Annotated in this window: 56 protein-coding genes and 1 pseudogene (1 of these 57 cut by a window edge); 30 read left to right on the forward strand and 27 right to left on the reverse strand. The window is 70.8% G+C overall.

Annotated features, from left to right (window positions below):
* Nucleotides 1-437: 437 nt before the first annotated feature.
* The 5 genes from EPO51_RS24070 to EPO51_RS24090 all read right to left on the reverse strand — a co-directional run bounded on the left by EPO51_RS24070 (nt 438) and on the right by EPO51_RS24090 (nt 4,247).
* Nucleotides 438-710, reverse strand: coding sequence for an endonuclease domain-containing protein (locus EPO51_RS24070; RefSeq protein ID WP_293355813.1), 273 nt, complete (start codon nt 708-710; stop codon nt 438-440).
* A 139-nt stretch (nt 711-849) separates the two neighbouring features.
* The gene (locus tag EPO51_RS24075; RefSeq protein ID WP_293355816.1) at nt 850-2,322 is read right to left on the reverse strand and encodes a sensor histidine kinase; all 1,473 of its coding nucleotides are present in this window, start codon (nt 2,320-2,322) and stop codon (nt 850-852) included.
* 59 nt (nt 2,323-2,381) lie between these two features.
* Nucleotides 2,382-3,425 (reverse strand): quinone-dependent dihydroorotate dehydrogenase, encoded by a 1,044-nt coding sequence (locus tag EPO51_RS24080; protein WP_293355819.1) that lies wholly within the window; start codon nt 3,423-3,425, stop codon nt 2,382-2,384.
* The gene (locus EPO51_RS24085; RefSeq protein ID WP_293355822.1) at nt 3,422-3,754 is read right to left on the reverse strand and encodes a DUF952 domain-containing protein; all 333 of its coding nucleotides are present in this window, start codon (nt 3,752-3,754) and stop codon (nt 3,422-3,424) included. Before EPO51_RS24085 ends, EPO51_RS24080 begins: the two co-directional genes overlap by 4 nt.
* 1 nt (nt 3,755) lies before the next feature.
* A complete protein-coding gene (locus EPO51_RS24090; RefSeq protein ID WP_293355825.1) occupies nt 3,756-4,247 on the reverse strand; it encodes a SixA phosphatase family protein in 492 nt (163 codons plus the stop codon).
* 166 nt (nt 4,248-4,413) lie between these two features.
* Between EPO51_RS24090 and metX the strand changes: the two genes are divergently transcribed.
* From metX to EPO51_RS24105, 3 genes are read left to right on the forward strand one after another with little or no spacing between them, the layout of a single operon-like run.
* A complete protein-coding gene (gene metX / locus EPO51_RS24095) occupies nt 4,414-5,571 on the forward strand; it encodes a homoserine O-acetyltransferase MetX (protein WP_293355828.1) in 1,158 nt (385 codons plus the stop codon).
* On the forward strand, nt 5,568-6,278 hold the full coding sequence (gene metW, locus EPO51_RS24100; protein WP_293355831.1) for a methionine biosynthesis protein MetW: 711 nt from the start codon (nt 5,568-5,570) through the stop codon (nt 6,276-6,278). The genes metX and metW overlap by 4 nt, the downstream gene beginning before the upstream one ends.
* A gap of 55 nt (nt 6,279-6,333) precedes the next feature.
* Complete coding sequence (locus EPO51_RS24105; RefSeq protein WP_293355834.1) at nt 6,334-7,548, forward strand: DUF1444 domain-containing protein; 1,215 nt, start codon at nt 6,334-6,336, stop codon at nt 7,546-7,548.
* Here EPO51_RS24105 and EPO51_RS24110 read toward each other — a convergent pair.
* Genes EPO51_RS24110 through EPO51_RS24120 form a run of 3 tightly spaced genes read right to left on the reverse strand, consistent with a single transcriptional unit; the run spans nt 7,545 to nt 9,480 of the window.
* A complete protein-coding gene (locus EPO51_RS24110) occupies nt 7,545-8,282 on the reverse strand; it encodes a hypothetical protein (protein WP_293355837.1) in 738 nt (245 codons plus the stop codon). The two genes, EPO51_RS24105 and EPO51_RS24110, sit on opposite strands and share 4 nt — an antisense overlap.
* 22 nt (nt 8,283-8,304) lie before the next feature.
* Nucleotides 8,305-8,649: a P-II family nitrogen regulator gene (locus tag EPO51_RS24115; RefSeq protein WP_293355840.1), complete on the reverse strand. Its 345-nt coding sequence runs from the start codon at nt 8,647-8,649 to the stop codon at nt 8,305-8,307.
* 42 nt (nt 8,650-8,691) lie between these two features.
* Nucleotides 8,692-9,480, reverse strand: a complete 789-nt coding sequence (locus tag EPO51_RS24120; protein ID WP_293355843.1) for a class I SAM-dependent methyltransferase — start codon at nt 9,478-9,480, stop codon at nt 8,692-8,694.
* A gap of 70 nt (nt 9,481-9,550) precedes the next feature.
* Between EPO51_RS24120 and gloB the strand changes: the two genes are divergently transcribed.
* Together gloB and EPO51_RS24130 are read left to right on the forward strand one after the other, a co-directional pair.
* On the forward strand, nt 9,551-10,312 hold the full coding sequence (gene gloB, locus EPO51_RS24125) for a hydroxyacylglutathione hydrolase (RefSeq protein WP_293355846.1): 762 nt from the start codon (nt 9,551-9,553) through the stop codon (nt 10,310-10,312).
* 230 nt (nt 10,313-10,542) lie between these two features.
* Nucleotides 10,543-12,153 carry an amidase family protein gene (locus EPO51_RS24130; RefSeq protein ID WP_293355849.1) on the forward strand — a complete coding sequence of 537 codons (1,611 nt, stop codon included), beginning with the start codon at nt 10,543-10,545 and terminating at the stop codon, nt 12,151-12,153.
* 43 nt (nt 12,154-12,196) lie between these two features.
* On the opposite strand, the gene EPO51_RS24135 is transcribed toward EPO51_RS24130, so the two are convergent.
* The 3 genes from EPO51_RS24135 to EPO51_RS24145 form a co-directional block, all read right to left on the reverse strand.
* The gene (locus EPO51_RS24135) at nt 12,197-12,862 is read right to left on the reverse strand and encodes a DUF4908 domain-containing protein (protein WP_293355852.1); all 666 of its coding nucleotides are present in this window, start codon (nt 12,860-12,862) and stop codon (nt 12,197-12,199) included.
* Between the two features lie 151 nt (nt 12,863-13,013).
* Nucleotides 13,014-13,739, reverse strand: a complete 726-nt coding sequence (gene phbB / locus EPO51_RS24140) for an acetoacetyl-CoA reductase (protein WP_293355855.1) — start codon at nt 13,737-13,739, stop codon at nt 13,014-13,016.
* A gap of 51 nt (nt 13,740-13,790) precedes the next feature.
* Nucleotides 13,791-14,966, reverse strand: a complete 1,176-nt coding sequence (locus EPO51_RS24145) for an acetyl-CoA C-acetyltransferase (protein WP_293355858.1) — start codon at nt 14,964-14,966, stop codon at nt 13,791-13,793.
* A 174-nt stretch (nt 14,967-15,140) separates the two neighbouring features.
* Between EPO51_RS24145 and phaR the strand changes: the two genes are divergently transcribed.
* Both phaR and EPO51_RS24155 read left to right on the forward strand, forming a co-directional pair.
* Entirely contained in the window at nt 15,141-15,761 is a 621-nt protein-coding gene (gene phaR / locus EPO51_RS24150; protein WP_293355861.1) for a polyhydroxyalkanoate synthesis repressor PhaR, read from the forward strand.
* A 34-nt stretch (nt 15,762-15,795) separates the two neighbouring features.
* Complete coding sequence (locus EPO51_RS24155) at nt 15,796-16,128, forward strand: hypothetical protein (protein WP_293355864.1); 333 nt, start codon at nt 15,796-15,798, stop codon at nt 16,126-16,128.
* Nucleotides 16,129-16,262: 134 nt separating this feature from the next.
* Here the strand turns inward: EPO51_RS24155 and EPO51_RS24160 are convergent, their stop codons facing one another.
* Nucleotides 16,263-16,583, reverse strand: coding sequence for a helix-turn-helix domain-containing protein (locus EPO51_RS24160; RefSeq protein ID WP_293355867.1), 321 nt, complete (start codon nt 16,581-16,583; stop codon nt 16,263-16,265).
* 218 nt (nt 16,584-16,801) lie between these two features.
* Between EPO51_RS24160 and EPO51_RS24165 the strand changes: the two genes are divergently transcribed.
* A complete protein-coding gene (locus EPO51_RS24165) occupies nt 16,802-17,203 on the forward strand; it encodes an SRPBCC family protein (RefSeq protein WP_293355870.1) in 402 nt (133 codons plus the stop codon).
* On the opposite strand, the gene EPO51_RS24170 is transcribed toward EPO51_RS24165, so the two are convergent.
* Nucleotides 17,200-17,982, reverse strand: a complete 783-nt coding sequence (locus EPO51_RS24170; protein ID WP_465246635.1) for a glycosyltransferase family 2 protein — start codon at nt 17,980-17,982, stop codon at nt 17,200-17,202. The two genes, EPO51_RS24165 and EPO51_RS24170, sit on opposite strands and share 4 nt — an antisense overlap.
* Here EPO51_RS24170 and EPO51_RS24175 point away from each other — a divergent pair.
* Both EPO51_RS24175 and EPO51_RS24180 read left to right on the forward strand, forming a co-directional pair.
* Nucleotides 17,981-19,660 carry an ArnT family glycosyltransferase gene (locus EPO51_RS24175; RefSeq protein ID WP_293355876.1) on the forward strand — a complete coding sequence of 560 codons (1,680 nt, stop codon included), beginning with the start codon at nt 17,981-17,983 and terminating at the stop codon, nt 19,658-19,660. The two genes, EPO51_RS24170 and EPO51_RS24175, sit on opposite strands and share 2 nt — an antisense overlap.
* Nucleotides 19,657-20,574 carry a hydroxymethylglutaryl-CoA lyase gene (locus tag EPO51_RS24180; RefSeq protein WP_293355878.1) on the forward strand — a complete coding sequence of 306 codons (918 nt, stop codon included), beginning with the start codon at nt 19,657-19,659 and terminating at the stop codon, nt 20,572-20,574. Before EPO51_RS24175 ends, EPO51_RS24180 begins: the two co-directional genes overlap by 4 nt.
* Here EPO51_RS24180 and EPO51_RS24185 read toward each other — a convergent pair.
* Nucleotides 20,571-20,999, reverse strand: a complete 429-nt coding sequence (locus EPO51_RS24185; protein ID WP_293355881.1) for a hypothetical protein — start codon at nt 20,997-20,999, stop codon at nt 20,571-20,573. The genes EPO51_RS24180 and EPO51_RS24185 overlap by 4 nt on opposite strands.
* 114 nt (nt 21,000-21,113) lie before the next feature.
* Here EPO51_RS24185 and EPO51_RS24190 point away from each other — a divergent pair, with 114 nt between their 5' ends.
* Genes EPO51_RS24190 through EPO51_RS24200 form a run of 3 tightly spaced genes read left to right on the forward strand, consistent with a single transcriptional unit; the run spans nt 21,114 to nt 23,100 of the window.
* Nucleotides 21,114-22,118 carry a hypothetical protein gene (locus EPO51_RS24190; RefSeq protein ID WP_293355884.1) on the forward strand — a complete coding sequence of 335 codons (1,005 nt, stop codon included), beginning with the start codon at nt 21,114-21,116 and terminating at the stop codon, nt 22,116-22,118.
* Nucleotides 22,119-22,149: 31 nt separating this feature from the next.
* Nucleotides 22,150-22,788: a DsbA family protein gene (locus EPO51_RS24195; RefSeq protein WP_293355887.1), complete on the forward strand. Its 639-nt coding sequence runs from the start codon at nt 22,150-22,152 to the stop codon at nt 22,786-22,788.
* 51 nt (nt 22,789-22,839) lie between these two features.
* Entirely contained in the window at nt 22,840-23,100 is a 261-nt protein-coding gene (locus EPO51_RS24200) for a hypothetical protein (RefSeq protein WP_293355890.1), read from the forward strand.
* Here the strand turns inward: EPO51_RS24200 and EPO51_RS24205 are convergent.
* Entirely contained in the window at nt 23,097-23,498 is a 402-nt protein-coding gene (locus EPO51_RS24205) for a hypothetical protein (protein WP_293355893.1), read from the reverse strand. The two genes, EPO51_RS24200 and EPO51_RS24205, sit on opposite strands and share 4 nt — an antisense overlap.
* 115 nt (nt 23,499-23,613) lie before the next feature.
* On the opposite strand from EPO51_RS24205, the gene EPO51_RS24210 reads away from it, so the two are divergent.
* Together EPO51_RS24210 and EPO51_RS24215 are read left to right on the forward strand one after the other, a co-directional pair.
* Nucleotides 23,614-23,877, forward strand: a complete 264-nt coding sequence (locus EPO51_RS24210) for a hypothetical protein (protein ID WP_293355896.1) — start codon at nt 23,614-23,616, stop codon at nt 23,875-23,877.
* Nucleotides 23,878-23,996: 119 nt separating this feature from the next.
* Complete coding sequence (locus EPO51_RS24215; protein ID WP_293355899.1) at nt 23,997-24,278, forward strand: DUF2277 domain-containing protein; 282 nt, start codon at nt 23,997-23,999, stop codon at nt 24,276-24,278.
* A gap of 202 nt (nt 24,279-24,480) precedes the next feature.
* Here EPO51_RS24215 and EPO51_RS24220 read toward each other — a convergent pair whose 3' ends face one another.
* From EPO51_RS24220 to EPO51_RS24245, 6 genes are all read right to left on the reverse strand, one after another.
* Complete coding sequence (locus EPO51_RS24220) at nt 24,481-24,864, reverse strand: hypothetical protein (RefSeq protein WP_293355902.1); 384 nt, start codon at nt 24,862-24,864, stop codon at nt 24,481-24,483.
* Nucleotides 24,865-25,339: 475 nt separating this feature from the next.
* Nucleotides 25,340-26,437 (reverse strand): acyl-CoA dehydrogenase family protein, encoded by a 1,098-nt coding sequence (locus EPO51_RS24225; RefSeq protein ID WP_293355905.1) that lies wholly within the window; start codon nt 26,435-26,437, stop codon nt 25,340-25,342.
* 70 nt (nt 26,438-26,507) lie between these two features.
* A complete protein-coding gene (locus EPO51_RS24230; RefSeq protein WP_293355908.1) occupies nt 26,508-27,716 on the reverse strand; it encodes an acyl-CoA dehydrogenase family protein in 1,209 nt (402 codons plus the stop codon).
* 140 nt (nt 27,717-27,856) lie between these two features.
* On the reverse strand, nt 27,857-29,059 hold the full coding sequence (locus EPO51_RS24235) for an acyl-CoA dehydrogenase family protein (protein WP_293355911.1): 1,203 nt from the start codon (nt 29,057-29,059) through the stop codon (nt 27,857-27,859).
* A gap of 47 nt (nt 29,060-29,106) precedes the next feature.
* Complete coding sequence (locus tag EPO51_RS24240) at nt 29,107-30,315, reverse strand: acyl-CoA dehydrogenase family protein (protein WP_293355914.1); 1,209 nt, start codon at nt 30,313-30,315, stop codon at nt 29,107-29,109.
* 38 nt (nt 30,316-30,353) lie between these two features.
* The gene (locus EPO51_RS24245; protein WP_293355917.1) at nt 30,354-31,571 is read right to left on the reverse strand and encodes an acyl-CoA dehydrogenase family protein; all 1,218 of its coding nucleotides are present in this window, start codon (nt 31,569-31,571) and stop codon (nt 30,354-30,356) included.
* A gap of 141 nt (nt 31,572-31,712) precedes the next feature.
* On the opposite strand from EPO51_RS24245, the gene EPO51_RS24250 reads away from it, so the two are divergent.
* Nucleotides 31,713-33,356, forward strand: coding sequence for a bifunctional lysylphosphatidylglycerol flippase/synthetase MprF (locus EPO51_RS24250; protein ID WP_293355920.1), 1,644 nt, complete (start codon nt 31,713-31,715; stop codon nt 33,354-33,356).
* Here EPO51_RS24250 and EPO51_RS24255 read toward each other — a convergent pair.
* Nucleotides 33,353-33,541: a hypothetical protein gene (locus tag EPO51_RS24255; protein WP_293355923.1), complete on the reverse strand. Its 189-nt coding sequence runs from the start codon at nt 33,539-33,541 to the stop codon at nt 33,353-33,355. The genes EPO51_RS24250 and EPO51_RS24255 overlap by 4 nt on opposite strands.
* Nucleotides 33,542-33,686: 145 nt before the next feature.
* Between EPO51_RS24255 and EPO51_RS24260 the strand changes: the two genes are divergently transcribed.
* The 7 genes and pseudogenes from EPO51_RS24260 (at nt 33,687) to EPO51_RS24290 (ending at nt 41,178) form a co-directional block, all read left to right on the forward strand.
* Entirely contained in the window at nt 33,687-36,335 is a 2,649-nt protein-coding gene (locus tag EPO51_RS24260) for an SEL1-like repeat protein (protein WP_293355926.1), read from the forward strand.
* A gap of 31 nt (nt 36,336-36,366) precedes the next feature.
* A complete protein-coding gene (locus EPO51_RS24265) occupies nt 36,367-37,287 on the forward strand; it encodes a sulfite exporter TauE/SafE family protein (protein WP_293355929.1) in 921 nt (306 codons plus the stop codon).
* Entirely contained in the window at nt 37,287-38,099 is an 813-nt protein-coding gene (locus EPO51_RS24270; RefSeq protein ID WP_293355933.1) for a TIGR02186 family protein, read from the forward strand. The genes EPO51_RS24265 and EPO51_RS24270 overlap by 1 nt, the downstream gene beginning before the upstream one ends.
* Nucleotides 38,100-38,105: 6 nt before the next feature.
* Nucleotides 38,106-38,573, forward strand: coding sequence for a DUF3429 domain-containing protein (locus EPO51_RS24275; protein ID WP_293356184.1), 468 nt, complete (start codon nt 38,106-38,108; stop codon nt 38,571-38,573).
* Nucleotides 38,574-38,689: 116 nt separating this feature from the next.
* Nucleotides 38,690-39,025: pseudogene (locus EPO51_RS24280) on the forward strand (IS630 family transposase); the annotation flags it as partial.
* A 120-nt stretch (nt 39,026-39,145) separates the two neighbouring features.
* Complete coding sequence (locus tag EPO51_RS24285) at nt 39,146-39,841, forward strand: PEPxxWA-CTERM sorting domain-containing protein (RefSeq protein ID WP_293355936.1); 696 nt, start codon at nt 39,146-39,148, stop codon at nt 39,839-39,841.
* Between the two features lie 116 nt (nt 39,842-39,957).
* Nucleotides 39,958-41,178, forward strand: coding sequence for a JmjC domain-containing protein (locus tag EPO51_RS24290; RefSeq protein ID WP_293355939.1), 1,221 nt, complete (start codon nt 39,958-39,960; stop codon nt 41,176-41,178).
* Here EPO51_RS24290 and EPO51_RS24295 read toward each other — a convergent pair.
* Nucleotides 41,175-41,999, reverse strand: a complete 825-nt coding sequence (locus EPO51_RS24295) for a lysozyme inhibitor LprI family protein (RefSeq protein WP_293355942.1) — start codon at nt 41,997-41,999, stop codon at nt 41,175-41,177. The genes EPO51_RS24290 and EPO51_RS24295 overlap by 4 nt on opposite strands.
* A gap of 153 nt (nt 42,000-42,152) precedes the next feature.
* Between EPO51_RS24295 and EPO51_RS24300 the strand changes: the two genes are divergently transcribed.
* Together EPO51_RS24300 and EPO51_RS24305 are read left to right on the forward strand one after the other, a co-directional pair.
* Entirely contained in the window at nt 42,153-43,163 is a 1,011-nt protein-coding gene (locus EPO51_RS24300; RefSeq protein ID WP_293355945.1) for a metallophosphoesterase family protein, read from the forward strand.
* A gap of 66 nt (nt 43,164-43,229) precedes the next feature.
* Entirely contained in the window at nt 43,230-43,820 is a 591-nt protein-coding gene (locus tag EPO51_RS24305) for a GNAT family N-acetyltransferase (RefSeq protein WP_293355947.1), read from the forward strand.
* Nucleotides 43,821-43,829: 9 nt separating this feature from the next.
* Here the strand turns inward: EPO51_RS24305 and pdeM are convergent, their stop codons facing one another.
* Both pdeM and EPO51_RS24315 read right to left on the reverse strand, forming a co-directional pair.
* On the reverse strand, nt 43,830-44,558 hold the full coding sequence (gene pdeM / locus EPO51_RS24310; RefSeq protein WP_293355950.1) for a ligase-associated DNA damage response endonuclease PdeM: 729 nt from the start codon (nt 44,556-44,558) through the stop codon (nt 43,830-43,832).
* Nucleotides 44,555-47,191, reverse strand: coding sequence for a ligase-associated DNA damage response DEXH box helicase (locus tag EPO51_RS24315; RefSeq protein ID WP_293355953.1), 2,637 nt, complete (start codon nt 47,189-47,191; stop codon nt 44,555-44,557). Before EPO51_RS24315 ends, pdeM begins: the two co-directional genes overlap by 4 nt.
* 106 nt (nt 47,192-47,297) lie before the next feature.
* On the opposite strand from EPO51_RS24315, the gene EPO51_RS24320 reads away from it, so the two are divergent.
* Nucleotides 47,298-48,017 carry a class I SAM-dependent methyltransferase gene (locus EPO51_RS24320; RefSeq protein WP_293355956.1) on the forward strand — a complete coding sequence of 240 codons (720 nt, stop codon included), beginning with the start codon at nt 47,298-47,300 and terminating at the stop codon, nt 48,015-48,017.
* 161 nt (nt 48,018-48,178) lie between these two features.
* On the opposite strand, the gene EPO51_RS24325 is transcribed toward EPO51_RS24320, so the two are convergent.
* Nucleotides 48,179-48,946: an alpha/beta hydrolase gene (locus EPO51_RS24325; RefSeq protein WP_293355959.1), complete on the reverse strand. Its 768-nt coding sequence runs from the start codon at nt 48,944-48,946 to the stop codon at nt 48,179-48,181.
* Nucleotides 48,947-49,089: 143 nt separating this feature from the next.
* Between EPO51_RS24325 and EPO51_RS24330 the strand changes: the two genes are divergently transcribed.
* The 4 genes from EPO51_RS24330 to EPO51_RS24345 all read left to right on the forward strand — a co-directional run bounded on the left by EPO51_RS24330 (nt 49,090) and on the right by EPO51_RS24345 (nt 53,671).
* Complete coding sequence (locus tag EPO51_RS24330) at nt 49,090-49,530, forward strand: MarR family winged helix-turn-helix transcriptional regulator (protein WP_293355962.1); 441 nt, start codon at nt 49,090-49,092, stop codon at nt 49,528-49,530.
* Nucleotides 49,530-50,807, forward strand: coding sequence for a C69 family dipeptidase (locus tag EPO51_RS24335; RefSeq protein ID WP_293355965.1), 1,278 nt, complete (start codon nt 49,530-49,532; stop codon nt 50,805-50,807). The genes EPO51_RS24330 and EPO51_RS24335 overlap by 1 nt, the downstream gene beginning before the upstream one ends.
* A 98-nt stretch (nt 50,808-50,905) precedes the next feature.
* Nucleotides 50,906-51,763 carry a PEPxxWA-CTERM sorting domain-containing protein gene (locus tag EPO51_RS24340; RefSeq protein ID WP_293355968.1) on the forward strand — a complete coding sequence of 286 codons (858 nt, stop codon included), beginning with the start codon at nt 50,906-50,908 and terminating at the stop codon, nt 51,761-51,763.
* Between the two features lie 87 nt (nt 51,764-51,850).
* Nucleotides 51,851-53,671, forward strand: a complete 1,821-nt coding sequence (locus EPO51_RS24345) for a DUF885 domain-containing protein (protein WP_293355971.1) — start codon at nt 51,851-51,853, stop codon at nt 53,669-53,671.
* Between the two features lie 28 nt (nt 53,672-53,699).
* On the opposite strand, the gene EPO51_RS24350 is transcribed toward EPO51_RS24345, so the two are convergent.
* Nucleotides 53,700-53,986, reverse strand: the 3' end of a protein-coding gene (locus EPO51_RS24350) for an HWE histidine kinase domain-containing protein (protein WP_293355974.1). It continues 742 nt past the right edge of the window; only the last 287 of its 1,029 coding nucleotides appear in the window; its start codon lies beyond the right edge, outside the window; it ends in the stop codon at nt 53,700-53,702.

Raw genomic sequence — 53,986 nt, forward strand, 5'->3', positions numbered from 1 at the left:
CTTCGGAAAGGCGGCGACGGCCCGGGCCTTGGCCTCGGGCGTTTCGGCCGCCTCGACCTCGTCGCGCAGGCTGCGCGCGATCACCATGCCGATCTCGGCCAGCTCGGCCAGGACCGACGCGTGGCGCTCGGTGTGTTCCGCAGTGGACATGAACAAAAGAAGAACATGACCACGGGCGGTTGTCAAAGTTGTTCAACGTCGCCGGTTGCCGCCTCAAAGCCGACGCGGCGGAGGTCCGAGATGGGTGGAACGCGGCGGCCTCCTCTCCCCCCGCGAAGCGAGAGGGGAGAGGGTGGGGAGAGGGGCGGCGCAGGCCTCGCCGCCGCCGCTCCGGGTTCAGCCAGGACCCGTGGACGGATGCTCGCCGCCGCACGCGTCGAGGATCGTGGCGCACACGCCGTCGCGGTTCGTGAGCACCGCGGAGTTCCAGAAGCGGATCACCCACCTTCCAGGTAGGCGGTGCGACGCGCGTCATAGGCGACCTGCTCCGAATGCTGGCCGCCGTCCAATTCGACGACGAGCCCGGCCTCGACGCAGAGGAAATCGACAATGAACGGCCCTTTCGGGACCTGACGCCGCCAGCGCCAGCCGCCAAGGCGCCGGGCCCGTAGCGCGTTCCACAGCCGCGCCTCGGCCTCAGTGTCCTCGCGGCGGAGCGCGCGGGCGCGATCGCGCGGCGTGGTGTCCCTGAGGGTCTTGAACGTGGCCATGGGGCCGACGGTGGGTCATGGCTGGGCCGTCGTGCAAGCGGCAAGGCCTGCGTCGCCCCTCTCCCTACCCTCTCCCCACTCTTCGCTGCGCTCGGGGGGAGAGGAGGTGGATGCGCTGGGCCGGCCAACGTCGGCGCCCCTACCCCTCCGCCTTGACCCGCCGCGCCCGCGCCTTCGGCGGCGGCGCCCCTGGCAGCCGCAGCTCGAAGACGGTCCCCTGCTCGCCGGTGACCGACAGGGTCAGGTCGCCGCCGTGGCCCTGGGCCAGTTCGCGGGCGATGGCGAGGCCCAGGCCGGTGCTGTCCGGGCGGCCGGAGCCGGCGAAGGGCTGGAAGAGGCGTTCGCGGAGGCGTTCGGGGACGCCGGGGCCGTCGTCGGAGATGCGGATCAGGCTGGCGCCGCCCACGGCCTCGATGGAGACCTCGACGCGGCCGGCGCCGCCGCGGTCCGCCTGGTGCTCGATGGCCTGGCGGGCGTTGCGCAGCAGGTTGACCAGGATCCGATGGAGCTGGTCGGGGTCGGCGGTCACCTGGTCGCCGGCGGCCACCTTGGAGACCAGCCGGACGCCGGAACCGATCAGCCGCGCCTCGGCCGCCGCCTCCTTCAGCGCCTCGGCCAGCTCGACGGTCTGGGTTTCGGGCGCGGCCTCCTGGGTCTTGCCGTAGACCAGCACGTCGGCGGCCAGCTTCACGGCGCGGTCCAGGGCGCGTTCCAGGCGGGGCAGGGCCTGGCTGACCTTGGGGTCCTTGGACGCCGCCAGCCGCTCGGAGGCGAGCTGGGCGCTGGTCAGCATGTTCTTGAGGTCGTGATTGATCTTGGCCACCGCCTCGCCCAGGGCGGCCAGGCGGGCGCGGGCGTTCAGGGCCACGCGCACGTCGGCCTGCATGCGGTCGAGCTCGGTCTCGGCGCGGCCGATCTCGTCGCGGCGGCCGGAGAGCTGGACGCGGGCGGCGGGATCGTCGGGATCGGCGCGGAACCGCTCCATGGCGAAGGTGATCCGCTGCATGGGCCGCACCAGGAACAGGTTGAGCGCCACATAGACGATCAGCCCGGCCAGCGAGGCCACCCCCGCCACAATCGCCACCAGGCGCCAGAGGTAGCTGGCCAGGGCCTTCTTCAGCTCGGTGTCGGTGGCGACGAACTCGATGAAGTCGGCCTGCCGGAAGCGCGGCTCGGCCATCACCCGCACCCGCCCGCCGTCGCCCAGCAGGGTCTGGAACGGGGCGAAGAGGGCCAAGCCCGTGGCCCGCGGCCGCAGGTCGACCAGGTAGGGCGCCTTCGCCGGTCGGGCGCTGGCGAACACCAGCCGGCGCACGCCCTCGTTGGAGACGGCCACGATCTCGACGCCGGCGCCTTCCAGGAGCTGGGTTTTCAGCTGGTCGCTGACCACGCGGTCGGGGGCCACCTCGGCGGCGAGCGAGGCCAGCTCGGCGGCGCGGACCCGGTCCAGCAGCCACTGCTGTTCGTAGGCGGCCATGGCCGGCGGGATGGCCAGGGCCCCGCCCAGGCCCGCGAAGACCACGGTGAGCACCAGCAGGCGCGCGGAGAGGCCGCCGGGCCAGAAGAGGCGGCGCCGGTTCCGCGCGGGAGCTTCGGTCGGTGCGTCCGCCATTGTCCTCCGAATTAGTGCAGCGGGACCGTTGCGGCAACGGAAGGGCCTGGAAGCGGAACCTATCCGGTCCCGACCGCCTCCGCCACGGACGCAAAGCCGTCGGCGCGCAGACGTTCCGCCAGCTCGCGCTTGATCCGCACGACCAGGCCCGGCCCTTCGTAGGCCAGGGCCGAGTAGAGCTGCACCGCCGAGGCGCCCGCCCGCAGCTTGGCGTAGGCGTCGGCGCCCGAGGCGATCCCTCCCGCGCCGACCAGCACGAACCGTCCCGCCGCCGCCTGGCGGAAGCGGGACAGCACGCCGGTGGACAGCTGGAAGAGCGGCGCGCCCGAGAGGCCGCCGGCCTCGTCGCGGTGCGGGGATTTCAGGGGCGGGCGGCTGACGGTGGTGTTGGAGACGATCACGCCCGCCAGGCCGTGGGCGGCGACGGTCTCGGCGATGGCCTCGACCTCGCCGTCCTCCAGATCCGGCGCGACCTTCAGGAACATCGGCGCGGCCACGCCCTGGGGCAGGGAATCGGCTGTGGCCATCAGCCGGCCCAGCAGGTCGTCCAGCGCCGCCTTGGTCTGCAGGGCGCGCAGGCCCGGCGTGTTGGGCGAGGAGATGTTGATGGTGACGTAGGAGGCCAGGCCCCACAGGCGCCGCAGGCAGGCGGTGTAGTCGGCCAGCCGGTCTTCGGAGTCCTTGTTCGCCCCGATGTTGGCGCCGACCACGCCCCGGCCGCGCCGCGCCAGGCGGGCGGCGTAGGGCTCCAGCCCCTCGTTGTTGAACCCCATCCGGTTGATCACCGCCCGGTCCTCGGCGAGGCGGAAGAGGCGCGGGCGCGGGTTGCCGGCCTGGGGCTTGGGCGTGACCGTGCCGCATTCCACGAAGCCGAAGCCGGCGCGCAGCATGGGACCGAACACCTCGGCGTTCTTGTCGAAGCCCGGCGCCAGGCCGACGGGATTGGGCAGTTTGAGCCCCGCCAGCTCGGTGGCCAGGATCGGGTCGTCGGCGGGGGCGCGCGGGCCCAGTCCCAGCTTCAGGCCGGCCAGGGCGGCGGTGTGGGCGTCCTCGGGGTCGAGACAGCGCAGGGCGCGGGTGGCCAGGCCGTGCAGGTCGTTCATGCGGGCGTTTCCGGCACGCCGTCGGCGTCCAGCGGCGCCTCGTGGACCGCGCGGACGTCGCCCGTGGCCAGCACGCCATAGAGGTGGGGGAACAGGTCGCCGCCGCGCGACGGCTCCCACTTCAGGCGCTCGCCCAGGTCGTCGCCCTCCACCTCCAGCACCACGAGATCCTTCAGCCAGACGAAATAGCGCCGCGCCGTCTCCTTCGCCTGGGCGGCGGTGGAGAAGTGGATGAAGCCGTCCTCACGGTCGACCTCCGACCCCTCGAACCGGCCGGCGGCCTGCGCGGCCGTCCACTCCGCGCGGGTCAGGATCTTGTAGATGCGCAAACTACCGCTCCGGAAAGAACAGGCCGTCGAAGTGGGGCCGGCCGTTGGCGTCGAACAGGAAGACCGACGCCGCCGCGGTGGGGAAGTTGCGCTGGGCGCGGGCGATGAGGCTGGCGGGCGCCGAGCCCTCGACGAGGAGCTGGATGGTCAGTTCCTGCAGGCCGGGATTGTGGCCCACCACCATCACCGTGGCGCTGGCCTTGCCCGCGGCCTCGGCCGCCCGGCGGATGGTCCCGGAATCGGCGTGATAGAGCTGGTCGTCGAAGCGGGTCCGGGCGCCGGGGAAGGCCGCGCTGGCGCTCTCCCACGTGCCGCGCGCCCGGGCCGCGGGCGACACCAGGGCGACGTCCGGCTGGAAGCCCATGTCGGCGAGCTGGGCGCCCATCTCGGCGGACTCCCGCACGCCGCGCGGCGCCAGCCGCCGGTCGAAATCCTCGCCGCTATCGGAATCCGACTCGGCCTTGCCGTGCCGCAGGAGGATCAGACGATCCATGGACGCTCCCTTACCCGGCGACCGTCATAGCCCAGGCGCGCGCGGGCGGGCAAAGTGGAAACCGGCCTGGGCTGGGGATAGGCGCCGAGAAAGTGGCCCGTGGCGTCGCGGCGGGCGGGGGCTGCAAGCCATTGACACCGTCGGGGCGAGGCGGTCCAACGCGGCCATGACCGCGCAGACCCCGATCACGGCGGGAATCGAGACGGGCGGCGGGACCTGGCGGTTCCCGGCCAGCCAGCCGCTGCGCCTGGACTCCGGCGCCAGGCTCGCGCCGCTGGAGATCGGCTACAAGACCTACGGGCGGCTGAACGACGCCAAGTCGAACGCGGTGCTGGTGTGCCACGCGCTGACCGGCGACCAGCACCTGGCCTCGACCCATCCGGTGACCGGCAAGCCCGGCTGGTGGGACCGCTTCGTCGGCCCCGGCCTGCTGCTGGACCCGGAGCGCTATTTCATCATCTGCACCAACGTGGTCGGCGGCTGCATGGGCAGCACCGGGCCCGCCTCGACCGACCCGGCCACCAACGCCCCCTACGGCCTGAAATTCCCGGTCATCACCATCGGCGACATGGTGCGCGCCCAGGCCATGCTGATCGAGGCCCTGGGGATCGACACCCTGTTCGCGGCGGTCGGCGGCTCGATGGGCGGCATGCAGGTGCTGCAGTGGGCGGCCGACTATCCCGAGAAGCTGTTCAGCGCGGTCTGCATCGCCGCCGCCGCGCGCCACTCGGCCCAGAACATCGCGTTCCACGAGGTGGGCCGCCAGGCGATCATGGCCGACCCGAACTGGATGAGCGGCGCCTATCTGGCCGCCGGGGTCCGGCCGGAGAAGGGGCTGGCCGTGGCCCGCATGGCCGCGCACATCACCTACCTGTCCGAGGCGGCCCTGCAGCGGAAGTTCGGCCGCGAGCTCCAGCGCGACGGCCTGTCGTGGGGTTTCGACGCCGACTTCCAGGTCGAGAGCTACCTGCGCCACCAGGGGACCAGCTTCGTCGATCGCTTCGACGCCAACAGCTACCTCTACATCACCCGCGCCCTGGACTACTTCGACCTGGCCGCGACGTACGGCGGGGTGCTGGCCGAGGCGTTCGTGAAGGCGCGGCACGTGAAGTTCTGCGTGCTGAGCTTCTCGTCCGACTGGCTTTATCCGACGCCCGAGAGCCGCGACATCGTCCGCGCCCTGAACGGCGCCGGCTGCCGGGCCAGCTTCGCCGAGATCCAGACCGACAAGGGGCACGACGCCTTCTTCCTGGACGAGCCCTTGCTGGACCAGACCCTGCGCGGCTTCCTGGCGGCGCAGGCCAATGCGCGGGGCCTGGCGTGAGCGCCATCCGCGAGGACTTCGCCGAGATCCTGAAGCTGGTCCGCCCGAACGCGCGCGTGCTGGACATCGGCTGCGAGGACGGCGAGCTGCTGGAGCTGCTGACCCGCGAGAAGAACGTCGACGGCCAGGGGCTGGAGATCAGCCCCGAGGGCGTCGCCGCCTGCCTGGCGCGCGGCCTGGCCGTGGTGCAGGGCGACGGCGACCGCGACCTGGACCATTTTCCGACCCGGGCCTTCGACTACGCGATCCTGTCCAAGACCCTTCAGCAGATGCGCGAGCCCCGGCACGTGCTCTCCGAGCTGCTGCGCATCGCCGACCAGGCGGTGGTCTCGGTCCCGAACTTCGGCCACTGGAAGGTGCGCTGGGCGCTGCTGTCGCGGGGCCGGATGCCGGAGACGGGCGCTCTGCCCGAACCCTGGTGGTCGACCCCGAACATCCACCTCTGCACCCTGCGCGACTTCACCACCCTCTGCGACGAGCTGGACCTGCGCATCGACGCCTGCGCCTCGCTGGCCGAGGGCAAGCCCGCCCGGCCCATCGACCCGCGCCAGCCGATCGAGAACTGGCGCGCGGAGACCGCGCTGTTCCTGCTGAGCCGCCGCGCCGAGCCGCAGGCCGCCGCGGCGCCGCCCCGGAACCTGTTCGGCGAAGTGGAGCTGCCGGAGGCGGACGCGCCGGTGAAGAGGGGGCGTAGCCGCAAGGCTTGACGGCCAAGGTCTGTTCGCGTTTTGTTTTCGCAACATCAAGTTGCGGGAAAACCAGTTGGCGCTCTTCGATTTTCTCAAGCGACGGCGGCTCGAGGATGAGTTCGCTGAGCGCGTCAGGACGCGCCTCCGCGAGCGCGGTTGGTCCCATGAGATGACGTACGACCGTGAGGCGTTCTCCCTCACAGGCGGGCCGGAGCCCTTCGTTCTCAATCTGGGAAGCATGTATCGTGACTGGGCGGCCTATCCGAAGCGCGAACAGTCCGCGCAGCTCGATCGCGTAGTCGCCCCGCTGTTGGAGGCGGACCTTGTCACGACCTACGAGGAGGCCGCACCTCGCCTCCTCCCTGCCATTCGGAGCTTGGCAAATCTCGAAGCCCTGGCGCTGGACGCCGAGGCCTCGTTGGAGATCGCATATCCCCATCAGCCGTTCGCGGGGTCGTTGGCGACGCTGCTCGCCGTCGATCTGCCGCACACGATCTCGGTCATGGGCGTTCAGACCATCAAGGCGTGGGATCGCTCGCTGGACGAGTTGCTTGCGCGAGCGATGGAGAACCTGATTGCGATCAGCCCCGTGCGCTTCCGGCAGACCGACGCGGGCTATCACATCTCGGACTATGGCGACGGATACGACTCAAGCCGGCTCCTGATGCCGGAGCTCTTCCTGGCGCTTCAGTTGAAGGGGCCTCCGGTCGCCGTCGCGGTGACACGCGACATGGTCGTCGTCGCAGGTCGCGATGATCCGCCCGCGCTTCAGGCGATGGCCGCCCATGTCGTGCAGGCATTCAACGAGGCGACACGCCCCTTGTCCTGGTTGCCGCTCATCCTCCGTGACGGCCGGTGGGAGCCGTTCGAAGGCGCTTTGACGCCGGAGCTCGGCGCCACCCGCGACTTGGCCATCCGGCAAGCGATCTGGGACTATGGTCTGCAAGCGCCCCGACTTGAGCGCTATTTCGAGCGCCAGGGCCAGGACATCTACGTCGCGCCGCTCGAACCCATCAGGAGTAGAGGCGAGGCGTTCACCTGGACCTCTTGGACGGAGGGCGTAGCCGCCCTGCTTCCGGCCGCGCAGGGGATCGGCATGACGACAGCGGACGACAGGCGCATCTTCCGGCTCTGGTCGGATATCGAAACGGTCTGCGGCGTCTTCGCCGAGGACACAACCTTCCACCCCTCGAGGTATCGCCCGCCGCCGTGGCCGACCGAAGCGGAGTTCAGTCGGTTGGAAACTGAGTTCTCGACCCCCGAATGGTGGGTCGAGGTGGCCCCCTAGCGCACCGTCACCAGCCGGGTCTCGCCGTGTTTCTGGATCAGGCGGCGGAGCTGGGCGGCGACGATACCCGGGGGGACCGGCGCCACCGCGTAGCGCCCGGTATGGCCGGCGGCGCCGCCGGCGACCAGGCCGATACGCAGCACCTCGCCGGTGTCCTGGCGGTAGGCGAAGGTCTCGGGATAGTCGGTGTTGAAGTTGGCGACGGTCATCCGCACCCCGCCCCGCGCCGGGCGGCGGCCCCAGGTGGCCAGCGCGGTCGACAGGCTGTTCAGCACCGCGGCCCGCATCTCGGCCTTGGCGGGGGTGTCGGGATCGAACTTCGGCTCGCAGGTCGCCGGCAGGTCCACCCGCACGCGCTGGGCCTGGCCGGCGTAGACGCGGCGGCGCTCGCGCTCATAGGCCGGCTCGCCGCGCAGCAGTTCGATGTTGTAGCCCGAGCGCTGGGTCACCACCGGGCCGGCGGGCCGGGCCACCACCACGTAGCTGTCGGCCCAGCGCCGCACGCGCGGCACGGCGCGCATGTCCTCGCTCCAGAGATAGGCGGTGCGCCCGTCGATCCGCAGGTCGACGGTGACGGTCTGGCCGAGGCGCGCGTAGGGGTCGGCCCACCAGGTGCGGCTGAAGCAGACGTGGCGGCGCAGCGCCTCGACCGCCTGGGCCGCGGTGAGGTCGGCGGCGGCGACGGGGCCGGCGGCCAGGATGACAAGGATGGCGGCGAGGAGCCCGGCCTTCATGGGTGGCTCCGGCGGATGGCGGTCAGCCCGCGATGGCCGCGGCGTCCTGTTCGCCGGTCCGGATGCGCAGCGCCCGTTCCAGGTCGAGGACGAAGACCTTGCCGTCGCCGATCTTGTTGGTGTTGGCGCTGGCCTGGATGGCTTCGATCACCGCCTCGACGATATCGGCCGGCACGGCGATCTCCAGCTTCACCTTGGGCAGCAGCTTCACCTCGTACTCGGCGCCCCGATAGACCTCGGTCTTGCCGCGCTGGCGGCCATAGCCGCGGACCTCGGTGACGGTGAGGCCCGAGGCGCCCGCCTCGGTGACGGCGTCCAGCACCGCGTCCAGGCGGCTGGGCTTGATGACCGCGATGATCAGTTTCATGCGCCCCGACGCCTCCCGTGGAACTCGAATCCTGCCGGACAACTAAGACCTTCGCCGCGGCGGCGCCAAGCGCTGTCGCAGGGCTGGCGCGTCCGGCGCCCGCGAAACCGGCGCCGCACCGGGCGCCGGGGCGAGGACGGGGCGCGCGGCCCGCACCCGCGCCCGCTGGCCCTGGGCCTTCACCGCGAAGGTCTGTTTCACCGCTTCCATCAGCAGCAGGCCGGCAAACCCCGGCCACAGGCGCGAGCCGGCCTGCTCGAAGCCCTCGGCCCAGCCCGCCATCCAGTTCACCGGCGGCACATAGAGCGCGCGCGTCCAGCCGGAGGGCTCCAGGTCGGCCTCGCGCAGCAGTTCGGCCAGCTGGCTGCGGCTGTAGGGGCGGCCGTGGCCGAAGGGCGTCCGCTCGGTGTTGGCCCAGAGGCCGTTGCGCGAGGCCACCGTGACGATGGCCCGTCCCGACGGCGCCAGCACCCGCCAGACCTCGCGCAGGAAGCCCACCGGATCGGCGCTCTCCTCCAGGCCGTGGACCACCAGGATCCGGTCGAACAGGGCGTTGGCGAACGGCAGGCTGTCCTCGGGCGTCAGGGTCGACAGGTTGCGACCGTCGCCGGGCCAGATCTCGACGCCCTGCTGCGCCGGCATGGCGGCCACCACGCGGCGCGCCCGCGGCCTCAGCTGGCTGGCGAAGGGGGTGGCGTAGCCCAGGACCAGGACGTCCAGGCCGGCGACGTCGCCCCAGGCCTCGGTCAGCTTGCGCTCCACCATGGCGCGCGCGGCCCGCCCCAGGTCGGAGGCGTAGAACTGGCGGAGCTCGAGCACGTCGCGGCGCATGATGCTTGGCTAAGCTCGACGGAGGGCGGTCGCCAGCCTAAATCGTGTCTCGCGCCCAGGAGTTGCCGCCATGCCGCTGACCGTCCACCAGTTTCCCTGCCTCTCGGACAACTACGGCTTCCTCATCCGCGACGAGGCCAGCGGCCTGACCGCCTGCATCGACACCCCGGACACTGGGGCGATCTTGCGGGAGCTGGAGACCCTGGACTGGGACCTGGACATGATCCTCAACACCCACTGGCACCCCGACCACGCCGGCGGCAACGCCGACATCAAGGCCATCACCGGCTGCACCATCGCGGGGCCGGCCGAGGTCACCCGCATCGCGCCGCTGGACCGCGAGGTGAAGCATGGCGACATCGTCGAGCTGGGCGAGACCGCCTTCCAGGTGATCGACAGCGGCGGCCACACCCTGGGGCACATCGCCTACTTCGACGCCGCCGACCGCATCGCCTTCGTGGGGGACACCCTGTTCGCCCTGGGCTGCGGCCGGCTGTTCGAGGGCACGGCCGAGCAGATGTGGGACAGCCTGCAGCGCCTGGCCGCCCTGCCGGACGACACCACTGTCTACTGCGCCCACGAATACACGGCCTCGAACGCCCGCTTCGCGCTCTCGGTCGACGACAGCCCGGCCCTGAAGACGCGGGCCCAGGAGATCTTCGCGGCCCGCGAGCGCGACGAGTGGACGGTGCCCACCACCATCGGCCTGGAGAAAGCCACCAACCCCTTCCTGCGTGCGCCCCTGCTGGCGGCCCGGGTCGGCGCGGCCGGCGAACCCGACGCCAAGGCCTTCGGCGCGGTGAGGGCGGCGAAGGACAATTTCAGGGGCTGAGGTACGTGCGGGGGCTGCGGCCGCGGTTCGCCAGAGCGGGAAAGGCCCGGATCGCAGGCGCCCGTGGCGGACATTGGCGTTCACCCCCAAGAGCGCTACCGTTGGGTGATGAAGGCTGAAGTTCGCGCAGGCGCTTTAGCGGCCTCGCCGCGCCGGCGGGCGTCGAACCGCGCTGTCTCCGTGATCGGGAGCTGCGCACACGCTCAGGGTTCGGGATTGGGGAGGCGGTCATGATCAAGAGACTGCTATGCGTTCTGGCGTTCGGCTGGACGGTGGCGACCGCGGCCCAGGCGCAGACCGTGGATCTCGACGCCGCCACTATCACGCAGCTGGCCGCCGCCCTCGACGCGGGCCGCCTCTCAAGCGAGCAACTGGTCCGCCTGAGCCTGGCCCGCATGGACGCCTATGACGATGTGGGTCCGCGGATCAACGCGGTCATCGTCCGCAATCCCAAGGCGCTGGCCCAGGCGCGCGCGCTCGACGCGGAGCGTCGGGCGAAGGGAAAGCGCTCACCCCTGCACGGCATCCCGGTCGTGCTGAAGGACAACTTCGACACGGCCGACCTGCCGACGACAGCCGGCTCGGTGCTCCTCGAGGGTTCGCTGCCGCCGGACGACGCCTTCCTGGTCAAGAGGCTGCGTGACGCTGGCGCGGTGATCATCGCCAAGGTCAACCTGTCGGAGTTTGCTTCCGGTGGGGCCTATAGTTCGCTTGGCGGCCAGACGCGCAATCCTCACGACCCGCTCCGTACGCCTTACGGTTCGTCCGGCGGAACGGGCGCGGCGGTCGCAGCGGGTTACGCCACCCTGGGGCTCGGCACCGACACCGGCGGCTCCGTGCGCTGGCCGTCCACGTCGAACGGGATTGTGGGTCTGCGCCCCACGATGGGCCTCCTGAGCCGTGACGGCATCATCCCGTTGGCCCTCAGCTTCGACACCGCCGGTCCGATGGCGCGGAGCGTCACCGACGTGGCCGTGGCGCTGGGCGTTCTTGCCGGCGTCGATCCGTCCGATCCGGCCACGCACAAGAGCGAGGGCAAGGCCTCGGCTGACTACACGACATTCCTGAGGCCTGACGCCCTGAAGGGCGCCCGCATTGGCGTGGCGCGCGAGTTCTTCGGCCAGGACAACGAAGTCGATTGGGTCATGGAGGCTTCGCTCGCCGCCATGCGTTCGGCGGGCGCAACGATCGTGGATGTTCGCCTCCCCAAGTGGCTGATGGATTCCAAGGGCGAGTTCTATTCGTCCGTCCGACTGTCCGAGTTTCCGGTGCAGATCGAGCAGTATCTCGCCACGCTCAAGCCAGGCTATCCCAAGACCCTCGGCGAAATGATCGATCGCGCCTACCGGCTCCCGGCGCCGCGCGCGGACGGGTCCGGCCCAAACGGGTCTCGGTGGAGCCTTTTCACGCGGGAGAAGCGCAGCGCGCCGATGACCGATGGCCGTTACACCGCCGTGCATGACCATGCCCTGCCGCTTGTGACCGCGGCTCTCAATGGCCTGATGGCGGCGGAGAAGCTGGACGCCCTTGTCTATCCCACCTCTCCGCGGAGGCCGGAACTGATCAGCGCCCCGGCCCCGGCGGCCACCGTGCCGGGCGGCCCTGGCGCCGCTGATGGCGGCATCCACTTGGCGAGCCTCTCGGGTTTCCCCGAGCTGGTCGTGCCTGCCGGCTTCACGGCGGATCGGCTGCCAGTGGGAATTTCCTTCGTGGGCCCCGCGTTCAGCGAAGGGAAGCTGCTCGGGCTCGGCTATGCGTTCGAACAGGCCACCAAGGCGCGGCGCCTTCCCGCACATACGCCGGCGCTCAAGGGCGAGAAGCTCTCGCTCGGCCCCAGGTAGCGCGGTTCGCCCGGCCGCCGTCCGCCAGGAGGAAGGGCCCGCCCTACTTCCCGCGCGCGACCTTGATGAGGCGGTCGGAGGAGGGGCGGCCGGCGAGGCCCTGGGAGGGGGCGACCACGATGCTCAGGACGCCGTTCTTCAGGGTGGCCTGTGCCTTCTTGCCTTCCTGGAAGCGCACGCGGCTGATCTGGCCGAGCAGCGCGCGGCCGTCCTTGCGCTGCGACAGGCGGATGATCGCCACGCTGGTCACCACCGCGGCGTCGGCGATCAGGGCCGAGGACGCGGGTGTGGCCTCGGCCTCGAACAGCATCGGCCGCCGCGCGGCGCGGCTGGCGCGCAGGGACGCCTGGGCTAGGCGCTCGAACACGGCCTGCGGGCTCAGCGGCGGGAGGCGCAGCGGCGATCCGCCGCCCGCCAGCGAGACCGCCTCGCCGCTGGGCCGCGCGTCGGTGAACAGCGTGAAGCCCCCCAGCCGCGTGGCGCGCAGCACGGGCTCGCCCAGGTCGTTCTTGTAGATCGTGTCGCCGCGCGGGGCTGGGTTGGGCGCGAGCGCCCAGACCTCCGGGCTGTCCTCGTATTTCAGCATCGTGACCGGCTGGGTGCGGTCCAGGATGAAGACGCGGCCTTCCTCGGAGACGTAGCGGGCGATCGGCGGCCCCGCGATCTCGGCGCCCCGATTCCTGAACAGGCCTTCGCGCAGGCGGTCCACGGGTCCCGCCGACGCCGGCAAGGCGAGACCGAGCGTCGCGACGCCCAGCAGCGCCGCGCAAATTGCCCCCCTCGACGCCGTCCACTCACCTGTCATGCCAAGTTAGCAGATGCCTTTGGATCGGGGCGCTTTTTGGACGTCGCGGTGACCTTCACCCGACCAGGTACTGACCGCCGTTCAGCGAAAGCGTGGTTCCCGTCACATAGGCCGCGCGTTCGCCGGCCAGGAAGGAGACCGTGTCGGCGATCTCCTCGCCGCTGCCGAGCCGGCCCGCGGGGATCTGGGCGATGATGCCTTCCAGCACCTTGGGCGGCACCGCTTGCACCATCTCGGTGTCGATGTAGCCGGGGGCGACGCAGTTCACGGTCACGCCCTTCCTGGCGTTCTCGAGCGCCAGGGCCTTGGTGAAGCCGATCACGCCGGCCTTGGCGGCCGAGTAGTTGGTCTGGCCGATCTGGCCCTTCTGACCGTTGATCGACGAGATGTTGATGATCCGGCCCCAGCCGCGCTCGCGCATTCCCTCGATCACCTGGCGGGTCATGTTGAACAGGCTGTCCATGTTCACCCGGATCACCTCGCTCCACTGTTCCGAGGTCATCTTGTGGAACACGCCGTCGCGGGTGATGCCGGCGTTGTTCACCAGCACGTCGATGGGGCCCAGCTCGGCTTCGATCTTCTCGACCGCGGCCTTGCAGTCCGCGAAGTTGCCGACGTTGCCCTTGATCACCATGACGCCGAGGCTCTTGGCGCATTCGGCCGCGGCCTCGTCATTGCCGGAATAACCGGCCGCCACCAGCAACCCGTCGGCCTTCAGCCGCTCGACGATCGCCCGACCGATGCCACGGGTTCCACCCGTGACCAGCGCAACCCTGGCCATTCCGTATCTCTCCCTAAGCCGCCGTCACCGCCCTGATGGGGTGTTCAGCTATCAGACCTTTTCCACGCACATCGCGACACCCATGCCGCCGCCGACGCAAAGCGTGGCCAGGCCCTTGGTTGCGTCCGTGCGGTTCATCTCGTGCAGCAGCGTGGTCAGGATCCGGGCGCCCGAGGCGCCGATCGGGTGGCCGATGGCGATGGCCCCGCCGTTGACGTTCACCTTGGCCGGATCGAGGCCCAGCTCGCGCACCACGCACAGCGACTGGGCGGCGAAGGCCTCGTTCGATTCCACCAGGTCCAGGTCCGAGACCTTCCAGCCGGCCTTCTCCAGCGCCTTGCGGCTGGCCGGGATCGGGCCGGTGCCCATGATCTCGGGATCCACGCCGGCGTGGGCCCAGGAGGCGATGCGGGCCAGCGGCTTCAGGCCGCGCTTCTTGGCCTCGTCGGCGGTCATCAGCACCAGGGCCGCGGCGCCGTCGTTGAGGCCGGAGGCGTTGGCGGCGGTGACCGAGCCTTCCTTGCTGAAGGCGGGCCTGAGGCCGGAGACGCTCTCCAGCGTCGCCCCGTGACGGATGTATTCGTCCTGGTCGACGATGGTGTCGCCCTTGCGGCCCTTGATGGTCACCGGCGCGATCTCGCCCGCGAACTTGCCGGCCTTCTGGGCCGCCTCGGCCTTGTTCTGCGACGCCACGGCGAAGACGTCCTGGTCCTCGCGGGTGATCTGCCAGCGGGCGGCGATGTTCTCGGCGGTCTGGCCCATGTGGTAGCCGTGGAAGGCGTCCCAGAGGCCGTCCTTGATCATGGTGTCGACGAAGCCGAAGTCGCCCATCTTCTGGCCGTTGCGGATGTTCCCGGCGTGCGGCGACTGGCTCATGCTCTCCTGGCCGCCGGCGATCACGATCTGCGCCGAGCCGTCCATGATCTGCTGGGCGCCCAGGGCCACCGCGCGCAGACCCGAGCCGCAGAGCTGGTTCAGGCTCCAGGCCGGGCTCTCGATGGGGATGCCCGCGTTCACCGCGGCCTGGCGGGCCGGGCCCTGGCCGGCGGCGGCCTGCAGCACCTGGCCCATGATCACCTCCTCCACGTCGGCGGCGGCGATCCCGGCGCGCTCGACCGCGGCCTGGATCGCGATCCGGCCCAGCTCGTGGGCGGGAAGGCTCGCGAGCGCGCCATTGAAGGAGCCCACCGGCGTGCGGGCGGCGGAAACGATGACGATGTCGCTCATGACGTATCCTGAGGTTTTCGGAACGGTCCGGACCGCATCTATCCCCTTCGCGTCAGGACAGGGCAAGACCGCCTGCGCAATTGGTTGATGTCATTTGCTTATGCGCTCGCATCCGCGATACTGCGCTGCGGAAAGGCCGGCGAGTGTTCGATCGGCCGCGTATAGGGATTAGGGATGGCCGACAGCCAGGAGACCAACGCCCAGGGGAGTTCGCCCACAGGCGAGAAGGTCGTCATCAAGAAGTACGCCAACCGGCGGCTCTACAACACCGCCTCGTCCAGCTACGTCACCCTCGAGCACCTCTCCGAGATGGTGAAGCAAGGCGTCGACTTCGTCGTCTACGACGCCAAGACCAACGAAGACATCACCCGCACGGTCCTGACCCAGATCATCTTCGAGGAAGAGAGCCAGGGGCAGAGCCTGCTGCCGATCCAGTTCCTGCGCCAGTTGATCGGCTTCTACGGCAATTCGATGCAGGCCTTCCTGCCCAGCTACCTCGAACTGTCGCTCTCCAGCTTCACCCAGCAGCAGGAGCGGTTGCGCACCCAGCTCGCCAGCTTCGGCCAGGCCGGGGGCATCGCCAACTACGAAGAGCAGATCCGCCAGAACCTGCAGCTCTTCGACCGGGCGATGAAGATGTTCTCGCCGTTCGCCTACGTGCCCACCGCGACCCGGGGCGAGGAGCCCGCGCCGCCTGCGACAAAAGCGGACACCGGCGGTGATGAATCGTTAACCCTCTTGCGGAAGCAGATGGCGGAGATGCAAGCTCAGCTGGATAAGCTGGCGAAAGGCTAGGTTGTGGCCTGCGTATTGCAGGTTGCGCGACAAGATGTCCCGGATTGACCGCATCCAGCACGCGGTTTCGGCGCGACGCGCGTCGAGGCCCGCAACCGACCGGTCCGACGCGGCCGACGCGGCGGGCGCATCCAACCTGCCGGTCCCCGTCACCCCTGTCGCACCGCCCCGAAGCTTCCGCGACGAACGGCCCCGCGGCTATGCCGAGTTCGCGGCCCAGGTCATCGGCCAGGGCGGCGAACGTCGCGGCCTGCGCGCCGGCCCCACGCTGTTCGAGACCGCCCGCGCCGCCTACAACCGCACCGAATGGTCGGGCAAGGCGGACCGCCGCGCCCGCACGGGCCGCAACACCCGCGAAGAGATCTAGCTCCGGCACGCGCCGCAGGCGCAGTCATTCAAACCGCAGAAAACGCAGAAGGCGCGGAAGAAGCCGTGCCTGCTGAGCTTCCGCGCCTTTCTGCGTCTTCTGCGGTTTGAATCTTATCAGCGCTGACCCGCCTTTCAGTCGTCGCCCTTCAGCCGGGCGATCTCCGCCTCCAGGTCCGCCACCCGCCGTTCCAGCGCCGCGATCCGCGCGTCGGTCGGGGAGCCCTTGCCCGGCGTCGGCGTCGAGATGCCGGCGCGGTCGGCGATCTCGGCCGCCGATACGCCGAGAAGTTCCGCGAAGGCCGAAACCTGCCCGGCGGAAAGTTCCTGCTGGTCCTTGAAGACCAGCGCCAGCTCCGCCTCGCTCAGGCCCGCCACCGCCGCCAGGACCGCGCGCGACAGGTCCCTCTCCTCGAGTTTCGCGTCGAACCAGGGGGCGTCGAAGAACAGGGCCATGGGCTGGGACCGGGTTGGCGCAGGACTTGCTTAACCGTGTTTGGACTCAGCCACCACGGACCGGCAAATGCTGTTTTTCCTCTCCCGCTTCCTCGATGTGGCCGTCGTCACGGTGATCCTCAGCGCCCTCACCTGACCTGCAGGGTGACCCTGGCCGAATTCCGCCAGCCACTCACGCGCAGGATCGCCAGATTGCAGCCCGGGAAGAGGAGCTGCCCATGGCCACCATCATCAAGACCGTCGAGATCGACGCCCCCGCCGACGCCGTCTGGGACGCGGTCGCCGACTTCGGCGCCGTCCATACCCGGTTCGCCCCCGGCTTCGTCACCAACGTCGAGCTGATCCCCGGCGCGCGCATGGTGACCTTCGGCAACGGGATGGTCGCCAAGGAGCTGTTCCTCGGCTGCGACCATGACGTCCGCCGCCTGGCCTATTCGGTCCGCACCGAGACCTTCACCCACCACAGCGCCAGCTTCCAGGTGAGCGACCTGGGCGCCGGCAGGAGCCGCCTCACCTGGATCGCCGACGTCCTGCCGGACTCGATCGCGCCCACAGTGGCCGGGATGATGGAGGCCGGCATCGCGGTGGCGAAGGAGACGCTGGGGCGGGTCCCGGCCTAAACCTCGTCCACCCCGCCGGGGTTGCGAGCCCGCGACTGCAGCCACATGACCCCGAACAGGTCGGAGAGCGAGGCCGTCAGCCGGCCGAGGTTCGTGTACTTCGACTGGCCGGTCTGGCGGTGGCGGTGGTGGACGGGCCGGAACTCGACCCGGTAGCCTTCGCGCAGCATCAGCGCCGGCAGGTAGCGGTGGATGTGGTCGAAGTAGGGGAGCCGCAGGAACGCCTCGCGGCGGAAGGCCTTCAGCCCGCAGCCGGTGTCGTTGGCGTTGTCCTTCAAGAGGCGCTTGCGCACGCCGTTGCCGACCCTGGAGGCCAGCTTCTTGGCCTGGCTGTCCTGGCGCTTCACCCGCTCGCCGCCCACCAGCGCCAGCTCCGCCGGGCCGGCGGCCAGGGCGTCCACCAGGGCCGGGCCGTCCGCGGGGTCGTTCTGGCCGTCGCCGTCCAGGGTGACGATCACCGGGGCGCGGGCCGCCAGGATCCCCGTGCGGATCGAGCGGCTCTGGCCCGAGTTCTTCCGGTGCGCCAGGACGCGGAGCTGCGGGATCTCGCCGGACAGGGCCTTCAGCGCCGCCCGCGTACCGTCCCGGCTGGCGTCGTCCACGAAGATCACCTCGAACGACCGGCCGGCGAACGCCTGGGCGATCTCGCGCGCCAGGGCCGGCGCCGCGCCCTCCTCGTCGAAGACGGGGACCACCACGGAGATGTCGGGCGCAGAAGTCATGGCCCGCTCATAGCGGAAAAGATGGCGGGAGAAAGGATCGTGGTATGCACGCGCCATGACGCTGGATGGCGCCCTGACGAAATGGAGCGGCGGTTGGCGGGGGCCGGCGCTCGCCGCCTTCATCGCCTTCCTGGCCGGATTGCCCGGCCTGCTGGCCATGCCGCCGCTCGACCGCGACGAGGCGCGCTTCGCCCAGGCCACCGCCCAGATGCTGGAGAGCGACGACTATGTCGTGATCCGCTTCCAGGACGCGCCGCGCTTCAAGAAGCCGGTGGGCATCCACTGGCTGCAGGCCGCCAGCGTCAGCGTGCTCTCCAGTCCCGAGGCGCGGCAGATCTGGGCCTACCGGGTTCCGTCGCTGCTGGGCGCCATGCTGGCCGCGGCCGCCTGCGCCTGGGGCGCTGGGGCGTTCTTCGACCGCCGCGCCGCGATGCTGGCCGGGGCGATGCTGGGCGCGAGCCTGCTGGTCTCCACCGAGGCCTTCATCGCCAAGACCGATTCGGCCCTGACCGGGACCACCACCCTGGCGCTGGCCGCGCTGGCCCGCCTCTACGCGGCCAGGAACGGCGGGCCGCCGGCGCCGGCGGCGGCGGTCTGGATCTTCTGGGCCGCCCTGGGCGCCTCGGCCCTGATCAAGGGGCCGATCGGGCCCATGGTCGCCGTCTTCGCCATGATCGTGCTGGCGGTCTGGGACCGCCGCACCGGCTGGCTCGCCGGGCTGCGCTGGTGGTGGGGCCTGATCATCGTCCTGGCCATCGTCGGGCCGTGGGCCGGGGCGGTGACGGTGGCCACCGACGGCGGCTTCTGGACCGAGGCCGTAGGCTCCGACCTGGCGCCCAAGCTGGCTGGCGGCCAGGAGACCCATGGCGCGCCGCCCGGCTACCACCTGCTGCTGACACCCCTGCTGTCGTTCCCGATGACCCTGCTGCTGCCCGCCGCAGCGGTGACGGCGTGGCGCCATCGCGCGGAGCCCGGCGTGCGGTTCGCCCTGGCCTGGCTGGTCCCGACCTGGATCGTCTTCGAGGCGCTGCCCACCAAGCTGCCGCACTACCTGATGCCGGCCTACGGCGGCCTGGCGTGGCTGGCCGCGCGGTCCCTGGCCGAGCCGATCGGCGCCGTGGCCCGCTGGCTGGGCGCGGGCCTGCTGGCGGTGATGGGCCTGATCCTGGCCGCCGCGGTCTTCTACCTGCTGTCGCTCTACGGCGACGCGTCGGACGCCTGGGCCGCGACCCTGGCGGGGGGACTGCTGGCCGCCGCCGGGCTGGTGGGCGCCTACCTCATGATTCGCGACGCGCCGCAGGCGGCGGTGCTTTCGTCCCTCGCCCTCGCGGTCCTGGGCCACGCGGCCCTGGCGGCGGGGCTGGCGCCGCGCCTCGACCCCCTGTGGCTCTCCGACCGCCTGGAGCGGGCCATGGGCCAGGCCCGCCTGCTGCCCCGGCAAGGGGTGGCCGAGGCGCCGGTGGCCGTCGCGGGCTTCGCCGAGCCCAGCCTGGTCTTCGCCCTGGGCACGGCCACCGAACTCGACGGCCCGGCCGAGGCCGCCCAGGCCATCGTCGAGGGCCGCCCCGCCATCGTCGAGCAGCGCGAGGAACAGGCCTTTCGCGACGCGCTGAAAGCCCGCGCCGGCTCGGCCGTCCTTGTCGCGAGCGTCGGCGGCATCAACTATTCGAAGGGTGATCCGATGACGCTTCGGGTCTATGTCGCGCCCGAAGTCCTGAGTGAGGTCCGCCGATGAGCCGCCGTATCGAGATCGTGGAAGTCGGGCCGCGCGACGGGCTGCAGAACGAGAAGACCCTGTTCGACGTGGGCCAGAAGCTGGAGATGATCCGGCGCCTGGAGGCCGCCGGCGCACGGCGCATGGAAGTGGTCTCCTTCGTGAACCCCAAGCGCGTGCCCCAGATGGCCGGCGCCGAGGAGATCATGGCCGCCCTCCCCCATAAGGAAGGCCGCTCGCGCATCGGCCTGGTGCTGAACATGCGCGGCTGGGAACGCTGCCTGGACGCCGGCTGCGACGAGGCCAATGTCGTGGTCTGCGCCACCGACGGGTTCGGCATCCGCAACCAGGGCGCCTCGGTGGACCAGCAGATCGAGACCCTGGCGCACATCATGGGCGCCCGGCGCGTCCAGGATCCGCCCGTGACGATGACCGTGTCGGTCGCCTTCGGCTGCCCTTTCGACGGCGAAGTCCCCGAGGAGCGCGTGGTCGAAATCGTCAAGGCCGCGGCCGACATGCGGGTGGCCGAGATCGCGCTGGCCGACACCATCGGCGTCGCCGATCCCTGGATGGTCCGCCGCCGCGTCGAACTGGCCCGCAAGGCCGCCGGCCACATCCCCCTGCGCCTGCATTTCCACGACACCCGCAACACCGGCCTGGCCAACGCCTTCGCGGGCGTGGAGGCCGGGGTCGACATCCTGGACGCCTCGGTCGGCGGCCTGGGCGGCTGCCCGTTCGCCCCGAACGCCACGGGCAACATCGGCACGGAGGACCTGGTCTACATGCTGGAGCGCGCCGGCTTCGAGACCGGCTACGACCTGGGCGCCCTCATCGAGATCGGCAATTGGGCCTCGGACCTGCTGGGCAAGCGGGTGGCGTCGTCGCTCGGCCGCGCGGGGGCCTTCCCGCCACCGGCTCCGGTGGCGGTTCCCTAGCGCTTGCGGAAGCGCTTGGCTTCCGCCTCCAGCTTGCTCACCCAGGCCTCGGGCTCGCCGCTCTTCGCGTCGAACGGCAGCTCGCCGGCCACGCCGCGGATGGCCAGCCAGAGCTGGGCGCTGAAGTGGCCCAGCACCCGCAGCGGCCGGCGCTTGTCGTCCAGCACGTCCCAGCCGGCGTCCTCGAACGCGAAGACCTGGGCGCTCGGCGGCTTCGTTTCGATGTTGTCCCAGCCGGCCGGACGCTCCACCGCCTCGGCCTCGTCGGCGGTCAGGCCGAACAGCGCCGTCGAGCAGGCGTCGATCTCGGGATGCTCCGCCCGGGCTTCCGGCTCGGCGAACTCGCGCTTCATCACGGCCTTGCGCTCGAGGTCCGCCACGCCGGGCAGGTCGATCAGGCGGCGGAGCGGCGGCTTGCTGGTCATTTCTACGGCGTATCGCGGATGGCTGCGCCTGGCGAGCCGCCGCCGATGGAATCCCGGCGCGGGAGCGGGCGGACTTTGCTAGCCTCGCCGCGCGGCCATGGACGAGGTGGGACGATGAGATCGGTGCTGTTGGCCGCTGCGGCCCTCGCCCTGGCATGCGGGACGGCCCTGGCCCAGCCGGCGCCGCGCACCGCCGACGGGCGTCCGGACCTCACCGGCGCCTGGTCCAACGCCTCGCTCACCTGGCTGGAGCGGCCCGCCAGCCTGAAGGGCCTGACCCTCACCGAGGCGCAGGCCAAGGCGCTGGCCGACGCCAATCCGGCGAAGAAGGCGGCCGAGGCCGACGCCAGGCCTGTCGATCCCAATGCCGGCCCGCCGCCCGAGGGGGCCGTCGGGCCCGCCCACAGCATGATCTACATGGACGGGGGCTCTGCCTTCGCCAAGGTGAAGGGCCAGTACCGCACCTCGTGGATCGTCGACACGCCCGACGGGCGCCTGCCGCTGACCGACCTGGGCCGCCGGCGGGCGCGGGAGGCCGCCGCCATGAGCCAACGGATGGACCCCGTCGGTCCCGAGGAGCTCGCGCCGAACGACCGTTGCCTGATCGGCTCGCGCGGCTCCGGCGGGCCGGGCATGCTCAACAACGTCTACAACTCGAACTACCAGTTCGTGCTGGCGCCCGACGCCCTGGTCATCGTGGTCGAGATGGGCTTCGGGACCCGCGCCATCCCCATCTTCCCCAGCAAGGCCGCCGCCCAGGCCGGCCACCGCCCCGCCGCCCTGCAGCTCTGGATGGGCGACAGCGTGGCCTGGTGGGAGGGCGACGCCCTGGTGATCGAGACGCTGAACGTCAATCCGGTGCAGGGCCGGTTCGGCCCGATCTTCCTGTCGCCGCAGGCCCGCGTCACCGAGCGTCTCACCCGCGCCTCGGCCACCGAGCTGGCCTACGAGTTCCAGGTCGAGGACCCGGTCCACTACACCCAGACCTGGCGCGCCGAGATGACCCTCTACGCCCTGGGCGGCCAGATCTACGAATACGCCTGCCACGAGGGCAACTACGCCATGTCCGGTATCCTGGGCGGCGCGCGGGCCAAGGAGCAGGCGGCCGGAACCCACTAGCCCCCTGGGCCCGAGGGCCTATATCGGGGCCGTGAAGCCGGCTCTCTCCCTCGCGCTCGCCGTGGCCGCCGGCCTCGCCGGCTATCTGCTGGTGCGGAACCTGCCGCCGCCGGATACGCGGCTCGAACTGACGCCGGTGGTGGCCCAGGTGCTGGGCGATCCCGGCTCGCCCGTGTCCGGCGCCGCCGCGGCCGACGTGACCGTCGTGATCTTCACCGACTACCAGTGCCCGGTCTGCAAGCGCACCGACCCGGCGCTCGGCCGGCTGCTGGCCCGCGACCCCAAGGTCCGCGTGGTGTGGAAGGACTGGCCGATCCGCGGCCCCGCCTCCGACCTCGCCGCCCGCACCGCGCTCGCCGCCCACCGCCAGGGGCGCTACGTCCAGGTCCACGACGCCCTGATGGCCGCCCGCGGCCAGCTCACCGCGCCGCGCATCGCCGACATCGCCGCCCGGGCCGGTGCCGACCCGGCCCGCCTCGCGGCCGACCTGCAGACCGACGCCCGCGCCATCGACGCCCAGCTCGGCCGCCACAAGCTCCAGGCCTTCTCGCTGGGCCTGCAGGGCACGCCCGCCTACCTGGTCGGGCCCTACCTGATCCAGGGCGGCCTCGACGACCGCGCCCTGGCCGGCGCCGTCCGCCGCGCCCGCCGCGCGGGACCGCCCAAATGAACCTTGGCCGTCGCCATCCATTCCGGGTTTGAGAACCTGAAGGGACCGGCCATGCGCCACGCCGTCGTGATCATCCTCGCCGCCGCCAGCCTGGCCGCCTGCCAGCGCCAATCGGCCGACGCGCCGCAGGGCGCCTCGACCCCGGTCGCCGAGACCCCGACGCCGGCCCAGCCCGCCGCCTCCACCGGCGCAGGCGGCGCGGTGACCGGCGCGGCCGACCCCAACCCCGCCGGCGCGGGCGCCACCACCGATGCGGAACCCGGCGCGCCCTCGAACCGGATGGGCTCGACCCCGGCCAGCCCGCCGAACTAGCGCCGCAACGCCCAGCCCCGCGCCTCCAGCCAGCGCCGCGCGACCTCGGCCGCGTCGGGGCCCAGGGTGCCGGGGATCGGCTGGATCACCGCGCCTTCGCCGTTGATCAGGATCACCCCGCCGGAGGTCCCGTCCGCGCGGACGTAGCCCACCGCGCTCTCCCGCGCCGGCCGGCCGGTCCGCGCCACCATCAGGGGCCACTGGAACACCACCCGCAGCGCCGCGTCGTCCTTGGCCGCCGCGCCGGGCGCGGTCCCGCCCGGGGGATAGGTGCGCACCGTGGGGGCCGGCTCGGGCGCGGGCTCCGGCTGCCGCGTCGTCTTCGCCGGCTCGCACGCCGCCAGCAGCGCCGCCGTCGCCGCCAGGACCGCCAGGATCGGGTCACGTCTCATCGCCATGCCGCATTCCACGCCAGGCGGGCCGCGAACGGAACCCACAGATTTCTTGTGCGGCGCCGCGAACTCGCGCCGCCGCTCGCAGGTTGGCGAGCGGGGCTCAAACGAAGGGATGCCTATGAGAAAACTGCTCACCGTCACGGCCGCCGTCGGCGCGGTCCTGGCCCTGGCCGCGTGCCAGAAGACCGAGACCACCCCGCCGCCGACCGCGGCCGACGCCGGCGCGGCTCCTCCCGCCGACAGCGCCGCGGCGCCGCCCACGGGTGCGCCGGCCGACGCCTCCGCCGGCGCCATGGGCGCGACACCGCCCGCCGGCGAGGCCATGCCCTCCACCCCGCCGACCGCCCCCACCGAGACCCCCGCCGCCCCGCCGCCGAAGTAGGAGATCGGCGTCCGTTCCTCCCCCGTCCCGCAGCGGCCGGGGGAGGGCGCGATTCCCACTCTCGCTTGCGAACCGGGCCTCAGGCGCCATCTTGATCCCCGACACCCGGAGGCCCCGACATGTGCCGCAACATCAAGACGCTGTTCAATTTCGAACCCGCCGCGACCGACGACGAAGTCCGCGCCGCGGCGCTGCAGTTCGTCCGCAAGCTGTCGGGCTTCAACACCCCGTCCAAGGCCAACCAACCCGCCTTCGACGCCGCCGTCGAACAGGTCTTCCAAGCGGGCGCCCGCCTGCTCCACGACCTGGAGACCCAGGCCCCGCCCAGGGACCGCGAGGTCGAGGCGGCCAAGGCCAGGGCGCGGAACGCGGAGCGATTCGGGCAGAAGGCGCCGGCCTGAGGGCCTCGCGCCTCACCGTCAGCGCCGCGATCCGCGCCAGGATCAGATGGCCCATCGCCCAGGTAAAGGCGGTGGGCTTGTGGCCCGACGACTTGTCCATCGGCGGGATCGGGAGGTCGCGGGCGGGCAGGGGAGCGGGTGGCATGGCGGCAGTGTGGACCGCCGGTGCGTCAGGAGCGGACGTACCCCGCTCCTCACCCGTTTACGGGGGAGGGGGACCGCGAAGCGGTGGAGGGGGCGCTGGGGCCGTGCTCAGCGTCGAGACCTGCGGCGTCGGCGGAGGTTTACGGCGCAGATGGTCGTCGATCCGGCGCTCGGTCGACCTGTGACCCACCAGCACATAAGCAAGTGAGGCGAAGCTCGTGACACTCATCAGCCCGGCCAGCCCAATCGCAAATGCGTAGTCGTCGGGGTCGTAGCCACCCCGCCCGGAGATCATCAAGGCGATGACGGGACGCAGCGGAGGCTCCAGCAAGTCGCGCTGCGCCAGGAGCACCCATGTCAGGGCCGCGAACGCGAACCCCGCTGCGCCGGCGGCCGCATAGCGCGCCCGCATGTCGCTGTGCCCACGCCTACGCCTGAGCATCCTTCAGGACGCCTCCCACCCTTAAATCCATGGTGGATTGCGAGCCTGCCGGACCAGACGTGTCAAGGACGCGCCTCCGGCGCGCCGCCCCGCGGCAGGCGCTGCGCGCCTGTCCTTGAGACGCCTGGCCCGGCAGGCAAACTCTGGGCATGGACCTAAGGACACGAGCGGCTGGCGGCATCTCCTCACCTCCCCCGCGCAGCGGCGGGAGGGGGACCGCCGGCCGTAGAGCCGGTGGTGGAGGGGGCAAGCCTTGGGGCTAAGCAACTCGACCGGGCTGTCGCGGATTCAGCGGCTGGGGCTCGCCCCCTCCACCACCTGCTCTTCGCTACGCTCGGCCGGCGGTCCCCCTCCCGCCATCGCTGCCGCGACGGGGGAGGTGAAGGCCTCCCAACGAGAAACCCCGCCAGCTCGCGCCAGCGGGGCTCCCCAACCTCAGCGCTAACCGGCCCGCGCTCCGCGCAGGCCGCCCAGCCTAATACCCCTGGATCCGCGCATACCGGTCGCGGTGGAACGCCTGGTTCCCGAACGCCGCTTCCGCCGCCCGCGCCCGCTTCAGGTAGAACCCGGCGTCATGGGCGTCGGTCATGCCGATCCCACCGTGCATCTGCACCATCTCGTTGCTCACCAGGTGGAAGGTGTCGCCCATCTTGGCCTTGGCCAGGCTCACCAGTTCCGCCGTGTCCGGCGCGTCGTTGTCGATGGCGGTCAGGGCCGCCTCGACCGCCGAACGCGACAGCTCCAGCTCGGTGAACATCTTGGCCGCGCGGTGCTGCAGGGCCTGGAAGCTGCCGATGACCTGGCCGAACTGCACGCGGGTCTTCAGGTAGTCGAGGGTGACCTCGAAGGCCTGCAGGGCGGCGCCCAGCATCTCGGCCGAGAGGCCGGCGCGGGCGCGGTCCAGCACCTTGTCCAGCAGGGCCGCGCCGCCGGTCAGCTTGTCGGCGTCGCTCACCGCCACGTTCTCGAACGTGACGTTGGCCGCGCCGCGGCTGTCGGCGAGGCTCAGCTTGCTGCGGCTCACGCCCGCCGCGTCGGCCTTCACCAGGTAGAGCTCGATGGCCCCGCCGGACTTGGCCGAGACCACGAACAGGTCGGCGGCCATGCCCTCCAGCACGAACACCTTCTTGCCCGAGAGCTTACCGCCCTCGACCTTGGCGTCGACCTTCTCCGGCCGGTGGTGCGGGCCCTCGTCGATCGCCAGGGCCGCCACGGCGGAACCGTCCGCGATCTTGGGCAGCCACGCCTGCTTCTGCTCTTCCGAGCCGCCCAGGATCAGCGCCGAGGCGGCGCCCAGGCCGGACGCGATCAGCGGCGAGGCGGTCAGCGTGCGGCCGAGCTCCTCCAGGACCAGGCCCAGGGACAGGTAGCCGAAGTTCGAGCCGCCATATTCCTCGGGCACGATCACGCCCGCCCAGCCCATCTCGGCCATCTCGTTCCAGGCGGCGACGTCATAGCCCAGCTCGGCGCCGCTATCGCGCATCTTGCGGAAGGCGGTGACCGGGGACTTCTCCTGCACCCAGCTCTTCGCCGCGTCGCGCAGCATGCTCTGTTCTTCGGTCAGAACGGCCATCTTAGTTCCTCGTGAAATTCGTTCGTTGTTTCAAATGATCGGATGGGTGCGGACCCTTAGGCCCGCACTCTCACTTCGCTTGCGTAAGGTCAGGCAAGCCCAGGATCCGCTTGCTCACGATGTTCGACTGCACCTCCTGCGAGCCGCCGAAGATCGTGAAGGCCTTGCCGAACAGCCAGCCGCGCACGGCCGCCAGTTCGTCGGCCTTGAAGGCGTCGCCCTCCCAGCCCAGGCCCTGGTGGCCCATGATCTCCAGCGCCATCTCGTGACGCTCCTGGATCAGCTGGGTGCCGGCGTTCTTCATGATCGAGGTGGCGGAGGAGGGGCTGGCGTTGCCCTTGGCCTCCACCATGGCGCGCACGGCGGTCTGCTGGAAGGCCCGCATGTTCATGGCGTTGGTCACCAGGCGGGTGCGCAGGTCGTGGTCGGCCAGCCGGCCCTGGTCGTCCAGGCCGACGTATTCCTTGGCCAGGACCTCGATCGGCTTGCCGCCCGAGCCCAGCCCGCCGCCGGCCCCGGTGAGGCCCGACCGCTCGTGCTGCAGCAGCCGCTTGGCGATGGTCCAGCCGCCGTTCAGCGGCCCGACCAGGTCCTTCTTCTCGGCGCGGGCGTCAGTAAAGAACGTCTCGCAGAAAGGTGAAGATCCCGCGATCAAGGGAATCGGACGGACTTCGACACCCGGTTGGTGCATCGTGAACAGCACGAACGAGATACCCTCGTGCTTCTTCGATGTATCCGTGCGCACGAGACAGAAGCACCAGTCGGCCCATTGCGCGCCGCTGGTCCAGATTTTCTGGCCGTTGATGACGAAATGGTCACCCTTGTCTTCGGCCTTCGTCTGAAGACTTGCCAGGTCCGATCCGGCGCCCGGCTCGCTGAAGCCCTGGCACCAGGCGATCTCGCCGCGGCAGATCGGCGGGATGTGCTCCTGCTTCTGCGCCTCGGTGCCGTATTCCAGCAGCGTGGGGCCGAACATCATCACGCCCATGCCGCCGATCGGGTTGTAGGCGCCGGCGCGGGCGAACTCGCCCTGGACAATCCGCGCCTGGGCGCCGGACAGGCCGCCGCCGCCGTACTCGGCCGGCCAGGTGGGCGTGCCCCACCCCTTGGCGCCCACCGCCTTGCGCCAGGCCTCCTGGTCCGGGGTCGGCTCGCTTCCGCGCTCCTCCCGCGCCATCGGGTTGGGCTTGCCCTTGAGCGAGGCGGGGAAATTCGCCTCCACCCACGACCGCACCTCGGCCCGGAAGGCCTCCAGGTCAGTCCCGCCAAAATCCGCCATGCTCAAATCGTCCTTCTTCAATATCTAAGCCGTCATCCCACGGTCGACCAAAGGTCGATCCGGGGGACCCAAGCGGCCTGGCCGAAATTGCCGACGCAGCTTGGGTCCCCCGATCAAGTCGGGGGATGACGACGTGGATCTTACCCCGCCTGCGTCGTATCCGGCAGCCCGAGAATCCGCTTCGAAACGATGTTGGACTGCACCTCCTGGCTGCCGCCGAAGATGGTCCAGGCCTTGCCCGACAGCCAGTTGCGCACCGCCTCGATCTCGTCCTTGGCGAAATCGTCGCCCGACCACCCCAGGCCCTGGTGGCCCATGATCTCCAGCAGCAGTTCGGCCCGCGTCTGGCCGATCCAGGTGCCGGAGTTCTTCATGATCGAGGTGGCGGCCGAGGGGTTCACATTGCCCTTCGATTCCAGCCGCGCCCGCTCGATGGTCAGGGCATGGGCGCGGGCGTCCATCATGTTCTGGACGACGCGGGTGCGCAGGTCACTGTCGGCGATCCGGCCCTTGTCGTCGACGCCCACATATTTCTTGGCGATCTCGGCGATGCTGGCGCCGCCGGCCATCCGGCTCCCGCCCTGGCCCGAGCGCTCGTGCTGCAGCAGCCGCTTGCCCACCGTCCAGCCGCCGTTCAGCGGCCCGACCATGTCGTCCTTTTCGGCCCGCGCGTCGGTGAAGAAGGTCTCGCAGAACGGCGACGAGCCCGCGATCAGCTTGATCGGCCGGGTTTCCACCCCCGGCTGATGCATGTTGATCAGAACAAAACTTATGCCTTCGTGCTTCTTCGTGGTATCTGTTCTGACAAGACAGAAGCACCAGTCCGCGTATTGCGCGCCGCTTGTCCAGATCTTCTGGCCGTTTATCTTCCAGTGATCTCCGGCGTCTTCGCACTTTGTTGTCAGGCTCGCCAGGTCCGAGCCCGCGCCGGGCTCCGAATACCCTTGGCACCAACGCAGTTCGCCCCGGACGATGGGCGGGATGTGCCGCTGCTTCTGCTCTTCCGTGCCGTATTCCAGCAGCGTCGGGCCGAACATCGACGTTCCCATCCCCGCCATCGGGTTATAGGCGCCGATCCGGTCCATCTCCTGTTGCAGCACCCGCGCCTCGGCTGGCGTCAGCCCGCCCGCGCCGTACTGCTTGGGCCAGGTCGGGGCGCCCCAGCCCTTCTCGGCCATCCGCTGTTTCCAGACTAGATGATCGCCGGCGGGCTTCACCCCGCCCATCATCATCCGCGTCCCGGCCTCCGGGTCGCCGCGCAGCGACGGCGGGTAGTTGGCCTCCAGCCAGGACCGCGCCTCGGTCCGGAAAGCGTCCAGGTCGGCGCCGCCGAAATCCGCCATGAAATCCTCCCTGATCGCGCGGCTTCGATACCGCGTCTTCGAAGACCTTACTTCGGATCGGGCAATCCGAGGACTCTCTTTGCGACGATGTTCAGGTTGATCTCCGACGTGCCGCCCTCGATCGAATTGGCCTTCGAGCGCAGCATGCTGCGCATCGCCGACAGTTCCTGGTCGGAGAAGGCCTCGCCGTCCCAGCCCAGGCCCTGCTGACCCATGGCCTCGACCATCAGTTCGTTGCGCTCCTGGGCGATCTTGGCGCCGGCGTACTTCATGATCGCCGCAGTGTTCGAGGGGCCGTTGGAGGCGCGCGCGTCGTCGGCCGCCCGCTTCATGGTGAGCTGGAAGGCCCGGTTCTCCATCAGGTGCTCGGTGATCCGCCGCCGCAGGTCGGGGTCGGCGATCCGGCCCTGGGCGTCGACGCCCACCCCGGCCTTGGCCGCCTCGGGGATCGTCGGCATGGCCACCGTCTGGCCGATGTTGCCGCCGCCCAGGCTGCCGGCGATCGAGTCCCGCTCGAACTGCATCAGCCGCTTGGCCACCGTCCAGCCGCCGTTCAGCGGCCCGAACAGCTGGTCCTTGGGGACCTTCACGTCCGTGAAGAAGGTCTCGCAGAAGGGCGAGGTGCCGTTGATCAGCAGGATCGGCCGCACCTCGACGCCCGGCGCCTTCATGTCGATCAGCAGGAAGCTGATCCCCTCATGCTTCTTCTCGGTGTTGGTGCGCACCAGGCAGTAGCAGCGGTCGGCGTGCTGGGCGCCGCTGGTCCACACCTTCGAGCCGTTCACCAGGAAGTGGTCACCCTTGTCCTCGGCCCGGGTCTGCAGGCCCGCCAGGTCGGAGCCCGCGCCCGGCTCGGAATAGCCCTGGCACCACCAGACCTCGCCCATGACGATGCCGGGCATGTGCTCGCGCTTCAGCGCCTCGCTGCCGTATTCCAGCAGGGTGGGGCCGAAGAACGCCACCCCCATGCCGCCGATCGGGTTCTTCGCCCCGATCCGCGCCATCTCCTCGGCCAGCACCGCGGCCTCGGCGCGGGAGAGCCCGCCGCCGCCGTATTCCTTGGGCCAGGTGGGCGTGCCCCAGCCCTTGCCGCCCAGCGCCCGGCGCCAGGCCGTGGCCTCGGGGCTTTCGGGCCGGGCCTGCAGCTTGGCAAGCTGCGCCGCCGTGTCGTGGGCCAGGGCCTTCGGGAAATTGGCCTCGAGCCACGCGCGGGCTTCCGCCCGGAACGTCCCCACCTCGCCGCCGAAATCCGCCATGGCCGTCCTCCTCAGGGTTCTGGCTATTCCCGCCCGTCTTACTTGGGGTCAGGCAAGCCCAGCACCCGTTTGGCGATCACGTTCAGGTTCACTTCCGAGGTGCCGCCCTCGATCGAGTTGGCCTTGGTGCGCAGCCAGCCGCGCACGGCCAGGATCTCGGGGCCCTCGAACCCGTCGCCCTCCCAGCCCAGGCCCTGGTGGCCCAACGCCTCGACCATCAGCTCGGACCGCTCCTTGGCGAACTCGGCCGCCGCGTACTTGATGATCGACGTCGCCGCAGAGGGGCCGTTGCCGGCCCTCGATTCCGCCGCCGAACGCGCGATGGTCTGGCGCAGGGCCTGGAAGTTCATCTTGTTGCTTGTGATCTTGCTGCGGAGCTCGATGTCCGACAGCTCGCCCGCGTCGCCGGCGTACTGCCGGGCGATCGTCGCCAGGTCGCCGGAGGCGCCGCCCGCCGAACCGCCCTCGCCGAAGCCGGCCGAGATGTTCTGGCGCTCGTACTGCAACAGCCGCTTGGCGATCTCCCACCCGCCGTTCACCCGTCCGACCAGGTTCTCCTTGGGGATCTTCACGTCGGTGAAGAAGGTCTCGCAGAACGGGCTCTCGCCGCTGATCAGCTGGATCGGCCGCGTCTCCACGCCGGGACTGGCCATGTCGATCAGCACGAACGAGATGCCCTCGTGCTTCTTGGACGTATCGGTACGTACCAGGCAGAAGCACCAGTCCGCCTTGTCGGCGTAGCTCGTCCAGATCTTGCTTCCGTTGATCAGCCAGTGATCGCCCTTGTCCTCGCACTTGGTGGCCAGGCTGGCCAGGTCCGACCCGGCGCCGGGTTCGGAATAGCCCTGGCACCAGCGGATCTTGCCCTCGACGATCCGGGGCAGGTGTTCCTTCTTCTGGTCCTCGTTGGCGTATTCCAGCAGCACCGGGCCCAGCATCCAGATGCCGAACGAGGCGAGGGGAGAACGGTATTTCCCCGTCGCCAGCTCGCGGTCGATCACCCGGGCCTGGGCCGCGGTCAGGCCCGCGCCGCCGTATTCCTTCGGCCAGGTGGGCGTGGTCCACCCCTTTGCCGCCATCCGGCGCATCCAGACGATCTGCGGGTCGTCCGACCCTTCAAACGCGCGTCCGCCCCATACCGCCTCGGGATCGGTCCGGGCCTGGGGATCGCGCAGCTCGGGCGGGTACATCGCCGCGAGCTCCTTGCGCACCTCGGCCGCGAAGGCGTCGAGTTCCGTGGCGCCGAAGTCGGCCATACCGATCTCCCAAACTTTCAATCAGGACCCCAAGATTAGCGCCCGGGATGATGGGGGCAAGGGCGATTAAACGCTCGTTTGAGCGGACCCGGGGCGACCTCGCCTATACAGACGACTCATTGCGCCTCTACAGGGGAGTCGATGCGCTTCCTCCGACATCCGGCCGTCACCGCCGTCGTCCCTTGGACGGCCGCCCTGCTGACCCTCGCCCTGGGGGTCCTGCTCCTGGCTTCGGGCGCGCGGCCGTCGTTCCCGACCCGCTTCGTGCGCCTCATGGAATTCGAGCCGGTCATCCTGATCGAGATCAGCCACTTCATCTCCAGCGTCCTGGGCCTGGTCTTCGTCATGCTCGCCTTCGGGCTGCGCTCGCGGCTGGACGGCGCCTGGGCGGCCACCATGATCGCGCTGCTGGTCGCCGCCCCGCTCAGCCTGGTGAAGGGCTTCGTCTGGGAGGAGACCGCCCTGCTGCTGCTGGTGGCGCTGGCGCTCGCGCCGTTCCACCACGCCTTCCCGCGCAAGGCGGCGCTCAGCCGGATGGAGGTGACGCCCGGCTGGCTGGTCTCGGCCGCCTGCCTGGTGGCCGGCGCTGGCATGATCGGCCTGTGGTCGTTCGAGAACGCCGACTACGGCGACCTGCCCTGGTGGCGGGTGATGGCCGACGAGGACGCGGCCCGGTCTCTGCGCGCCTGGGCGGGCGCCGCCCTGGCCCTGCTGGCCTTCGGGATCTGGCGGCTGCTGGGGTCGGCGGCCACTCCGCCCATCGTCGGCGACACCGACCCGGATTTCGACCGCGTCCGCGCCATCCTGGCCAAGGCGGAAGTCTCGCGGCCGCCGTCCAACCTGGCGCTCCTCGGCGACAAGCGCTTCCTGTTCTCGGCCTCCGGCGAGAGCTTCCTGATGTTCGGCGTGCGCGGCCGCAGCTGGATCTCCCTGGGCGCCCCGGTCGGCCGCCGGGACGAGCGGATGGAACTGCTCTGGCGCTTCCGCGAACTGGCGGACGCCCACGCCGCGCGGCCCAGCTTCTACAACCTCGAGCCCGACGACCTGCCGGACGTGGTCGAACTGGGTTTCGCGATCCAGAAGATGGGCGAGGCCGCGGTCTCGCCGCTGGAGAGTTTCACCATCGAGGGCACCAAGCGCGGCAACCTGCGCCGCGCCTGGCGCAAGGCCGGCGAGGAAGGCGCCACGTTCGAGATCGTCCAACCGGCCGAGGTCGCGCCGCTGATCCCCGAGCTCAAGCGCATCTCCGACGCTTGGCTCGACACCCACGCCGGCGGGGAGAAGGGCTTTTCCCTGGGGGGCTTCCAGCCTCGCTACGTCCAGGAGTTTCCGGTCGCCCTCGTGCGCTGGCAGGGCAAGATCATCGCCTTCGCCACCATCTGGCCCACGGCCTCCCGCAGCGCCTTCTCCATCGACCTGATGCGCTTCGTGCCCGAGGGGCCGCCGCGGATCATGGATTTCCTGTTCGTGGAGCTGATCGGGTGGGCGAGAGGCGAGGGGTACGGGGCCTTCGACTTCGGCATGGCCCCGCTCTCGGGCCTCGACGACCGGCCGCTGGCTCCGGCGCTCTCACGGGTCGGACGGCTGATCTACGACCGCGGCGAGGAGATCTACAACTTCCAGGGCGTGCGCCACTACAAGTCCAAGTACGACCCGACTTGGCAGCCCCGCTACGTCGCCGCGCCGCAGAAATGGGCCATCCCGCGCCTGATGGCCGACGCCGGCCTGCTCTCGTCCGGCGGCGTGGCGGGGTTGGCCAAGCGGCCGAAGAAAGCGGATGACTAGCCCGGCCCAAACCCCGCCACGCGCTCGGCCTGGACCACCAGGAGCACCGCCGCCGCCGCGGCGAAGACCATGATCGCCCGCCAGGGGATCAGGCGCGGGCCCTTCATCGGATTGGGCGGCCGCGCGCCTCGCCAGCCGGCGAAGGCGGCCACCACGGCGAAGCCGGCGCCCAGGGCGAGGGTCATGCGCAGATCCATGCCGCAGCCCTAGCGGAAGCTTGGCAGCCCATCCACAGGATTGGAGGTCGCACACCAGATGTAGTGTTAAGCCTTAATTTACACCCCAGGAATCGGCCGATAGCCTCCTTAAGACACGGGAGATGCGATTCGCATGGGTGGGGCGGCGCCCTGGAGCGTCAAGGGGATCGACCCCAAGGCCCGCGAGGTCGCGAAGGATCTTGCCCGCCGCTCAGGCATGACGCTCGGCGAGTGGCTGAACCGCGTCATCCTCGAGGACGACGTCCCGGAGGAGGTCACCGCTGAGGCCCAATTCGGCGACCGAGGGTTCCGCGCCCAGGCGCCGCGCCTGCGGGCTATCTCGCCGCCCGCGCCGCCTTCGTCCACGCCCCCGGATCTGGTCCGTGTCGCCCACGCGCTGGACCGGCTGACCGACCGCATCGAAGCCTCCGAGACCCGCACCGGCCTCGCCATCAACGGCGTCGAGCATTCGGTCCGCCAGGCCCTGGCGCGCATCGAGACCGCCGAGCGCGAGCAGCACGCCGCCGCCAGCCGCCTCGAAGGCCTGCTGGCTGAGACCTCGGCCGAGCAGAGCTACTTCGGCGAGCGCCTGCGCCGCCTCGAGACCGGCGCCTCGGCCGGCCCGCGGTCGATCGAGGCCCTGAGGCTGATCGAGGGGCGCCTGGGCCGCATCGACCCCGAGCTCGTCGTCGAGACCGTGCTGCAGCGCCTGGGCGAGCGCCTCGCCGCGGCCGAGGCGAACACCGCCACGGCCCTGGAGGGCCTGAAGGGCTCGCTGGCCACGTTGGATCGCCGGCTCGGGTCGGTCGAGCACGGCGGCGGCGAACATGCCGAGGTGAAGTTCGAGGCTCTGGCCCAGGTTCTCACCCACCGGGTCGAGGCGGTTCGCGCCGAGGTGGCCGAGAAGATCGCCGCGGCCGGCGGTGAATCCCGCTTCGCCGAGCTGGCCGAGCAGGTCCGCGCCGCCGAGCGCCGCTCCGCCCAGGCGGTCGAGGAGATCGGCCGCCAGGTGCTGTCCATGGCCGAGGCGGTGGGCAAGAAGCTCATCGAGGTCGACCAGCGCGGCGCCGAGGCCATCGACCAGGTCGGCAGCGAGATCGCCCGCATCGCCGGCGCCGTCGAACAGCGTCTGGCCCGCGGCGAGCACGCCCAGGCCGAGGCCTTCGAGCGCTTCGGCGCCGAGCTGGCCAGCATCAGCCAGCGCATGGTCGCCGCGCCGCCGGCCCCGGCCCCGGCCCCGGCCCCGGCCCCGGCCGCCGAGGTCGTCTGGGACGCGCCCCGGATCTTCGCCCCGGAGCCCGACCTCGACCTTGACCTTGACCTTGAGCTCGCACCGGCAGCGGAGCCCCAGCCCGAAGCCACTTTCGACTCCGAAGCGTTCTTCGCGCCGCAACCGGAGGCGACCGTCGAAGAGGCCGCTGCCGCGGCGGCGGAAGCCGCGGACGAGCTCGACCCGATGGCGGAAGCCATCCGGCTGCTCGGTCCGCCGCCGGAACCCGAGCCCGAAGCCGCGTTCGCGCCCGAGGCGGCGTTCGGCCCCGAGCTCTATTCTCGCGCCGAGACGGACTCCGGGCTGGAGGCGCCGGCCCAGCCCTCGACCGTCGCGCCGCCCTGGCGCCGCCTCGATCTCGACGTCCCCGAGCCGCGGATTCCCGAGACCTTCCAGCCGATCCGGGACGAGGAGGACGACGACGACCTCTTCCAGTCGGCCGAGCCCGTCGATCCGATCCGCGAGCTCTCGACCCGCCAGGTGATCGAGCAGGCTCGCGCCACCGCCCGCGCCGCGAAGGCGGACGCCGGCCCGGCCAAGGTCCGCGCCAAGATGAAGGCCGCCGCCTCCGGGCGCCTGTTCGCGGGCTTCGGGACCGACAAGGCCAAGACGGCGCCGCGGCACTCCGCGCTGCAGACCGCCCTGCTGGTGGCGGGCGGCGCGGCCTTCATGAGCGTGGGCGCCGCCGGCCTCACGCTGATGCAGGCGCAGAAGGAGCCGACGCCGGCGCCCGAGCCCGTCGCGCTCACCCCCGACGGCACGCCGGCCCGTGCGTCCATGGCGCTGGGACCGGCGTCCTTCGCCAGTGTTCCCCCCGAGGCCAAGCCGCAGCCGGTCTTCGCGAAGGTCCGCGCCGACGTGGAAGCGGGCGTCCCGGGCGCCCTCAACACGCTCAAGTCCCTCGCCGAGGCCAATCACGCCCAGGCCCAGCTCTACCTGGCCCAGCTCTACGACGGCGGCGAGGCCGGCCTGCCACAGAACCCCGCGGAGGCCCGCCGCCTCACCACCCTGGCCGCCGAGAACGGCGACGTGAAGGCCGCGCACAACCTCGGCGTCTACCTGTTCCGTGGCGAGGGCGGCCCGCAGGACCTCGAGGGCGCGGCCCAGTGGTTCGGCAAGGCCGCCACCAACGGCGTGGTCGAGAGCCAGTATAACCTGGGCCTCCTCTACCAGTCGGGCAGCGGCCTGCCGAAGGATCTCGTCCGGGCCCGGGCGTGGTTCGAACGCGCCGCCGCCAAGGGCGACGTCCAGGCCCGCAAGGCGCTCGCCGACATGGCCAAGGCGGAACCGAAGCCCGAGCCGAAGGCGCAGCCGAAGCCTGCGCCCGCCGCGGCCGCGGCGCTGGCGCCGGCGCACAACATGAACGTGCGCCAGACCCAGCTCGTCCTGACCCGCCTCGGCTACTACGACGGCCCGCTGGATGGCCGCGCCAGCGTCGCCTACGACCGCGCGCTCGCCGAATATCGCCGCGACCAGTCCGGCGGCCCGCCCCTGCACGTCTACCAGCGTTGACGTTTAGCCCTGGGCGGAAGTAGGCCCGGACGTGGACATCTACCTGCCCATCGCCGAGGTGGCCGTGAACGCCCCGCTGATCGTGCTCCTGGGCGCGGTCGTGGGCTTCATCTCCGGCATGTTCGGCATCGGCGGCGGGTTCCTGATGACGCCCATGCTGGTGTTCCTGGGCATTCCCGCGCCGGTCGCGGTCTCGTCGATGGCCAACCACGTGGCCGCCTCGTCCATGTCCAGCGTCATCGCCTACAGCCGCCGCCGGGCGGTGGACCTGCGGATGGGGGGCGTGCTGGCCGCCGGCGGCGTCGTCGGCGCCTTCGCCGGCGTCGAGCTGTTCCGCTGGCTGCGGCTGCTGGGCCAGGCCGACCTGGTGGTCTCGGTCTCCTACCTGCTGTTCCTCAGCGTCATCGGCGGCCTGATGCTGATGGAGAGCCTGGGCGCCATCCTGCGCCGCCGCCGGGGCGATCCCGCGCCGCCGCGCCGCGACCGCCGGCCCGTCTGGCTCTACGGCCTGCCGCTCAAGATGCGCTTTCCGCGCTCGCGCCTCTACATCAGTGTGGTCCCGCCGCTGACGCTGGGCGCCTTCGTGGGCGTCCTGTCGGCGATCATGGGGGTGGGTGGCGGCTTCGTGCTGGTGCCGGCCATGGTCTACATCCTGCGCATGCCGGCCGGCATGGTGGTGGGCACCAGCCTCCTGCAGATCATCATCACCACGGCGCTCACCGGCGTGCTGCAGGCGGGCCGCAACCAGACCGTCGACATCGTCCTGGCCACCCTGCTCCTGCTCGGCGGCATCGTCGGGGCCCAGTTCGGCGCCCGGGCCTCGGCGCGGTTCCGGGCGGAGGAGCTGCGGGCCATCCTGGCGCTGATCGTGCTGCTGGTCGGGCTGCGCATGGGCCTCGGCCTGTTCCTCACGCCCGACGAGCCGTTCGTCCTGCTGTCGGGGATGGGCTGATGATCGGGCCGATCCTCGCGCTGGCGGCGACGGCGACCGTCCCCAGCCCGCCGCTGCCGCCTTCGCCGGCCGCCTCCGCCCCGGTGATCTCGGCGGCGCTCACCGACACGACCGTCCAGGTGAAGTCCGACTTCCGCGGCGCCCGCATCGTGCTCTACGGCGCCGTTTTCGACGCCGCCGCCAAGCCCAGCGACGTCGTCGTGCTGGTCCGCGGGCCGGAACAGCCGGTCCGCCTGACGCGCAAGCAGAAGGTCGTCGGCCTCTGGCTCAACAGCCGCCCGGTGGTGTTCCGCGGCGCCCCGGGCTTCTACCGCGCCGCCTCCAACCGGCCGCTGGAGGACATCGCCAACTTCGGGACGCTGCGCCGGCTGGGCGCGGGCGTCGACCACCTGCCCATCAACGCGCCGGCCGAACAGCATATCGAGACCCGCTATGGTGTCCGCGACGTGGTCGTCTCCAGCCTGGGCCCCGACTACTACGACTGGCGGCGCGCGGTGGTCCGCCTCAAGGAGAAGGCCGGCCTCTATCACGAGGACGGCCGCGGCGTGCGCTTCGTCGACCGCGGCCTGTTCCGGGCCGAGATCGCGCTCCCCACCGGCGCGCCGACCGGCGTCTACCGCGCCGAAATCCTGCTTTTTCAGGACGGCAAGCCGGTCTCCAGCCGGGCCCGCACGCTGACGGTGGAGAAGGTGGGCGTCGAACGGGCCCTTTACGTATGGGCTCATGACAGGCCATGGTCCTACGGTCTGGCAGCCATGGCGTTCGCGCTGGCGGCCGGTTGGGCGGCCTCGGCGGCATTCCGGAGAGATTGATTGCTCATGGATGACGTGCGGCCCGCCCCTCGGGCGGAGTCCATTCCCGGAGCCCTATGGACGATCGCGCTCGTCGCGCTTTCGCCGTTCCCGCTCTCGGCGCTGGTCTATTGCTACGGCCCGGCACAATGGAGCGCCCCCGCCCTGACCACCCTCCAGGCCTGGTCGGCGGTGACCCTGGCGTTCCTGGGCGGAGTCCGCTGGGGCCTCGAAACCCGCGAGCCCAGCCCACGCATCATGCGCCAGATGTTCTCCTTCCTCTGCGCCGTCGCGGCCGTGGTGGTCCTGCTCGCCCGCGGCCGCGCGCCGGAGACCTGGATCCTGGGCGGCTTTGTGGTCGCCTTCCTGATCCAGTGGCTGTTCGACCACCAGACGCCCGACACCCCCTCGCGCTACCCGATCCTCTCCACCGCCGTCACCGCCGCCGCCTGCGTCTCGCTCGGCCTGGCGCTGGAAAAGGCGATGAACGGCTAGGGCATTCGCCAATGTCGTTGAATCGAATGTGATGGGTGGAGGGATTCCGTCGATTGGGCGGATGTGAGCCGCTGTAGGTCTCCGATTTGGAGGCGAAGATGCCAGCCGCGCATTCAGGCGATCATCTTCGGAAGCGGGTGATCGGCAAGGTCCCCTGGGGCCACTGGGAGACCACCACCTTCACCGCCGGCCTGCGTTGCGGCGGGCTGACCGCCCCATGGGTCCCCGACGGGGCCATGAACAAGCTGGCCTTCGAGATCTATGTCGAGAAGGTGCTCGTCCCGACCCTCAAGCCCATCGAGATGGCCTTCGCCAAGCTCAAGGCGCTGCTCCGCAAGGCCGCCGAACGCACGGTCGGAGCCCTATGGGATCGCATCGGACAGGTCCTCGACGCCGTCACGCCAGACGAATGCGCCAACCACTTCCGCCATGCCGGATATGGGTCAACTTAGGTGGCGAATGCTCTAGTGGCGTTTGAAACAACTGCAACAAACTTCTCCCGTCCGCGACTTCGGCCAGGCGCCTAACCCGCGGATAACCGTTCCCACACGCAAGTATTGGGGAGCACGTTGATGACTTTGAAGCGGCTAACGGCTGCGACCTTCTCGGTCGTGGCGTTCGGGCTGAGCGCCAGCGCTCATGCGGCCACCTATACCGATCGCGCCAGCTTCGACGCGGCGGTGTCGGGCCAAACGACGGTGACCTTCGAAGGCTTGGTGCCGGCTGCGGCCGATATCAAGGACTATGGCGCCTCGGCTTCGATCGGCGGCGTGCTGTTCAACAACAGCGTCGATGTCACGGTTTTCGCCATGGACCCTTCCCTGCTCGCAGGTACGGCCTACGGCAGCGACTTTCTGGCGTGGGACACCAGTCCGCCGTTTGACGGTGGCGCGCACGTCCTGACGCTGACCTTCGCGAACGGTCCGGTGACGGCGTTCGGATTCGACTTTATGGAACTACGTGGCCACGCATCGACGTACACTGTGGACGTGGGCGGGCTTTCGTTTAGCGCCGCCTCAGGCGGCCCGGCGTCCAGCTTCTTCGGATACACCTCGAGCACGGCGTTCAGCTCCATCACCTTCACTCAGACGCCGCTGGACGACCAAAATTTCGATTTCTACTCGATGGACAATTTTTCCTACGTGCAGCAGCGGCTCGCCGACGTGGACTCGGCTGTACCGGAGCCGGCGAGTTGGGCCCTGATGGTGCTCGGCTTCGGCGGTCTGGGCGCCGCGCTGCGCCGGAGAAGGCTGATGATGCCGGCCTGAAGCGTCCGGCCCCCGGTCGCCACTGTTCGTCGCGCGCCGAATGACCTTGGTCGTCGACTTGTGATGTCCTAGGGCGTAACCGCGCCGCGGATCTGGCGCGTTGAGGATTCGATCGGATGATGCTGGAGGACGCCCAGCAGCGGTTGGGCGAGTTCCTGTCGCCGCTGACGGTGGATGTGTTCCTGGGCGAGGGGCTGTCGGGCGGCTTCCGTCTGGTCCGCCACGACGGCGCATCGTCGCGCGCCGGTCTCCTGGGCCCCGATCCCGAGGCGCTGCTCGCCTCGGCCACGCACCTGGCCGCCGACCTGACCTACCATTCCGCCAACGCCTCCGGACCGCCGCCCAGCCTGGCGGGCGTCGCCGACCCGGCCGACTTCCGCGCGCGCATCGCCGCCTTCCACGCCCGGAATTATTCCGTCCGCTTCCCCGACCTGCGCCCGCTCGCGCCCGCGGTCGACGCCGTGGCCCGGTCCCTGGAGCTGCTGATCCACCAGCCGGTGAGCGCTTCGGCCTTCTGGAGCCGCGGCGGCATGCGCGCGCCGGTCCATTACGACGACCACGACCTTATTGTCGTCCAGCTTAAGGGGACCAAGCGCTGGTACGTCTCCACGCGCCCGTCGCCGCTGTTCAATACCTGGAAGGGCGTCTCGGGCAATCCGCCGGACCTGGGCGCCCATGAGGTCGTCGATCTCGCGCCCGGCGACCTGATGTACCTGCCGCGCGGCACGTTCCACACGGTGGATTCCGACACGGAGTCCGTCCACCTGGCCATCGGCTTCACGCCGCTCACCCTGCGCGAGGCGATCGTGGCGGCGCTGGACCACCTGTCCGACATGAACCGGCCGCTGCGCGCCACCGTCGCCGGCCGGATGGAAGGCGTCGATCCGCAGGCGCTGGGGGGGGCAGTGGCCGAGGCCGTCGGCCAGCTCCTCAACGCCGTGCGCGCGCCGGGCTTCCTCACCGCCGCGCTGCAGCGCCGCTCGTCGCGAGCGATCGGCGGGCTCGACCGCCTGCCGCGGCCGGCCCAGCCCCCGGCCCTCGGCCTCGACACCGTGCTGCGCCATGCTGACCACGCGTTCAGCCACCTGGGCGCCAACGCCGAAACCATCGACTTCGCCTATCCGGGCGGCCACCTCTACATCCACCGCGGCGCCCAGGAGGCCGTGGTGTTCATCGCCGAGACCCAGAGCTTCCGGGTGCGCGACCTGCCCGGCGACATCGGCGACGAGGTGCGCCTGGCCCTGGCCGCGCGGTTCGTGGAGGTGGGCTTCCTGGAGGTCGCCTCGCCCCAGCCCGGCGTCGCGGACCTGTTCGGGGCGGGGGCGACCAGCCGCTAACGCCAGTCGCGCTCGGCCATCGCCTGCAACTCGTCGATCCGCTGGCGGTAGATGTTGGCCACCGAGCGGCGGGAGCGGCGCGCCGCTTCTTCGCGGATGTCCAGCCAATCCGCCTGGTCCGCCGCCAGTTCGTCCTGCCTAGCGCCGGCCGCCACCGCCGCGGCGTAGGCCCGCTTCATCCGCCGATCCATGGCCGCCAGCCCGGCGTCGCCGCAGACCATCTCGCGGGCCAGCGAGGGTGCGTCGCGGCAGTCGAAGGAGACGCGCGCGGGCTCCACGGCCGCGGCGTCGCGCGGGACGGGCGCCTCGGCGATTTCCCGCGCCGCCGACGGGGCGGGCGGCAGCGGCAGGGGCGCCGGGCGGGGCGTGATCGGCAGCACCTGCGCCTCGCGGGGGGAGGCAGGCGCCTGCGGGGGCAATCGCGGCGACGGCGCGCCCTGCGCCCGGGGCAGGACTTCCAGCTTGGCCGATGCGGAGGGCGGCGGCACGCGCAGGGGCGCAACCTCGGCCACCTCGACATTCATCGGCCGGGCGGCCGCCAGGGCGGCGGACTCGGAGACAGGGCGTCGCGCCGCCGGCGTCGGCCCGTCGGTCCGCGCCAGCAGGAATCCGCCGCCGAACGCCGCCAGCACGGCGGCGGCGACCGCGAGCTTTGGCCAGGCTGTAGCCCGGCGCTCGGACGGGAGGTCCGTCGGCGCGCCGGGCCGGACTCTCAGCGGCTCGTCCCACGACCGCGGCTCGGGATCGCGCCCCGGCCGCACCTCGAACTCGCGAGGCGTGTCGTCGGCATAGCTCTGGAAGCCCGGCGCGGAACCCCGCATGGGGTCGCCCCTCGGATCGTCAGTCGGCATCGCCAACGCTCACGTGTCAGGTCCCTCGCGTATTCAATCCATCGGACGCGCCCTGGGTTGCGTGCGACGTTGAGCGCCCGCCGCCGCCGGCTATGGTGCGGCTAGGCGGCGAGGGGATCTGTGATGCGGCGATGGATGGTTGGCCTGCTGGCGGCGATGCTGACCGCGCTCCCGGCGGTTGCCGCCGACTTCGCGCCGCCGCCGCTCAAGGGGCCGACGCCCTGGACCCACCCGCGCTTCGACGAGAGGCCGGGCGACTTCACCTTCGCCGTGGTCACCGACCTGGAGTCCGGCTACCGGACCGGCGTCTTCGATGTGGCCGTCCGCGACCTGCAACTGCTGCGGCCGGCCTTCGTCATCACCGTGGGCGACCAGATCGACGGCGGGACCGAGGACGAGGCCCAGCTTGAGAAGGAGTGGTCCGAGTTCGACGCCCGCCTGGCCGGGCTGAAGGCGCCCTACTTCCACATCGGCGGCAACCACGACCTCACCAACCTGACCCAGCGCAAGGTCTGGGCGCGCCGCTACGGCCCGCGCTACTACCACTTCAGCTACAAGGGCGTCCTGTTCCTCGCGCTCGACACCGAGGACTACGCGCCCGAGCGGATGGCCGAGATCTACCGCCTGCGCGCCGAATACCTCGCCGCCCGCGACACCGATCCGGACAAGGCGAAGAGCCTGCCCTACGCCAGCCTGATGGAGGCCAAGGTCGGCGAGGTGAGCGACGCCCAGAGCACCTATTTCGAGAAGGTCATCGCCGCCAATCCCAGGGCCCGGCACGTCGTGGTGCTGATGCACAAGCCCGTCTGGCGACGCTCCGGCCCCGGCGGCCTGGCCCGCATCGAGGCGGCGCTGAAGGGGCGGCCCTACACCGTCCTCAACGGTCACCTGCACCGCTACGGCCATGCCGAGAGGGACGGCCGCGACTACATCACCCTGGGCACCACCGGCGGCGAGTGGGCCGACAACGAGACTCCCGGGGCCTTCGACCACATCATGTGGGTGACCGTGACTGCGGACGGCCCCTCCATCGCCAACCTTCGGCTGGACGGCGTGCTGGACAAGACCGGCCGGATCCCCGCCGGCGGCGACAGGCTGTGCCTCAGCCGCAAGGGCCCCAACTGCGCGCGATAGGCGGCCGCGGTTGACAACGCCGCCGGCCCGTGGCGCTTCCGGCGCGTCCAGGGGAGGGGCCAATCCATGCTGTCCGACGGTTACCACGACGTCGATCCGCACAAGATCGTCACCGTCGAGACCTCGCTTGAGATGTTCGCCCGCCCGCCCCGGCGCGCCGCCTCGGCCCCCGCCGGGGCGCGCCTCGTTCGGCTGGAGAACGTCGGCGCCGAGGAATACCTCGACCTCTATCGCGCCGTCGGCCGCGACTGGCTGTGGTTCATGCGCCTGGCGCTCAGCGAGGCCGAGCTGCTCGCCATCGTCGGCGATCCCCTGGTCGAGGTCTATCGGCTGGAGGCGGATGGCGGCGTCGGCATCCTGGAGCTGGACTTCCGGGAGCCGGGCGAATGCGAGCTGGCCTTCTTCGGCCTCTCCCCCGGCCTCGTGGGAACCGGCGCCGGCCGCTGGCTGATGGAGCAGGCCCAGGACCTCGCCTGGTCGCGCCCGATCCGCCGCTTCTGGGTCCACACCTGCACGCTGGACGCCCAGGGGGCGGTGGCCTTCTACATGCGCTCCGGCTTCGTCCCCTTCCGCCGCAAGGTCGAGATCACCGACGACCCCCGCCACCTGGGCAAGTCGCCCAGGGACAGCGCGCCCCACTTCCCGTTGATCGAATAGCGGACGCCCTCAATCCCCCGCCAACTGCCGCCAGCCGACCGCGCGAACGCGGTCGACGCCCAGCGCCCCGGCCAGCGGCGGCCGCACGAACATCCCCGCGAACGCCACGTCCCGCACGTTCAGCCCGCCCGCGTAGGCCCCGAACGCCGGCAGGATCACCCGCTCGCCATCGGTGACGAAACAGCGCCGCCGCACCGTGCCGCGTGGCGCGCGCACCTTGGCCGCCGGGTGCAGGTGGCCCGCCACCTCGCCGGGCTGCGCGCCGGCCTGCGGCTCGTGGCGCAGGATCAGGCCCGCGACCGCGATCTCGTCCGCCGTCTCGCCCGGCAGCGCCTGTGGCCCGTCGGCGTCGTGGTTACCCACCACCCAGATCAGCGTGCGGCCCGCCGCCAGCGCCCGGAGCCGGTCGGCGTCGTCGCCCGCCAGCCGGCCCTCGGACTTGCGGTCGTGGAAGGTGTCGCCGAGCAGCACCACCACCTCGGGGGCCAATGCGACAACCTCGGCTTCGAGCCGACCCAAGGTCTCTCGCGTGTCGTACGGCGGCAGCATCTGGCCCCGCGCGGCGTAGGACGAGCCCTTCTCCAGGTGCAGGTCCGCCACGATCAGCATCCGCTGGCCCGCCAGCCACAGCGCGCCCGAGCAGCGCATCGTGACCTCGGTCCCCCGCACGCCGAGGCGCAAGCCCCCGCAGTCGCTGGCGGCGAAGGCATAGGCGAAGGGGATACTCACGTCGTTCACGTCATCGCCTCTGCGATCAGGTCTTCCTCGGCCTCGGCCAGGATCATCTCTCCGGCCTGGCCGGGCGAGCGCTCCTTGCCGATTTCCAGCAGGATCGGCACGGAAAAGGGCGACAGGTGCTCCAGGGGCGCGTGCCGGATCCGGCCCCTGATGCGCGCCAGCATGTCGCCCAGCCGCGCCACGTCGATGAGGCCGCTCGCCGCATCCGCCCGCGCGCAGCGCAGCAGGAGGTGATCCGGTTCGTGCCGGCGCAGCACGTCATAGATCAGGTCGGTGGAGAAGGTGATCTGCCGCCCCGTCTTCTGCTGCTCCCCCGGAAAGCGCTTCTCGATCAGCCCCGCGATGATCGCGCAGCCCTTGAAGGCCCGCTTCATCATGAAACTCTCCTGCAGCCAGGATTCCAGGTCGTCCCCCAGCATGTCCTGGTCGAACAGGGCGTCGAAATCCAGGCCGTCCAGCGGATTGAGCGCCCAGATCGCCATCGCATAGTCGTTGCAGACAAAGCCCAGCGGCCCCACGCCCAGCCGCTCCAGGCGCCTCGTCAGGAGCATTGCCAGGGTCGTATGGGCGAGCCGCCCCTCGAAGGGATAGACCACCATGAAGTTGCGCTTACCCCGCGGGAAGGTCTCCAGCAGCATCTCGTCCTCGCCGACGATCCGCGAGCGGTCCTTCTGCGCCCCCAGCCACTCGCGCACGTCGGTGGGCAGCACGCTCCAGTGGTTCTCGTCGAACATCAGTTGGCGCACCCGCTTGGCCAGGTAGGTCGACAGCGCGAACTTCGACCCGCCCCACGACGGCATCTTCGGGTCCTTGTGGTTCGCCGGCCGCACCAGCACGTCCAAGTTGGTGACCCCCACCAGCTCCCACACCTGGCCCGCGAAGACGAAGGTGTCGCCGGGGTCCAGCATCTCCAGCATGCCCTCCTCGACCTCGCCGATCTTGCGACCGCCCCGGTTGCCGCGCATCGCAATCCGCACCGCCAGCATGGCCGGCGAGACGATGGCCCCCACGTTCAACCGATGCCGCTGCGCCACGTTGAGGTCCCGCACCTTCCAGCGCCCGTCGGGTAGCTGGATGATGCGCCGGAAGCGGTCGTAGGTCTTGAGCGCGTAGCCGCCGGTCGAGACGAAATCGACCACCGCCTCGAAGTCCTCCCAGGGCAGGTCGCGATAGGGCCCGGCCGAGCGCACCTCCTCGTAGAGCTCCAGCATGTCGAAAGGCTCGGACACCGCGCAGCCCATGACGTGCTGCGCCAGCACGTCCAGCGCGCCGACCCGCGGCGGGTCGCCGTCCAGCTTGTTCTCGGCGATGGCTTCCCGCGCCGCCTGGCACTCCAGCATCTCGAACCGGTTGGCGGGGACGAACAGCGCCCGGCTGGGTTCGTCCAGCCGGTGGTTGGCCCGGCCGATCCGCTGCACCATCCGCGACGCGCCCTTCGGCGACGCCAGCTGGATCACCAGGTCCACGTCGCCCCAGTCGATCCCCAGGTCCAGCGTCGAGGTGCAGACCACGGCCCGCAGCTCGCCGCGCGCCATCGCCGCCTCCACCTTGCGCCGCTGTTCGGCGGCCAGCGACCCGTGGTGCAGCGCGATCGGCAGGCTGTCGTCGTTCAGCCGCCACAGCTCCTGGAACGCGAACTCCGCCTGGAACCGCGTATTGACGAACACCAGCGCGGTCCGGCTGCGCTTGATGACGTCATAGACCTCCTGCATCGCGTGCTGCGCGGTATGCCCCGCCCAGGGGACGCGGCCCTCGCTGAGCAGCACGTCCACCACCGGCTCCGCCCCCGCCGGCCCGCGGACCAGGGCGATCGACGAAGGGCCGTGCGCCACCAGCGCCCCCTCCGTCTCGGCGCCGACGCGCCGATCCACCTCCCCCGCTGACGCAGGGGAGGAGCGATCAGCGCCGTTCCGCTCCTCCCCTGTCCCGAAGAGGACGGGGGAGGGGGACCGCGAAGCGGTGGAGGGGGCGCGAAGCGGCGCCACGACATCCACCGCCCGATGGCTCGCCATCCAGTTCTTGATCACCAGCGGATCGTCGACCGTGGCGCTCAGCCCCACCCGCCGCATCCGCGGCGCCAGCGCCTGCAGCCGCGCCAGGTCCAGCGCCAGCAGGTCCCCTCGCTTGCTCGCGTGCAGGGTGTGGATCTCGTCCAGGATCACGCAGGACAGGTCCTCGAAATAGAGCCTGGCCCCCTCCCACGCGCACAGCAGCGCCAGTTGCTCGGGCGTGGTCAAAAGGATGTCCGGCGGCTTCACCCGCTGCCGCTGGCGCCGCGCGATCCCCGTGTCCCCCGTGCGGCTCTCCGCCACCACGTTCAGGCCCATCTCCAGGATGGGCGCGTTCAGGTTCCGCTCCACGTCCACCGCCAGCGCCTTCAGCGGCGAGATATAGATCGTGTGGAGCCCTCTCGGCGTATTGGCCGGCGGCCGCTCGCTGAGCTCGATCAGGCTGGGCAGGAACCCGGCCAAGGTCTTGCCCCCGCCCGTCGGCGCGATCAGCAGGGCGTCACGGCCCTCGCGCCCCTTGGCGACCATCTCCAGCTGGTGCGTACGCGCCGACCAGCCCCGCCCGGCGAACCAATCTCGGAACCGGGGCGGCAGCAATTCGGCGGAGGACCCGGCGTCGGCCATCCCGCCGCTATACCACGTTCCCGTTCCGTTTCACCTGGGTCGCGAAATCGCCGACGCGATCGGTAGGGGCTGGCGTTCGCCGCGGATTCAGGCTGGAAAGAGGCCGATGCGTTTCAGTCTCGTCTTCCTGGCCCTCGGCCTCCTGGCGGCCTGCTCGCCCACCACCGAGAGCCAGGGCGCCCCGCAGGCGTCCCGGACGGCGCGCGGCTTCCCGCTGCCGGATCGCCCGGTGGCCGGCATCGTCGCCCCCGAATGGTCCTCCGGCCCCGACCGCGACGCCGCCGACGAGTCCGGCCAGCTGATCCGCGGGCTCCGGATCGGCCCCGGCATGAAGGTGGCCGACATCGGCGCCGGCTCGGGCTACCACACCCTGCGCCTCTCGCCCGCCGTCGGCCCCACCGGGACCGTCTACGCCGAGGACATCGTCGAGGCCTACATCTCGGGCCTGCGCCGCGAAGCCGAACGGCGCAAGCTGACCAACATCCGTATCGTGGTGGGCACGGCCGACGATCCCAAGCTGCCGGCCAAGACCATCGATCGCGCGGTGCTCGTCCACATGTACCACGAGGTCGAGAACCCCTACGCCCTGCTCTGGAACCTGGCCGGGTCGCTGAAGCCGGGCGCCCTGGTCGGCGTCATCGACCTCGATCGCGGCTCCGGCAGCCATGGCATGCCGCCGGCCCTGCTCAAGTGCGAGTTCGAGGCCGTCGGCTACAAGCAGCTCTCGTCCGAACCCATGGCCGGCGGCGTCGGCTACCTCGCCATCTTCGAAGCGCCGAAAGCCCGCCCCAGGCCCCAGGACATCAGAGGCTGCAAGGCGGGTTAGGAGACCACCCTCTTGCTCGTCATCACCCGGCTGGTCCGGGTGACCCATGATCTCCGCGGCGCCGAAATGATCGCAGGCGCCGCCGAGGGCTCTCGGCGACGCCTGCGATCATGGGTGGCCGGGACAAGCCCGGCCATGACGTTCTGTGAGAATGGCCGAGCTTACTTGCCCGCCGCTTGCGCAGCCTGTTCGATCACCGCCGCCACCGCCTTGGGCTGGGAGACAAAGATCGCGTGGCTGCCGTGGGCTTCGGTGACCTTGGCGCCGGCCCGGGCGGCCTGGGCGCGCTGCACGGCCGGCGGGATCATCTTGTCCGCGTCGGCGACCACGTACCAGCTCGGCTTCACCTTCCAGGCCGGCGCTGAGACCGATCCCGTGATCGCGGCCACGCCGAACGGCGTCTGCGAGTCGGCCATGAAGGCGGCGGCCTGCGGGCTGACGTCGGCGGCGAAGGCGGCGTGGAACTTGGCCTTGTCGATGATGGAGAACCCGTCCTGCGGCGGCAGGATCGGCGGCACGGGCGCGCCCGGCGCCGGGTTGGCCCCCAGCGAGGCCACCGACTCGCCGACCTCCGGCGCGAAGGCGGCCACATAGACCAGGCCCTTCACCTTGGCGTCGTTGCCGGCGTCGCTGATCACGATGCCGCCGTAGGAGTGGCCGACCAGGATCGCCGGCCCGTCCTGCGCCGCCAGCGCACGCCGCGTGATCGCCACGTCGTCGGCCAGTGACGCCGTCTGGTTCTGCACGACCGTCACCTTGTAACCGTCGGCGGTGAGGATCTTGTAGACGTCGGCCCAGCCCGAGCCATCGACGAACGCGCCGTGCACCAGCACGACATTCTTCACCGGCCCGGCGGGCGCGGCATGGGCGGCGCCGGCGGCGGCCAGGGCGACGGTGGTGGCGGCGAGCAGCTTGCGGAACTGGGTCATCTGGGTCTCCGTTGGTTTATGTGGCGATAATTATTATCGCGATAATGAACTCATAGAACCAAGCCCCAAGCCTTGTCCAGATAAAAGTTATCGCGATATATAAATTGGCGAGACGCGCCGCTGCGGCGGCAGGAAGGCCTATGATGACCAAGCCCCAACCGGTTCCGCTGGATGGCCAGCTCTGCTTCGCGCTCTATGGCGCGACGATCGCGATCAACCGCGCCTACAAGCCCATGCTGGACGACCTCGGCCTGACCTATCCGCAGTACCTGGTGCTGAGCGCGCTCTGGGAAGAGGATGGCCAGACCATCGGCGCCGTCGCCGAGCGGCTGGCCCTGGAGCCCAGCACCATCACCCCCCTGGTCAAGCGCCTGGAACTGGCCGGCTTCCTGACCCGTCACCGCAACCCGCACGACGAGCGCCAGGTCCAGGTGCGGCTGACCAAGAAGGGCGCGGAGATGCAGGTCGAGACCACCTGCCTGACCGACACCCTGCTGCGCCGATCGGGCATGACCGTCGAGCAACTGGTGGCGCTCAACCGGCAGGTCCAGGCGCTGCGCGACGCCGTCGCGGGCGCCGCCTGATGTGCGACACGCTCGCCGCGCTCGCAGCCTCCACGGCGCGCGGCGCGACGCTGTTCGCCAAGAACAGCGACCGCGAGCGCAATGAGGCCCAGGTCCTGGAGCTGTCGCCGGCCCGCAGCGGCCCGGCGGGCGCGCCCCTGAAACTCACTTACATCGCCATCCCCGACGTGGCGCAGACCTACGCCTGCCTGCTCTCCCGCCCGTTCTGGATGTGGGGCGCCGAGATGGGCGCCAACGAGCGCGGCGTCGTCATCGGCAACGAGGCCCTGCACGCCAAGACCCCGGCCCAGCGCCGCCGCGCCCTGATCGGCATGGACCTTGTCCGTCTCGGCCTGGAGCGCGGCGGCACGGCGCGCGAGGCGCTGGAGGTCATGATCGAACTGCTCGAACGCCACGGCCAGGGCGGCGACTGCGGCCATCTGGGCCGGTTCTTCTACAACAACGGCTTCATCATCGCCGACCCCACCGAGGCCTATGTCCTGGAGACCGCCGGCCGCTCCTGGGTCTGGGAGAAGGTCGCCACGCACCGCGCCCTTTCCAACGCCTACTCCATCGGCGCCGGCCATGACGGCATCAGCGCCGATCTCGCGCAGTCCGAAAGCTACGACGTCGCCGCCCGCCTGATCGACGAGGCCCGCGACGCCATCAGTTTCGGCCGCGGCCGCTGCGCCCGCGGCCAGGCCCTGCTGGACGCCGCCGCGCCCGCCCTGACCCCCGCCGCCATGATGGCCATCCTCCGCGACCACGGCGACGATCCCGACTGGACGCCGGCCAACACCCGCAACCGCACGCTCTGCATGCACGCCAGCCACGGCCCCCGCCGCAGCCAGTCGGTAGCCTCGATGGTCAGCGAGCTGAAACCCGGCCGCACGGTCCACTGGCTGACCGGGACGTCCGCGCCATGCGCAAGCGTCTTCAAGCCCTTCGTATTCGGCGCCGCGACCCCCGCCTTCGGTCCGGCTCCCACCGACCGGGCCGACGCCGACTCCCGCTGGTGGCGCCACGAACGGCTGCACCGCGCGATGCTGCCGGACTTCAACGCCGCGCAGGCCGCCATCGCCGCCGAGCGCGACGCCCTGGAGGTCCGCTTCCAGGCCCGCATGGACCGGGCCTTCGACACGGGTGAGCTCGACGCCGCCATCGCCCAATGCTGGACCGAGGCGGACGCCGCCGAGGCCCGGTGGCAGGCGGCCCTTCCGCGGCTCGCCCCGACCGAACCCGCCGCCCATCGGCGAAGCTGGGCGCGGCTCAACCAGGCGGCCGGCTTCGGCCTCTAGAAAGAATCGTCAACGCCGCTGACCCGTGATCGGCCGTTTCGGCGCCTTCACAGTTGCCGCCCCTCGTTCGGGCGGTGGTGCAAGGAGTGGGGCAAGTCATGAGCCTGAAGCTGAAATCCATCGCGGGCGCCCTGTCGCTGCTCGCCGCCACCGCAGTGTCGGGCGCCGCCCAGGCCGGCTATTTCATCACGCCCTACGCCCAGCTGGGCTCGGGGTCCGACAACGGCTACGTCGCGAACGGCCCGAGTTCCGGCTCGGCCACGGTCCAGAACGGCGGCGAGGCTACGTCCGACGTCGATATGACCGCCGGGACGATCAAGACCTTCCTCAGCTTCACCGGCCAGGACGTCACCGGGGGCGACTTCGGCCAGGCCGCCGGCGTCTTCGGCGACCGCGTCACCTTCACCGCCGCCCAGGGCAGCGCGATCAACTTCGGGATCGACTTCGACGGCCTGATCTACGGCTATGACGACGAACCCGGCCTCGACGACAATTTCCAGATCGGCGTCATCGCCCGGTTGCGCGTGTTCGATCCCTCGGCGGGCGCCACCGCGAACAACTTCGCCGTCCAGTCCGGCGCCCTGGTCTCCGACGACATCGTCCTGGACTTCAGCAACCCGGACTACTCGTTCTACCACGAGCTCAACGAGTCCCTGGCCGGCAGCCTGGTCACCACGGGCGGCGTGAACAGCTACGACGTCTTCGTCAGCTTCTCGATCTTCTCGGCCATGAACGGCCACCCGGCCAGCGTCTACATGGACTTCCTGAACACCGCGACGTTCGGCATTACCGCCGACCCCGGCGTCACCTATACGTCCGAGGCCGGCCTGCTGGGCAGCGACATCACCCCGGCCGCCGCCGTCCCCGAACCTGCCGCCTGGGCGCTGATGATCCTGGGCTTCGGCGCGGCCGGCGCCATGGTCCGTCGTCGGCGGGCAGCGCTGGTCCCGGCGTGAGGGCCACGCTCCTAGATTGAGGAAAATTCACTTCGGGCGGCGCGGCCCACACCCTAAGCCTCGGGTCACAAGAACCCCGGGGGTTACATGTTCCGCACTGCCTGCTCTGTCCTGGCGCTGAGCGTCGCCGCGCTGGCCTCGCCTGCGTTCGCCCAGCCCACCGCGCCCGCCGCCGTCGCCTCTGCCCAGTCCGAGGACGCGCGCCTCGCCGCCTTCTTCCAGGCCGCCTTCCTCGAAAGCGCGCGCCTCAGCCCCGAGACCCTGACCCAGCTCGGCATGAAGGACCGCTACGGCGAGCTCGGCGACTACACCGAGGCCGGGCAGAAGCAGGCCCTCGCCGTCTCCGAGGCCCAGCTCGCCCGCATGAAGCGCGAGTTCGACCGCGCCAGGCTTTCGCCCAGCTCCCAGCTCTCCTACGACCTCTTCGAGCGCAACGTCGCCACCCAGCGCATGTTCGCCAAGTGGTACTGGCAGAACTACGCCGTCTCCTCGAACGGCAGCGCGCTGGACGGCCTGCCGGTGATGCTGGTCAACGCCCACCGCATCGACAGCGTCGCCGACGCCGAGGCCTACGTCGCGCGCCTCAGGGCCGTGGAGCGCGTGGCGGGGGAGGTCTCCGACGACATCGACCAGCGCACCGCCAAGGGTTTCCTGCCGCCCGCCTTCGTGTTCGGCCGGGTGATCCCGGACGCCAGGAACCAGATCAAGGGCGCCCCCTTCGACGCTGGCCCCGACCACGCCCTCTGGGCCGACTTCAAGAAGAAGGTCGCGGCGCTGAAGGCCGACGACGCCACGAAGCAGAAGCTGCTGGCCGACGGCGAGGCCGCGCTGAAGGGCGAATGGAAGCGCGGCTACGAGCGCTACCTCGTGGCCCTGGACGCCATGTCGAAGAAGGCCACGACCGTGAACGGCGTGTGGGCCCTGCCTGAGGGCGACGCCTTCTACGCCGACATGGTGGGCTTCTTCACCACCACCAGGCTGACCCCCGACCAGATCCACCAGACTGGCCTGGCCGAGGTCGCCCGCATCCGCGGCGAGATGGAGGTCATCAAGCGGAAGGTCGGCTTCAAAGGCACGCTGGAAGAGTTCTTCCGCTTCGTGCAGACCGACCCCAAGACCCACTATCCCAACACCGACGCCGGCAAGCAGCAGTACCTGGCCGACGCCAAGAAGATCATCGCCGACTACATGGCCGTGGCGCCCAGGCAGTTCTCCACCCTGCCGAAGCAGGCCCTGGAGGTCCGCGCCGTCGAGCCGTTCCGCGAGAAGACCGCCTCGACCGCCTTCTACAATCCGGGCACGCCGGACGGGTCGCGGCCGGGGATCTTCTACGTGAACCTCTCGGACATGAGCCAGGTCCAGAAGGTCCAGCTTCCGGCCATCGCCTACCATGAGGGGGCGCCGGGCCATCACTTCCAGATCGCCCGCAGCCAGGAGCAGACCGACCTGCCGATGTTCCGCCGGCTGTCGTACTACGGCGCCTACACCGAGGGCTGGGGGCTCTACGCCGAGAAGCTGGGCAAGGAAGCCGGCTTCTACCAGGACCCCTACGACGACTTCGGCCGCCTCAGCCTGGAGATCTGGCGCGCCGCCCGCCTGGTGCTCGACACCGGCATCCACGCCAAGCACTGGAGCCGCGACCAGGCCATCGCCTACATGAAGGCCAATACCCTGAACTCCGACCTCGACACCGCCCGCGAGATCGACCGCTACTTCACCAGCCCCGGCCAGGCCACCAGCTACAAGGTGGGCCAGCTCAAGATCCTGGGGCTGCGCAAGAAGGCCGAGACCGCGCTGGGCGCCAGGTTCGACCTGAAGGCCTTCCACGAAGCGATCCTGGCCGCCGGCGCCCTGCCGCTGGACGTCCTGGAAACCCGCGTCGACGCCTACATCGCCGGAGCCAGGTAGGAGCGTCGGCGATCGCGCAGGCCGCCGGTCACGCCGCCGGCAGCGGCATGGCGATCCGGCAGACCAGCCCCGCGCGGTCGTAGGCGACGTGGACTTCGCCATCCAGGTCCCGCGCGAGGCCCCCCTCGATCAGCCTCATGCCGAACCCTTGACGCCGTGGCGCCTCGGCGGGCGGGCCGCCGCTCTCCTGCCAGCGCAGCAGCATCCGCTCGCCGTCCTTGCCCGGCTCGGTCCGCCAGGAGACGGCCACCTCGCCCGCCGGGACCGACAGGGACCCGTGCCTCACCGCGTTGCTCGCGAGCTCGTGGAAGACCA

The organism is Phenylobacterium sp., from assembly GCF_004297125.1.
In the GTDB taxonomy this organism is placed as follows: domain Bacteria; phylum Pseudomonadota; class Alphaproteobacteria; order Caulobacterales; family Caulobacteraceae; genus Phenylobacterium.

Coding starts and splice junctions, on each gene's coding strand:
- EPO51_RS24075 (WP_293355816.1), bottom strand. CDS start 2,322: ATGGCGGACGCACCGACCGAAGCTCCCGCGCGGAACCGGCGCCGCCTC.
- EPO51_RS24300 (WP_293355945.1), top strand. CDS start 42,153: ATGCGGCGATGGATGGTTGGCCTGCTGGCGGCGATGCTGACCGCGCTC.
- EPO51_RS24295 (WP_293355942.1), bottom strand. CDS start 41,999: ATGCGGGGTTCCGCGCCGGGCTTCCAGAGCTATGCCGACGACACGCCT.
- EPO51_RS24165 (WP_293355870.1), top strand. CDS start 16,802: ATGGCCACCATCATCAAGACCGTCGAGATCGACGCCCCCGCCGACGCC.
- phbB (WP_293355855.1), bottom strand. CDS start 13,739: ATGGCCAGGGTTGCGCTGGTCACGGGTGGAACCCGTGGCATCGGTCGG.
- EPO51_RS24290 (WP_293355939.1), top strand. CDS start 39,958: ATGATGCTGGAGGACGCCCAGCAGCGGTTGGGCGAGTTCCTGTCGCCG.
- EPO51_RS24255 (WP_293355923.1), bottom strand. CDS start 33,541: ATGACCCTCGCCCTGGGCGCCGGCTTCGCCGTGGTGGCCGCCTTCGCC.
- EPO51_RS24130 (WP_293355849.1), top strand. CDS start 10,543: ATGATCAAGAGACTGCTATGCGTTCTGGCGTTCGGCTGGACGGTGGCG.
- EPO51_RS24070 (WP_293355813.1), bottom strand. CDS start 710: ATGGCCACGTTCAAGACCCTCAGGGACACCACGCCGCGCGATCGCGCC.
- EPO51_RS24345 (WP_293355971.1), top strand. CDS start 51,851: ATGTTCCGCACTGCCTGCTCTGTCCTGGCGCTGAGCGTCGCCGCGCTG.
- EPO51_RS24330 (WP_293355962.1), top strand. CDS start 49,090: ATGACCAAGCCCCAACCGGTTCCGCTGGATGGCCAGCTCTGCTTCGCG.
- EPO51_RS24250 (WP_293355920.1), top strand. CDS start 31,713: ATGCGCTTCCTCCGACATCCGGCCGTCACCGCCGTCGTCCCTTGGACG.
- EPO51_RS24090 (WP_293355825.1), bottom strand. CDS start 4,247: ATGGATCGTCTGATCCTCCTGCGGCACGGCAAGGCCGAGTCGGATTCC.
- EPO51_RS24325 (WP_293355959.1), bottom strand. CDS start 48,946: ATGACCCAGTTCCGCAAGCTGCTCGCCGCCACCACCGTCGCCCTGGCC.
- EPO51_RS24185 (WP_293355881.1), bottom strand. CDS start 20,999: ATGACCAGCAAGCCGCCGCTCCGCCGCCTGATCGACCTGCCCGGCGTG.
- EPO51_RS24335 (WP_293355965.1), top strand. CDS start 49,530: ATGTGCGACACGCTCGCCGCGCTCGCAGCCTCCACGGCGCGCGGCGCG.
- EPO51_RS24110 (WP_293355837.1), bottom strand. CDS start 8,282: ATGAAGGCCGGGCTCCTCGCCGCCATCCTTGTCATCCTGGCCGCCGGC.
- EPO51_RS24260 (WP_293355926.1), top strand. CDS start 33,687: ATGGGTGGGGCGGCGCCCTGGAGCGTCAAGGGGATCGACCCCAAGGCC.
- EPO51_RS24220 (WP_293355902.1), bottom strand. CDS start 24,864: ATGCTCAGGCGTAGGCGTGGGCACAGCGACATGCGGGCGCGCTATGCG.
- EPO51_RS24275 (WP_293356184.1), top strand. CDS start 38,106: ATGGATGACGTGCGGCCCGCCCCTCGGGCGGAGTCCATTCCCGGAGCC.
- EPO51_RS24340 (WP_293355968.1), top strand. CDS start 50,906: ATGAGCCTGAAGCTGAAATCCATCGCGGGCGCCCTGTCGCTGCTCGCC.
- EPO51_RS24080 (WP_293355819.1), bottom strand. CDS start 3,425: ATGAACGACCTGCACGGCCTGGCCACCCGCGCCCTGCGCTGTCTCGAC.
- EPO51_RS24240 (WP_293355914.1), bottom strand. CDS start 30,315: ATGGCGGATTTCGGCGGCGAGGTGGGGACGTTCCGGGCGGAAGCCCGC.
- EPO51_RS24215 (WP_293355899.1), top strand. CDS start 23,997: ATGTGCCGCAACATCAAGACGCTGTTCAATTTCGAACCCGCCGCGACC.
- EPO51_RS24305 (WP_293355947.1), top strand. CDS start 43,230: ATGCTGTCCGACGGTTACCACGACGTCGATCCGCACAAGATCGTCACC.
- EPO51_RS24225 (WP_293355905.1), bottom strand. CDS start 26,437: ATGGCCGTTCTGACCGAAGAACAGAGCATGCTGCGCGACGCGGCGAAG.
- EPO51_RS24230 (WP_293355908.1), bottom strand. CDS start 27,716: ATGGCGGATTTTGGCGGGACTGACCTGGAGGCCTTCCGGGCCGAGGTG.
- EPO51_RS24205 (WP_293355893.1), bottom strand. CDS start 23,498: ATGGCGATGAGACGTGACCCGATCCTGGCGGTCCTGGCGGCGACGGCG.
- EPO51_RS24190 (WP_293355884.1), top strand. CDS start 21,114: ATGAGATCGGTGCTGTTGGCCGCTGCGGCCCTCGCCCTGGCATGCGGG.
- EPO51_RS24315 (WP_293355953.1), bottom strand. CDS start 47,191: ATGGCCGACGCCGGGTCCTCCGCCGAATTGCTGCCGCCCCGGTTCCGA.
- EPO51_RS24155 (WP_293355864.1), top strand. CDS start 15,796: ATGTCCCGGATTGACCGCATCCAGCACGCGGTTTCGGCGCGACGCGCG.
- EPO51_RS24245 (WP_293355917.1), bottom strand. CDS start 31,571: ATGGCCGACTTCGGCGCCACGGAACTCGACGCCTTCGCGGCCGAGGTG.
- EPO51_RS24320 (WP_293355956.1), top strand. CDS start 47,298: ATGCGTTTCAGTCTCGTCTTCCTGGCCCTCGGCCTCCTGGCGGCCTGC.
- gloB (WP_293355846.1), top strand. CDS start 9,551: ATGCCGCTGACCGTCCACCAGTTTCCCTGCCTCTCGGACAACTACGGC.
- EPO51_RS24180 (WP_293355878.1), top strand. CDS start 19,657: ATGAGCCGCCGTATCGAGATCGTGGAAGTCGGGCCGCGCGACGGGCTG.
- metX (WP_293355828.1), top strand. CDS start 4,414: ATGACCGCGCAGACCCCGATCACGGCGGGAATCGAGACGGGCGGCGGG.
- EPO51_RS24160 (WP_293355867.1), bottom strand. CDS start 16,583: ATGGCCCTGTTCTTCGACGCCCCCTGGTTCGACGCGAAACTCGAGGAG.
- EPO51_RS24170 (WP_465246635.1), bottom strand. CDS start 17,982: ATGGCGCGTGCATACCACGATCCTTTCTCCCGCCATCTTTTCCGCTAT.
- EPO51_RS24120 (WP_293355843.1), bottom strand. CDS start 9,480: ATGCGCCGCGACGTGCTCGAGCTCCGCCAGTTCTACGCCTCCGACCTG.
- EPO51_RS24175 (WP_293355876.1), top strand. CDS start 17,981: ATGACGCTGGATGGCGCCCTGACGAAATGGAGCGGCGGTTGGCGGGGG.
- EPO51_RS24285 (WP_293355936.1), top strand. CDS start 39,146: ATGACTTTGAAGCGGCTAACGGCTGCGACCTTCTCGGTCGTGGCGTTC.
- EPO51_RS24200 (WP_293355890.1), top strand. CDS start 22,840: ATGCGCCACGCCGTCGTGATCATCCTCGCCGCCGCCAGCCTGGCCGCC.
- EPO51_RS24270 (WP_293355933.1), top strand. CDS start 37,287: ATGATCGGGCCGATCCTCGCGCTGGCGGCGACGGCGACCGTCCCCAGC.
- phaR (WP_293355861.1), top strand. CDS start 15,141: ATGGCCGACAGCCAGGAGACCAACGCCCAGGGGAGTTCGCCCACAGGC.
- EPO51_RS24210 (WP_293355896.1), top strand. CDS start 23,614: ATGAGAAAACTGCTCACCGTCACGGCCGCCGTCGGCGCGGTCCTGGCC.
- EPO51_RS24145 (WP_293355858.1), bottom strand. CDS start 14,966: ATGAGCGACATCGTCATCGTTTCCGCCGCCCGCACGCCGGTGGGCTCC.
- EPO51_RS24235 (WP_293355911.1), bottom strand. CDS start 29,059: ATGGCGGATTTCGGCGGCGCCGACCTGGACGCTTTCCGGACCGAGGCG.
- EPO51_RS24115 (WP_293355840.1), bottom strand. CDS start 8,649: ATGAAACTGATCATCGCGGTCATCAAGCCCAGCCGCCTGGACGCGGTG.